Here is a 56,416-nt window from a genome sequence, read left to right as displayed (position 1 = left end):
GCGCGAAAGGGTTGGTGCGCCTTTATGCGCGCTCGTCCGACGGGCGGCTCACCGGCGCGGTCCTTCTGGCACCCGGCGCCGACCACATGGCCCATCTCATGGCGCTCGCCATCATGCGGGGCGAGACTGCTGCGAGCCTCCTCGACATGCCGTTTTACCACCCGACCCTTGAAGAGGGGCTCAAGCCGGCGCTGCGCGAGATCTGCCACGCCACGCCTGCTGTCCTCAAAAATGGCCGCGATCCCGACGACGCGCCCGGCGCCTGACGCCCGATCCCGAAACTCGAAAACCGGAAACGCTGATGATCAAGTTGCATTGCCTTGCCTATTCGCGCGCGCTTCGTGTGGTCTGGCTTCTGGAGGCGCTCGACGCTCCCTATGAGCTGGTGAAATATGACCGGACCTCGGAGTTTCAGGCGCCTGAAGCTCTGAAAGCCGTTCACCCGCTCGGCAAATCCCCCACCATTGAGGACGGCGATCTCATTCTGGCCGAATCGGCGACCATCTTGCGCTATGTGCAGGAAAAGCATGGCAAAGGCCGCTTCGTGCCAGCGCCCGGCACCACGGATCACTGGATCCACGAAAGCTGGCTCGACTACGTGGAAAGCTCACTTGCCATGCCGGTGATGGTGACGCTGTTTTCGCGCATGCAGGGCGACGGCGCGCCGGTAAATCCGCGCATCGAGCGTGCCCTTGAAACGCATCTTGGCCATGTGGAAGCCCGCGTGAAGGACCGTGCATTCCTCATGGGCGATGCGCTCACCCTGGCAGACATGCAGATGTCCTACATCATCGCCCTTGCCGAGTTTGGTGACATGCTCGGCAAGGCACCCCACATAAGAGCCTACTGGGAACGGCTTCAGGCCGACCCCGGTTTTGCGCGTGCCACCGGCATAGCCGGGCAGATGGCACCGCCGCGCCGCTGAGCCCATTTTTCAAGACCGGACATAGATCATGGCCAATCCGCAAATCCTGTTCGAACCGCTGTTGGTCGGAGACATCTCCTTGCCCAACCGCGTTCTGATGGCACCGCTGACACGAAACCGCGCCAACGGCGACGGCACGGTAAAGGAGATGCATCAGACCTACTATCGCCAGCGCGCCAGCGCCGGTCTGATCGTCTCCGAAGCGACGCAGATCTCAGAAATGGGCAAGGGTTATCTCGACACGCCCGGCATCCACACCGAGGCGCAGGCTGAGACGTGGCGCAAGGTGGTGGAGGCGGTCCACGCCGGCGGCGGGCGGATCTTCTGCCAGCTCTGGCATGTGGGGCGGATCAGTCATGTCTCGCTTCTGCCGGACGGGCGGGATCCGGTGTCGTCCAGCGCCATCCGCGCCAACACCCAGACCTTTACGGCCGACGGCTTTGAGAATTGTTCGCCCCCCGTTGCGCTGGACGACGAGGGCATCGCGCAGACCATTGCCGACTACACCAACGCTGCCAGAATGGCCGAACAGGCCGGGTTCGATGGGATCGAAGTGCACGCCGCCAACGGCTATCTGCTCGATCAGTTTCTGCAAGATGGCGTCAACACGCGCGAAGACGGCTATGGCGGCAGCATCGGCAACCGGATGCGCCTTCTGGAAGAAGTGCTTGGCGCCATTGCGGACTTTTACCCCACCGGGCGCACCGGGGTGCGCCTGTCCCCGCGCGGTCAGGCCAACGACATTGCCGACAGTGATCCCGAAACCTTGTTCGGCGCGGTCTATGAAATGCTGTCCGACAAGTCGCTGGCCTACCTGCATGTGGTGGAAGATTTCGGTTCTGACGGCGGCCGCAATCCCGGCGACATGATCGGCCGCCTTCGCCGCAAATATGATGGTGTCTACATCGCCAACGGCGCGTTCGATGCAAAATCCGCCGCGACAGCCATTGCCGATGGAAACGCCGACGCGGTGGCCTTTGGCCGCCCGTTCATCTCCAATCCTGACCTGCCGGAACGCTACCGCACGGGTGCACCGCTCAATCCGCAGGACAAGGACACGTTTTATGGCGGCGACGAGAAGGGATACACGGACTACCCGTTCCTCGATCGCTGATGCCCGCAGGACGGGCCGCAACCACCAGACCGCGCCGGCACCCCCGGCGCGTTTTTGTTTGGTGGCACCCGCGTCCGCCCCTCCTCAGCGCGCCGCGCCAGCCTCGGAAAAGCGGAGTGGCTTAAAACAGCCACTCTCAGATTTCTGGATGATGCTCGTATGCGCCTTGGAACACGGATCATGCTGGTGGCCGCTGCGCCGCTTCTTGGCCTCGCGGCCCTCGCCAGCAGCCTTCTCTACGAAGACATGAAAAGCGTCGCGCGGGCCGAACGCGCGGCTATCGCGATCCGTGACGCACCATTTTACTCAAACCTCGCACACCAGCTCCAGAAGGAACGGGGCATGTCGGCGGGCTTCGTCAGCTCGAAGGGGGACGCGACCTTCAACGCCGCGCTGACGAACCAGCGCACAGTCGCCGACGACGCAAGAAAACAGCTTGAACCGGTGGTGAAACGGGAGCTGGAGCTTGCCAAACCCGATTCGCCGTTTGCCGAGCACAATCTCAAACTGCTGGAACTTCTGGAGACCCTTCCGGAGGTTCGCGAGCAGGTCACCGCGCTGAACACCCCGGTCGCCACCGTCGTGGCCGACTATACCGAAATCGTGTCGATGCTTCTCGTGATTGCGTCGGATGCCGCAATTGAGGCGGACGACCACGCCACGCAGCGCGCCGCCGGCGTTTACGCAGCGATCCTGCAAGCCAAGGAAACTGCCGGTCTTGAGCGCGCTGTGGGGTCCGTCGGTTTCGCCCAGCACTCCTTTCCCCAGCCTCTCTACAAACGTTTCGCCGAACTTGGCGCCAGCCAGGCACTGCTTGTCGCGCTTGCACGCAAGTCCGCCACCGACGACCTGCGCGTCACCATCGACGAAACGCTGACTGGCCCGGCATTCGACCGCGTGCAGGAAATGCGCGAGGAAGTGCATGCGTGGGTCGAGGGCAACGACATTGCCCCCATCGCGGCCCCGGTCTGGTTTGACGCGGCGACCGAGCGGATCAGTGCCTTCAAGACGCTCGACAACATCATCGCCGACCGGACGCTCGAGCTTGCCGAGATCCATTTCGACGATGCGCGTGGCAAAGCCGTCATTCAGGGCAGCTTCGCTCTGGTGGTCATCATCGTGTGCATCGTGGTGACGTTCCTCACCGTGCGCAGCACGCAGCGGCCCATCAACGCGGTGCTGCCCAAGCTTCGGCGGATCGGCGAAGGTGACACTTCGGTCGTGGTCACGGAAGTGAACCGGCGCGATGAAATCGGCGACATCGGCCGCGCCCTCGAAGCCATGCGTCTGGCGCTGGTGGAGCGCGATGCGATGGTCGAGGCCGACGCCGCCCAGCAGGAAAGAGAACGCAAGAGGGCCGCGCGGATCGAAGCGTCCATCGCTGCGTTCCAGGAACAGGTGGAAGACTCGCTGAGCGATGTTGCCCGCATGACCGAAGCGCTCGGCGAAGTCTCCTGCGATCTGATGGAAAACGCAGACATGACATCGCGCGAATCGGTTGCTGCCCGCAGCTCCTCGACCGAAGCCAGCGAGGCGGTGCAGAGCATCGCCGCCGCCATTGAGGAGATGACCGCATCCATCGGCGAGATCAGCGGCCAGCTCGATGCGTCGCACCAGGCGACCGACGCAGCAGCCTCCGCCGCAGACCAGGCATCGAAAAGAGTGGCGAGCCTGTCAGAAGCGGCTCACTCCATCGGCAACATCAGCACCGTGATCGCCAAGATTGCCAAGCAGACCAACCTTCTCGCCCTCAATGCCACCATCGAAGCGCAGCGCGCGGGGCCTGCCGGGATCAGCTTTTCCGTAGTGGCGCACGAAGTGAAGGCGCTTGCCGACGAAACGGCCACCGCCACCGAGCAGATTGACGGACAGATCGAGCAGATGCGCAGCGGCACGGAAGCGGCCGTCAGCGGCATCGGTGATATCCTGAGCCGGTTCGAGGGGCTCCGCAGCGCAGCGGCCGGCCTTGCCTCGGCCATGAGCCAGCAGAGCGCGGCCACGCAGGAAATCGGCAGCGGCGTGGAAGTTGCCTCCCGCGGCGCACAGGACGCCACCAGCCGCGCGGCCCACGTGGTCACCTCGGTGGACCAGACGACCGACAACGCCAAGGAAGTTCAGGGCGCTGCCCAGCGGATCGAAAACGCCGCCACTGCCCTGCGCAACCTCATCTCCAGCTTCCTTGCGGACGTTCGCACCACCTGACCTCTCGCGCCGGCGGTACGCTGCCGGCTTCCTTGCGCCTCTTACAAGGGCCTCACAAGAAAACGCCCCGGTGCCAATGGCCCGGGGCGTCTTCATTCGAAACGTGGAGGGCCACCACCAGGCGGCCCGAGAGGGTCAGACCCGGCGTTCGACCATCAACGCCTTGATCTCGGCGATGGCCTTGGCGGGGTTGAGGCCCTTGGGGCAGGCGTTGGCGCAGTTCATGATCGTGTGGCACTTGTAGAGGCGGAACGGGTCCTCCAGCGCATCGAGCCGTTCGCCGGTGTGCTCGTCGCGGCTGTCGACGATCCAGCGGTGCGCCTGCAGCAACGCGGCGGGGCCGAGATAGCGGTCGCCATTCCACCAGTAGCTGGGGCAGCTGGTCGAGCAGCAGGCACACAGGATGCACTCGTAAAGGCCGTCCAGCTGCTCGCGGTCCTCGTGGCTCTGGCGCCACTCCTTCTGCGGTTGCGGCGTGTCCGTCTTCAGCCAGGGCTCGATCTCGCGCAGCTGGGCGTAGAAGTTCGACAGGTCCGGGATGAGGTCGCGCACCACCGGCAGGTGCGGCAACGGATAAAGCGTTACCGGACCGTCGACCTCGGCCATGCCCGATGTGCAGGCGAGCCCGTTGAGGCCGTTGATGTTCATGGAGCAGGAGCCGCAGATGCCCTCGCGGCAGGAGCGGCGGAACGCCAGCGTCGGGTCAATCTTGTTCTTGATGTAGAACAGACCGTCCAGGATCATCGGGCCGCAATCGTCAAGATCGACGAAATAGGTGTCGACCTGAGGGTTGCCCTGACCCTCTTCCTGCCACCGGTAGACACGGAACTCGCGCACATTGTCCGCCCCCTCGGGCTTGTCCCAGGTCTTGCCCTGGGTGATGCGCGAATTTTTCGGAAGCGTCAGCTGAGCCATGATGCCATCTTTTAGAGTACGAACCTGACGTCACGGCTTGAACAAAAGTCGGTTCTCCGCCGTGCGCCCCGCTTCGATATACCCTCTTTGGAATAAGTCTTGAAGACAGTCATCGCGCCACAATGCGCGATGAAGCGTCTCAAGCACGATTGCGCGGGGCCATTGGGCCTCTGGCGCAAGCTCGAAGTAAGGCAGAAGCGCCTGATCCTCGAATCCCTCGATGTCGATTTTCAGAACGGCGGGCTTCGCCTCGATCTCCGCCAGCATCTCCGTCAGCGGTCGCACTTCGACCAGATCGCCCGGTTTTGCCCCCTCGAACGGCACCAGAGACGAGCGCCCCGCATTGCGGCTTTCGTGCAAGGTGAGCTTGCCGGCGGGGCCCACCGCCTCGGGCCGGATCACCACGCGGTCGGCAAGGCCGTTGCGGTCCAGATTGGTTGCAAGCCGGGTGCGCAGGCGGGCCAGCGGTTCGAACGCAACGGCGCGGCTGCCGGGCGCTGCGGCCAGAACACCCACGGTATACAGGCCGATATTGGCGCCGATATCGACGAACCACTCGCCCTCTTTCAGGTGCGCGGCCAGAAAGGCGCGCTCCTCCGCCTCATCGAGGCGGGCCTTGTACCAGATGTCGAAATCGACCTTGTTGTCGGCAGGGTCAAGCGCCAGATCGAGACCGTTGAGCCTGACGTTCACGGGGCCGTTCGGGGCGATGCGCTTGTAAAAGCGGCGCATCGGCTCACGCACCAGCGGAAGACGGCGAAGCCACCGCGGCGGCGGTCTCATGCGGCAGCCCGCGGGTGGGCATCGCGGTAGGCGGCAAGGAGCCGGGTCTCATCGACAGCCGTATAAATTTCAGTTGTGGAAAGGCTCGCATGGCCGAGCAATTCCTGGATCTGCCGCAGATCGGCGCCCCGTGCCAGAAGGTGGGACGCGAAGGCGTGGCGCAGCGCATGGGGCGTTGCCCGCTCCGACAGCCCCAGCGCCCCGCGCCACACCGAAACGGCGCGCTGCACGATCCGGGGCGAAAGCCGCCCGCCCTTTTCGCCGCGGAAGAAGGGCCCGCTCTCCAGCGCAAAGGGTGCTGCGGCACGATACGCCTCGATGGCAGCGGCCACGGCAGGCAGCACCGGCACGAGCCGTTCCTTGTCTCCCTTGCCGCGCACCACAAGCTGCGTGATCGGCGAGCTCATCTGCTGCGCATCAAGCCCGGTCGCCTCGCTGATGCGAAGGCCCGCCCCGTAAAGGAGGCCGAGCACCGCGGCATCGCGTGCGCTGACCCAGTCGCTCCCCATGGCCATCATCTGCTGCGCGGACTCCACCGCAATGGGGCGCGGCAGCGGCCGGGGCTTTGACGGCGCTTCCACCGCGCGGGCCGCGGCGGCGTTGACGCCGTGCGCGCGCTCGAACGCGGTGAGCATGGCACGCACGCCGGCCAGAATGCGGGCCAGCGTCCGCGGCCCCGCCCCCTCCCGCTTGCGAGCTGCCAGAAACGCGCGAATGTCGGCCGGGCGCAGGGCGGAAAGGCCGTCAAAGTCCGGCGCACCGCCAAGGTGAACACAAAGGAAAGAGAGAAACTGGCGCGTGTCGCGCTCATAGGCTTCGGCGGTGTTGGCCGAACGGCCACGCTCGGCCGTCAGCGCGGCAAGCCATGCCGCCCGTGCCGCCGTCACGTTCTCATCCCAGCCGAATGCGCCCTCTTGTGCCATGTCATGCAATCTAGAGGCAAAACCTCCACGCACCGTTCTTAAAGTTGGCGCAATTGATGCCCCGCTGGTGTGGCGGCGCAAACCTTGTTGGCTCTCAGCGTGAAGGGAGCAGGCTTCATATCCCGTGCCTGTCGCGCAGTTCGCTTGCACCCTTATGCTATTGTCGCAAATATTGCGTTCAACTTCGGGTGTCAGCACGACGGCACACGGGGAGCCCGATACCGAACATCGTGACCAAGGGTCTGAGTGGCGGTCAGACGTTGCGCCTGACGCGACTTTCCTCTTCGAGCGAAATCCCACAGGAACGACGGACTCGTGATGAAAGATACAGGGCTGAAGCAGTTTGCCCGCGTCGGGATGTGGCCGGGCGGCGGTGAAGAAACCGTCTCCGGTGCCGGCTCCACGGTGAAGTACACAGACGCTCTCCGCCCCAAACTGGAAGCGATTGTCCGCGATCTTGGCGTGCGGCGTGTTCTTGACGCCCCTTGCGGAGACTTCAACTGGATGCGCCATGTGGACCTTGGCGGCGCCTCTTATGTAGGGCTCGATATTGTCGACGAGGTGATTGCCCGCAATATCGAGCGCCACGCAGCCCCCGGATGTTCCTTCGTCATTGCCGATGTGACGGTGGATCCGCTGCCGCCATCGGACCTGCTCGTCTGCCGCGATCTCCTGTTGCATCTGCCGTTCGAGAACATTCTCGATCTCTTCAAGAACGTTGCGGATGCGGAGCTGAAGTGGGTCCTGATCTCAAGCTACGTCAACCCTGCAAACCGGGATCTCGGCACGCCGGGTGAAGGGCGCCTCGTCAATCTGACTTTGCCGCCGTTCAACTTCCCGGCCCCGGACGAGGACCGCCGGATCGTCGACTGGGTGAAAGGCTATCCCGAGCGCTATCTCTACCTTTATGACCACGAAATCTTTCGCAGCCACGCGTACGCCGCCATCGAGAAGGCGGCGAACGCTTAGGACCCTCTTCCGAAGCCGGGCAGAGCCGGGCTGTCAGAGGATGGACTGGCCGGTCGTCTTCCAGTCCGCCAGGAAGGTCTCGAGGCCCTTGTTGGTGAGCGGGTGCTCGATCAGCTTCAGGAGGATGCCGGGCGGAATGGTTGCCACATCGGCGCCTGCAATGGCCGCCGCCTGCACGTGGTTCACCGTGCGGATGGACGCGGCGAGAATCTCGGTCTGGAGATCGTCGTCGTTGTCGTAGATGGCACGGATATCCTCAATCAGCTTCATGCCGTCGAGGCCCAAATCGTCCAACCGGCCGACGAACGGCGAGATGAAGGTCGCCCCCGCCTTTGCCGCCAGCAGCGCCTGCGCCGCCGAGAAGCAGAGCGTGACGTTGACCATGTGGCCGTCGCCGGTCAGCGCACGGCAGGCCTTCAGCCCGTCCCACGTCAGCGGCAGCTTCACCGCAATGTTGGGGGCGATGGCGGCCAGCTTGCGGCCTTCGGCAATCATCGCGTCCTTCTCGGTCGCGGTGACTTCCGCGCTCACCGGGCCGTCGACCAGCTTGGCAATCTCGGCGATCACCTCCAGCATCGGCCGGCCGGCCTTCATGATAAGCGAGGGGTTTGTGGTCACCCCGTCGAGCATCCCGGTGTCGGCGAGCGCTTCGATCTCCGAAACATCCGCTGTATCCACGAAAAATTGCATCTTGTTCCTCCCCGACGCCTTAGTGGGCGCCTACACCATTCCATAGCGCCGATAAACTCCCCTTCGCGGCCAAAGCGCGTTATCCGGGCACGATGCGAAGACACCGATGACCGAAAACCTCACTCTGTTGCCCCGCGTCTCGGTCCTGCTGCCGCACCGGCTCGGGCTTCTGACCTACGCTGCTGATGCGCCCATTGCGCCCGGAACGGTTGTGCTGGCGCCCCTTGGCGGCCGCCCGCTGGTGGGCGTGGTGTGGGACGACCCGCCGGACATGGCCATCGACGATGCGCGGCTGAAGCCCGTGAAGCCCATGAGCACGGCGGCGACCATCAGCGCGGACCTGCGCCAGTTCGCCGATTTCGTCGCCCGCTACACCATGACCCCGCGCGGCGCGATCCTGCGCATGATCCTGCGCAGCCCAGACGCGCTGGAGGCGGAAAAGCCGGTGAAGGCGCTGAAGCTGGGAGAGACCGCGCCCGAGCGGATGACCGAGCCGCGCCGCCGGGTGCTTGACGCGCTGGCCGCCGGCCCCGTGGGCCGCAAGGCGCTTTTGGCGCAAGCCGCCGCCACCCCCGCCGTCCTCGGCGCGATGGTGAAGGCCGGCAACCTCACCGAACTCAGCCTCCCCCCGCCGCTCCCGCCCCAGCCGGACGCTGACGCTGCCCCGCCGGACCTTTCCGAAGGCCAGGCCGAGGCTGCCGCCGCACTTGGCGCGGCCGTGACCGCACACGAGTTTGCGCCGATCCTCCTGGAAGGTGTGACCGGGTCCGGCAAGACGGAGGTCTATTTCGAGGCGGTGGCGGCGGCGCTGCGCGCCGGGCGGCAGGCGCTGATCCTGATGCCGGAGATTGCGCTGACGCCGATGGTGGTCGCCCGGCTGATCGAACGCTTCGGCGCAGAACCCGGCGAATGGCACTCCGGGCGCACCCCCGCGGCCCGCACGGCGCTGTGGCGCAACGTGGCATCCGGCAGCGCGAAAATTGTGGTCGGCGCACGCTCGGCGCTCTTCCTGCCATTTGCGGACCTTGGCGTCATCATTGTCGATGAGGAGCACGACCAGAGCTACAAGCAGGACGATGGCGTCACCTACAATGCGCGGGACATGGCGATCGTGCGCGCGCAGACCGCAGGCATTCCCACAATTCTCACCTCGGCCACGCCTTCGGTCGAGACCCGCATCAACGCCGAGAAGGGCAGATACCGGCGCCTGATCCTCCCGGCCCGGTTCGGCGGCGCGCCGATGCCGTCGATCCGCGCGGTGGACCTGACGCGGGACGCACCGGCGCGCGGCACATGGCTGGCGCCTTCTGTGCGCACGGAAATCGACGCGACGCTGAAGGCCGGCGAGCAGGTGCTCCTTTTCCTCAACCGGCGGGGCTATGCGCCGCTCACCGTGTGCCGGCGCTGCGGCCACCGCATCCACTGCCCCAATTGCAGCGCGGCGCTGGTGGAGCATCGCCTGCGCGGCCGCCTCATCTGCCACCATTGCGGCCACGACGAGCGGCGCCCCGACACCTGCCGCGCCTGCGGCGCCGAAGACACCCTCGCCGCCTGCGGTCCGGGGGTGGAACGGGTCGCGGAAGAAGCCGCCACCGTGTGGCCCGAGGCGCGAACGACCGTGATGTCGTCGGACCTTTCGGGCGGTCCCGGCGCGCTCACCGAGGCGCTCGATGCCATCAGCCGCGGCGATGTGGATATCATCGTCGGCACGCAGCTGGTGGCCAAGGGACACACCTTCCCCAAGCTCCAGCTGGTGGTTGTGGTGGATGCCGATCTGGGGCTCGAAAATGCGGACCCGCGCGCTGGCGAGCGCACCTTCCAGCTGCTGACGCAAGTCACCGGACGCGCCGGGCGCATCGCCCACGGCGGCCGCGCCCTCCTCCAGACCTACGCGCCCCGGCATCCTGTGATCGAAGCCATGGTCCGCGGTGACACCGAGGCGTTTTATGCCGAGGAGACACTCGTGCGGCGCGAAGGCGGCCTGCCGCCGTTCCAGCGGATGGCCGCCATCATCATTTCAGCCACCGACCGTGCGGAGGCCTACGCCCATGCCGCCGCACTGGCGCGAACGGCACCGCCGGGCGAGGTGGAAATTCTTGGCCCTGCGGAAGCGCCGCTTGCGATCCTGCGGGGGCGCTATCGTTTTCGCCTGCTGGCGCGGGCGCCGCGCAGCACACCGCTGCAGGACATACTCGGTGCGTGGCTTGAGGGCGTCCCGGTCGACGGCACGGTACGCCGCGCCGTCGACATCGACCCCCAGTCCTTTCTCTGACGGGCACCGGGTCCGGTCAGCCGGTCCCGATGCTTTGCCGCCGGACCGCTTAAAGCGTGTACTGCCAGTCGGAGCGGACGAAGGCGTAGCCGTCGCCGTCCTTGGCGACATGGCAGAAACCCGGGAACGGGAGGTGCATCCCGGCGACCAGCGTGCGGTCTTCGGCAACCTCTTCCAGAATGGCCTTGCGCGTTGCGACGGCCTGCTCGGGCTTCACGTCGAAGCCGATGAACTGATCGGGGTTTGCCATCTGAAGTGGCGCCACGTGGACGATATCGCCCCAGATCAGCAGGGAATCGGCGCCGGACGAGACGCGGTAGCCCGTGTGACCCGGCGTGTGGCCGGGCAGGAACACCGCCTCGATGCCGGGTGTCACCACAACATCACCATCGAACGGCGTGATGCGGCCATCATAGGCTGCCGCCATGTTGGCGACGGCGTCCACCATGCCGCGCTGGCCTTCGGGCAGCATCTCGCGGGTGGCAGGGTCGGTCCAGAAATTGAGTTCCTCGGCGCGCACCGCCATCTCGGCCTCCGGGAACACCGCGGCGCTACCCTCGGTGAGGCCGCCAATATGATCCGGATGCAGGTGCGTCATGAGGATGGTGTCGACGCTGGCCGGATCGATCCCGGCGGCGGCAAGGTTTGCGTCCAGCTTGCCGAGCGTCGGCGCCATTCCGGTCGAGCCGCCGGCGTCGATCAGGATCGTGCGGCCGCCGACCTGGACCACGTAGGCGTTGACCGGCGCGGTATAACCGCCGGCCGGCATGAATGCCGCTTCCATTGCAGCGTCGAAGGTGGCGTCGTCGGCATTGGGGAACGCACCGGCGCCGATGGTGAGGTTCCCGTCGGCAATGGCGGTGACGACGGTATCGCCGCCGAGCGTGATGCGCTGGTAGGCGGGCGCCTGGGCCATGCCGTTCGCCCCGTCCTGCGCGCGCGAGACGCGGACGGTGAGAGGCAGCGCGGCGGTTGCACCGGCAAATGCGGCGCCGGCCAGAAGGTGACGGCGGTTGATGGTCATGGGTTCGCTCCTTGCGTTCGTCTCGATCAACGCTGCGCCGCAGTTGGCACCGCGCGCGCGGTGATGTTGTACAAGGAGCTAAGGCAGGCCGGGCCGGACGCAATGCCGCAGTGGCTCACGCATTGGTGATGGCTGCGTTGAAGGCCGCCGGTTTTGCGTTAGATAGCCACGTATGAGCAATGAAAAAGACACCCACTCCACCGGCACCGAAGCAGACGGCGAGCATCAGGCATCCCGCGGCGCGGAAGCGGCAGAGCGCGCCCGCGCCGAAGCCGAGGCCCGCCGCGCCGCCAACGACGCGGAAAAGATCCACGGCAGCGATTTGCCGCCGGAGGAAGGCGGCCGAAAAGGCCCCGAACCCGTTCGCTACGGCGATTGGGAAAACAAGGGCATCGCCACCGACTTCTGACGGCCCCGCCCGGCATGACAACGAAAAACGCCACCGGCCCGAAAGCCGGTGGCGTTTTCATGTTTGCGAGGCGGGCTCGTTACCAGGAACCGGTATTTTCCATCGAAGCCCAGGGCTCGGCCGGATCCAGCGATTCGCCGCCCTGCAGAAGCTCGATGGAGATCCCGTCAGGTGATTTCACGAAGGCCATGTGGCCATCGCGCGGCGGGCGGTTGATCTCCACGCCGCCATCCATGAGGCGCTGGCAGGTGACGTAGATATCGTCGACGCGGAATGCGAGGTGGCCGAAATTGCGGCCGCCGGAATAGGATTCCGGATCCCAGTTGTAGGTCAGCTCGAGCATCGGGCTTTTCTCGTCGCTCTGCGCACGCGCCATGTCGTCCGGTGCAGCAAGGAAGATCAGCGTGTAGCGGCCCTTCTCGCTTTCGGTCCGGCGCACTTCGCGCATCCCGAGTTTGTTGCAGTAGAAGTCGAGCGACGCATCGACGTCCGTGATGCGGACCATCGTGTGAAGATAATGCATGGCGGGCTCCCTCAGCCGTTGGTGTCGTTGGGAGAACCTCTAGACCGTCTGGCGGCGAAAAGAAATTCGCCCCGCGCGCGCCGGTTTACCGGTCGCAGCCGCGCAGCAGGCAGTGCGCCGAGACGGCTGGCGCGGGGCGCACGCGAGGCAGCGGCCGGCGCGGCCGAACGGCACGCGGCGCGGGTGCCGTCACCACGCGCACCGTGGGGGCCGGCACCAGCACGGCCCGCGACCAATAGCGCTCCTTTGCCTTGCGTACGGTGCGGGTGGCAGCGCCGGTTCCGCAGGCGTGGCCACACCGTCCGCGGATGGCAGGCGGCGGGCTCAGAACCAGCGTTTCCTCGTAAACGTCCTGCCGCACGAACACGCGGGACGGCTGCGCCACCACGTGGGCCGACTGGCCCGCCACAAGGTCCGCCGCAGCCAGCGGCAGCGGGGCGAGAAACACCAGCGCCGCAAGAATCAGGCACCCTTTTACCCGGCGCGCCTTGAACAAAGGTCCAACCATCCCTCACTCCTGCCAACCATTTCAGCTGACAGTAGAGACAGACCTGATTCGTTCCGTTTGCAGATTTTCGTAAAATTGCACCGAATTACGAGACGAATCGGCAACGTGGCGCCGGTCAAGGCTCCAGTTCGGTGTCCCAGTACAAAAAGTCTAGCCAGCTTTCGTGAAGATAGTTCGGCGGGAACAGGCGGCCATTGTTGTGCAGGTCCTGCACCGTGGGCCGGAACGGGTTCTGGTGGGGAAACATCTCGGCGACGCGGCAGCTCTTGTTGCCCTTGCGCAGATTGCAGGGCGAACAGGCGGTGACAACATTCTCCCACGTCGTCAGCCCGCCCTTGGAGCGCGGGATGAGGTGATCGAACGTCAGATCGTCCGGCGAGGTGCAGTACTGGCACTCGAAACGGTCCCGCAAAAAGACGTTGAAGCGGGTGAAGGCGGGATAGCGCGCCGGGCGAATGTAAGTCTTGAGGCACACCACCGAAGGCAGCTGCATCCGGAAAGACGGGCTGCGCACTTCGTGAGCATATTCGGAGACGATGTTCACCCGGTCAAGGAAAACGGCCTTGATGGCGTCCTGCCATGACCAGAGCGAGAGAGGGTAATAGCTGAGCGGCCGGTAATCGGCATTCAGCACCAGTGTCGGATGGGCATCGGGATGGACCGCTATGGTCACTCGACCGTCTCCGTCTTGCGATGGAATCGCGCTCTACGCCACAGACTTATCGTGCGCCAACGTGACGGAGATGTGAAGCGCCACGTTGGATCCATATTGCTTGTTCGCTTTCCGTCAGCCCAGATTCTGGTGAAGATGGTTCACCGCCATGGTCAATCCGCTCTGGTCGATGCCGTGGCCGAGGCCCGGCACCATGTGGAAGGCCACCGGCACGTCGGCGGCCACCAGCGCCCTGGCGGCGATCTCCGTCATCGACGCCGGCAGCACCTCGTCCGCCGTGCCGTGCACGAGAAGCGTTGGTGCGGGCTTGAGCGCGTCGGGGTCCGTGTTGGCCAGCGCGCCCGAAAACCCCACCACGGCGGCAATTCTCTCGGCCCGCCGGTAGGCCACCTCAAGCGCCATCATGGTGCCCTGGCTGAAGCCGACCAGCGCGAGCCTGTCGTTGCCAAGGCCGTGGCGTTCCAGCTCTGCGTCCAGAAAGCGCTGCAGGATGGGGGCGGCCACGGCCACGCCGCGCCGGTATTCGGACGGATCGCGCATGGTAAGCGGAAACCACTCGCGGCCGCCCATGCCCATCTGGCCCGGTGCATCCGGCGCGACGAAGGCAGCCCCCGGCAGCGCGCGCGCAAAGAATTCGGACAGGCCGATCAGGTCCGACCCATCGGCACCATAGCCGTGCAGGAACACCACCAGCGCATCCGCCGGCCCGCCATTGGCGGGGGCAACGCGCGGTCCACTCAACTCGGTCACAAAGGCATTCCTTCCAGCGGTCTTTCAGGTGTCGCGGCACTGGCCACCTTCGGTGTCTTCCGCGCCGCGCTGCGGCAGTGCGCATAATAGGCCCAGAACAGGCGGGCGGCCGTGCTGCGATACGGCGCAAAGGCGCGGCCCATCGAAGCGCATTCGTCTGGCGGCGGTTCCGCCGGCAGCGCCAGCGCAGCCGTCATCCCGCGGCGGACGGCAAGGTCCCCCACGGGCAAAATGTCCGGATGGCCGGCGCAGAACATGAGGTAGAGGTCGGCCGTCCACGGGCCGATGCCCGATATTGCCTCAAGCGCGGCGCGGGCCTCCTCGGCATCGCACACCGCCAGGACTTCAAGGTCGAGACCGTCATCGAGCGCACCGGCGATGGCGCGGACGGTGCGCATCTTCTGGCGTGAAAGACCGGCGGCGCGCAGCGTGTCGTCGTCCGCGGCAAGGAGGGCGCCAGCCCCCGGCGACGGGAAGGCAGCCTGAAAGCGCGTCCAGAGCGCGGCGGCGGATGCTGTGGAAAGCTGCTGACCGGCGACAATGCGCAACAGCCCGGCAAGCCCGGCCGGGTGCAGCCGCAGCGGCAACCGGCCAACGGCTTCAGCCGCCGGCAAAAGCCGCGCGTCCTGTGCCAGCAGCGCGTCGAGGGCACGCGCCAGGTCCGCTTCAGTTCGGATCCGCTTAACCATCACGGGACAGCGTAGCCCGCCCTGCGCTGCCGTCAATGCGGCTTGCCGTGCGCTTGTCCAGTTGGTGCTAGAATGCGGTCATGCTGCGCTTTGCTCCCAGCCCCAACGGGCCCCTCCACCGCGGTCACGCGCTCAGCCTTCTGGCCAACGAGGCGATGGCGGATGTCCTAGGCCTCCCCCTCACAATACGGATGGAGGATATCGATCAAAGCCGCGCCCGCCCGGCCTTCGAACGCGCCATCCTCGCCGACATCGCCTGGCTTGGCGTGGCATGGACACCGCCCATGCGCCGCCAGAGCGAACATTTTGCCGACTACCGCGACGCGCTGACCCGGCTTTCGGCGCGCGGGCTCATCTACCCTTCGTTCGCCACCAGGCGCGAGATTGCGCAGGCCATGAGGCCCGGCGCCCCCCGCGACCCCGACGGCGCACCCCGTTTTATTGGCGATGACGCCATTCTCGGTGAGGCCGAGACAGCGCGCCGCCGTGCGGGGCAGACCCCCGCGGCATGGCGGCTCCACATGGCGCGGGCTGTCGATCTGGTGGGAACGCCAACCTTCCGCACCGTCACCGCAGACGGCACGCCTGACGGCGAAATGCCGGCCGACCCCCTCGCCTGGGGCGATGTGGTGCTTGCCCGCAAGGACACGCCGACGAGCTACCACCTGTCGGTTGTGGTGGACGATGCGCATCAGGGCATTTCGCACGTCGTGCGCGGTGCGGACCTTCTGGCGGCCACCGCCGTTCACCGCGTCCTGCAGACGCTCCTCGACCTTCCCGCCCCCGCCTACCGCCACCATCCGCTGATCCTGGGGCCGGACGGGCGCAAGCTCTCCAAGTCAGCGGGTGCGGAAAGCCTCGAGGCGCTGGCGGCAGACGGCCTGACACCCGGCGCGCTGCGCGCTACGCTGGAGCCAATTCTTCGGGAAGAGCCGGCGTAGCACCCAAAGACAGGACATGCGGATGATTGGCGAAGCCGGGCAGGCCTTTGCGGTGATTGCGGACATTCATGGCAATGCCGACGCGCTGCGCGCCGTGCTGTCCGACATCGACGCCCGCGCGATTGGTGAGCTCGTCAACCTCGGCGATCATTTCAGCGGTCCCCTTGCTGCCCGTGAAACCGCCGAGATCCTGATGGCGCGAGACATCATCACCATCCGCGGCAACCACGACCGATGGCTGGTGGAGATGGAGCCTGCCGCAATGGGCGCGTCCGACCGCGCCGCATTCGACGCGCTGGAACCGGCGCATCTCGCCTGGCTCTGCGCGCTTCCCGCAACCCTTCACGCAGCACCGGACATCCTCCTGTGCCACGGCACGCCGGACAGCGACACGACCTACTGGCTGGAACATCTGGGACCGGACGGCCTCCCCAACCGCAGGCCGCTAGGCGAAATCAGCGGCTATCTAGCGGATCCTTCGGCAGGTCTCATCCTTTGCGGGCACACCCACATTCCCCGCCGTGTGGACGTGCCGGGCGGGCCGGTGATCTTCAACCCCGGCAGCGTCGGCTGCCCGGGGTACGATGACGACACGCCGTTCTTTCATGTCATGGAAGCGGCCACGCCCGCGGCCGCCTACGGCATCGTCACCCGAACGCAGGCCGGATGGCGCACCGAGATCCACCACGTGCCCTACGACACGGCGCGCATGGCAGCGTTTGCCGAGGCGGCTGGCCGGGCGGAGTGGGCCAGAGCACTTCGCACCGGGTTCGTGACGGCCTGAACGCTCAGATCACGTGCAGGAAGTGGCTGAGCCAGAAGCCGATGGTGAGCACCGACAGCAACGTCGAAAGCGTGATGGTATTGGCCGAAATCGCCAGCCCCGTCTGGAAGCGGTTGGCGATCAGATAGGCGTTGGCTCCCGTCGGGCAGGCCGCGGAAATCACCGCCACCGCAACGCCAAGCTCGGACAGGCCGAACACATATTGCGCCAGAGCAAACACCACGATGGGCATCACCAGAAGCTTGACCGCACCAATGGCGACCGCCGGCAGGATGCTCCCGCGAATGCCATATTTGTGCAGGCTCATGCCCAGCGAAATCAGCGCCAGCGGGATTGCGGTGTCGGACACCCGGTCGATCACGATGCGCGGAATTCCCTCCAGCGGCAGGCCGGTGAAGCGGAACAGGACGCCCAGGATGATGGCGATGATGAAGGGGTTCATGAGCACCGTCTTCACCACCCGCACCAGCGCGCGCGGAATATCGGCCTTGTGGCCGTCCTTGATGTCGGTCAGCTCGATCATGATGGCCGACACCGTGGTCATCACCGGCAGGTGGACCGCAATCAGCAGGAATACCGTGACGAGGCCCGGATCGCCGAACGCCTGGGTGATGATCGGCATCCCCACCATCACGACGTTGGAGTAGGACGCGCTCATTCCCGCAATGACGCCGACCCGCGCATCGCGCTTGAACGCCCTACGCACGATCACATACCCGATCGCGATGTTGACGGCGATGCCGCCAAAATAGGCGCCCCAGAAGGGCCACGGGTTCACGTCCGGCATGGCAAGCGTGCCGAGCGCGCGAAACAGCAGCATCGGCACCGCAATGGTGAAGACGAAATCCGCCATCGCCTCTCCGGCGCGGTCGGTCAGAAGGCGCGAGGCGATGATCGCGTAGCCAAGCCCGATAAAGCAGAAGACGGGCAGGACGACGGTGACGAGGGCGCTGTTGGACAAGGAGCCGCTCTGGGAAAGGTCAGACGGTCAATGGCTTAGAGCCCTGCGGCGCAAAAGGAAACCTCCGCCGCAGCATGGATGGTGCCCGCCGGGCAGCTGGCCGGTCAGGCGGCGTGAACCGCCCGCTCTCCGCCGACGGCGTGCAGGGTGCGGCCATGGGTCTTCAGCCAGAGCCTCGCGCACTCATGGTTAGGGTCGAGTTTCTCGTTGAGCGCCCAGAAGTCGGCCGAGTGATTGAGCTCGATGAGGTGCGCCACCTCGTGCGCCGCCACGTAGCGCAGCACCGAAGGCGGCGCCAGCACAAGCCGCCACGAGAACGACAACACACCGGCGGGCGTGCACGAGCCCCATTGCGCACGCGTATCCTTGATGCGGATGGCGGTGGGGCGGCGGCCGACCATGGCGGCGAACTCGGCCACGGCCACTTCAAGGTCCGCACGGGCACTGCGGCGCATGAAGTCGCTCACCCGGCGCGTGATGTGGGCGGCGTCTCCGCTCACCAGCAGGACCGGCGCGCCATCCACCCGGCCTTCGCGCACCGTGCCGCGGGTGCCCGGCTGCCAGACGATGCGCACCAGTTCGCCGCGGAACGGAATTTCGGCGCCATCGGCAAACGGGGCGGCCGGGCAGCGCTCGGCAAGGCGCGCGGCCAGCCAGTTGCGCTGCTGGCGCACGAACGGCTCCACATTGCGCAGCGAGGCGCGGAAGGGGATCGTCACCACAGGGTTGGCATCGCCGGGCGGGATGCGCAGCGTCATCCGCTTGGCGCGGGTCACGCGCTTCACGTCGATCGTCACCGGCGCACCGGAAATTTCCGCAACCAAACGCTCTTTAATCATAGGACGACCGCGCCACACACCCGAATCACTCAGAGCCCCAAGCATTAGCCGCAGGTTGGTGAACGAACCGTCAGCATCCCCCCTGCCCCGTGTCTGTGGCGCCGGTCAGTCGGCGACAATCCCCTCCGGTGCAGCCACATGATAGAGCGCGGCGGCCATGAGGGCCTTGGTATATTCGGTTTCCGGCGCGTCGAATATTTTTTCCACCGGGCCTCGCTCCACCACCTTGCCCTGCCGCATGACAATCACCTCGTTGGCCAGCGCCCGCACCACCTGCAGGTCGTGGGAGATGAACAGGAAGGTCAGTTCGCGCCGGGCCTGAACATCGCGCAACAGGTCCACCACCTGCGCCTGAACCGAGCGGTCGAGCGCGCTTGTGGGTTCGTCCAGCATGATGAAGTCCGGTTCCAGCACCAGCGCGCGGGCAATGGCGATGCGCTGGCGCTGCCCGCCGGAAAATTCGTGCGGATAGCGGTAGCGGGTGGCGGGGTCCAGCCCAACCTCCTGCAGCGCCTGCACCACGCGCGTGTCCCTCGCGTTGGCCGAAAGATCGGTGTGGATCTTCAGCCCCTCGGCGATGATTTCGGCGATGGACATGCGCGGGGAGAGCGAGCCGAACGGGTCCTGAAACACGATCTGCATTTTCGAGCGCAGCGGGCGCATGGCCTTCCAGGACCGGTCGTCGATGCTGTCGCCCATGAAAACGATCCGGCCGGTAGACGAGATCATCCGCAAAATGGCGAACCCGAGCGTGGTCTTGCCGGAACCCGATTCGCCCACGACGCCGAGCGTCGCGCCCTTGCGCAGCGTCAGGTCGATCCCGTCCACGGCCTTGATGTGGCTGACCGTCCGCCGCATCAGCCCGCGCTTGACCGGGAACCAGACCTTGAGATCCTTGGTCTCGATCAAAATGGGCGCATTGGGGTTGGCCGGCTCGGCGCGGCCCTTCGGCTCGGCGGCCAGCAGATGGCGTGTGTAGGCGTGTTGCGGGCTGGTGAAGACGCTCTCCGTCTCGCCGGTTTCCACCACCTTGCCCTCGGTCATCACCGCAACCCGGTCCGCCACCTTTCGCACGATCCCAAGGTCATGGGTGATGAACAGCATCGCCATGCCGACGCGGGTCTGGATTTCCTTCAGAAGGTCGAGGATCTGCGCCTGTACGGTGACGTCGAGCGCGGTGGTCGGCTCGTCTGCGATCAACAGGTCGGGCTCGTTGGCGAGCGCCATGGCGATCATCACGCGCTGGCGCTGCCCGCCGGAAAGCTGGTGCGGGTAGCTGCCGAGCCGGGACTCCGCGTCGCGAATGCCGACCGCCTCCAGAAGCTCCAGCGTCCGCTCCCGTGCGGCCCGCTCCGACAGGCCGCGGTGCTTGCGCAGGATCTCGCCCACCTGCTTTTCCACCCGGTGCAGCGGATTGAGCGAGGTCATCGGCTCCTGAAAGATCATCGAGATGTCGTTGCCGCGCATCTTCTGGAGCGCGGACGCGTCGGCCTTCAGGAGGTCCTTGCCCTTGAACAGAACCTCGCCGTTGCCGGGGTGCGTTGCCGAGGGCAGAAGTCGCACCACCGAGAGCGCGGTAACGGATTTGCCCGACCCCGATTCGCCCACCACCGCCAGCGTCTCGCCGGGACGCACGACGAGCGAGACGTCATCCACCGCAAGGTTGGTGCGTCCCTCGTTGTGGAACGCGACGGAGAGATTCTTGATCTCGAGGAGCGGTGCGGTCATCGACCCGCCTCGTGCAGCGCTGCGGTCATCATGTCTTTCGCTTGAACGGGCATCACATCACCCGAAGGTCTTGCTGGGGTCGAAGGCATCGCGAACGGCCTCGCCGATGAAGATCAGCAGCGACAGCATCAGCGAGATGACCACGAAGCCGGAAATGCCGAGCCAGGGCGCCTGAATGTTGTTCTTGCCCTGCGCCAGAAGCTCGCCCAGCGACGGGGAGCCCGGCGGCAGCCCGAAGCCCAGGAAGTCCAGCGAGGTGAGCGTTGTGATGGAGCCGTTCATGATGAACGGCAGGAAGGTGAGCGTCGCCACCATCGCGTTGGGCAGAAGGTGCCGCCACATGATGGTGAGGTTGCCGACCCCCAGCGCCTTGGCCGCCGCCACATACTCGAAATTGCGGGCGCGCAGAAATTCGGCGCGAACGACACCCACCAGCGCCACCCAAGAGAAAAGAAGGAGAATGCCAAGCAACAGGAAGAAGTTGGGTGCGAACACCGAGGCCAGAATGAGGATGATGTAAAGCGACGGGATCGACGTCCAGATCTCGATGAAGCGCTGGAACAGTAGGTCCGTCCAGCCGCCGAAAAAGCCCTGCACGGCCCCTGCCCCGATGCCGATGACCGAGGACGCAACGGTCAGCACCAGCCCGAACAGAACCGAGATGCGGAAGCCGTAGATAACGCGGGCCAGAACGTCCCGCCCCTGATCGTCCGTCCCCAGCCAGTTCCAGTTCCAGATCGAGCATTTGGGGTCATCGATACCGCCGGGATACGGCGCGCACCGTTCCGCCTTGGAGAACAACCAGGACGGCGCGGCCGGCAGCGGCGTCGGCGGGGACGTGTTGACGGCGCGGTAGTCGTACCGGATCGGCGGCCAGACCATCCAGCCGTTGGCGTCGATCTCATCGCGGATGAAGGGGTCGCGATAGTCGGTGACGGCGAGGAAGCCGCCGAACTTTTCTTCCGGGTAGTCTACCAGCACGGGGACCAGAATTTCGCCCTTGTAGGAGACGATCAGCGGCTTGTCGTTAGCGATGAACTCGGCAAACAGGGTGAGAATGAACAGGAAGCCGAAAATCCACAGCGAAACATAGCCGCGCCGGTGCCGCTTGAAGAGGCGCCAGCGCCGCTGGTTCAGCGTCTGCGCCACGCCGAAGCCTGCGCCGGTGGGCACTGCGGTGGATTCCCGCTCTGCCGCCGTGGTGTGGAGCGGCGTGTCGGTTTTTTCGGGAGCTGGCGCGCGCTGGTCCATCAGTTCAGACCTCCCGGCTCTCGAAGTCGATCCGCGGATCGACGGCGGTGTAGGTGAGGTCGGAGATGAGGCTGACGAAGAGGCCCAGCAGCGAGAAGATGTAAAGGGTGCCAAACACGATCGGATAGTCCCGGTCGATCACGCTCTCGAAGCCCAGAAGGCCCAGCCCGTCGAGGTTGAAGATGGTCTCGATCAGGAGCGAGCCTGTGAAGAAGGCGCTGATGAAGGCGCCCGGAAAACCCGCGATGATGATCAGCATCGCATTGCGGAAGATATGCCCGTAAAGCACCTCACGCTCGGACAGGCCCTTCATCCGCGCCGTCATCACGTATTGCTTGCGGATTTCTTCCAGGAACGAGTTCTTGGTGAGGAGCGTGGTGGTGGCGAAGGCGGAGAGCGACAGCGCGATCAGCGGCAGCGTCAGGTGCCAGAAATAGTCGCCGATCTTCTGGTACCAGTTCAGCTGGTCGAAATTGTCCGACGTGAGGCCCGTCAGCGGGAAGATGTTCCAGAACGAGCCGCCGGCAAACAGCACCATCAGGAGGACCGCAAACAGGAAGCCCGGAATGGCGTAGGCAACGATGATGACCCCGCTCGTCCAGATATCGAAAGAGGAGCCGTCCTTCACCGCCTTGCGGATGCCGAGCGGAATCGAGATCGTGTAGGAAATCAGCGTCATCCACAGGCCGAGCGAGATGGAGACCGGCAGTTTGTCGGCAATCAGTTCCAGCACCCCGCGGTCGCGAAAATAGCTCTCGCCAAAGTCGAAGGTGAGGTAGTTGCCGAGCATCAGGCCAAAGCGTTCGATGGGGGGCTTGTCGAAGCCGAACTGCTTTTCGAGTTCGGCAATGAACTCCGGGTCCAGCCCCTGCGCGCCGCGGTAGGTGGAGCCCTCGCCGCCCTGCGCACTGCCGGCAAAATCTCCCGACGCGGTGCCGCCCGACACCCGCGCCGTGGCCGCGACATCAGTGCCGCGGATCTGCGCGACCACCTTGTCCACCGGGCCGCCGGGGGCAAACTGCACGATGGCGAACGAGATCAGCATGATCCCGAAGATGGTCGGGAACATCAGAAGGATGCGGCGAAAGATATAAGCGCCCATGGTTTTCAGGCGTCCTTTGCCCACCAGGTGGTTTCCACCGGCAGGTCATATTTTGGTTTCGTTTCAGGGATACCGAACTGGTCCCAGTAGGCAACCTTGTGCGTGCCACTGTACCACTGGGGCACCCAATAGTGACCCACACGCAGCACGCGGTCCAGCGCGCGGGCGGCCGTGACCATCTCGTCACGGGTCGGCGCGGTGATCATGGTCTGGACCAGCGCGTCGACCACCGGGTCGGAAATACCGGCAAGGTTGTACGAACCTTCCGTTTTCGCAGCCGCCGAAGTCCAGAACTCGCGGATGCTCTCGCCCGGCGTCGGCGCCAGCGACAGACGCTGGATCGCAAGGTCGAAGTCGAACGATTTGGTGCGCGACTGGTACTGCGCGGATTCCACCACGCGCAGCGTGACCTCCACCCCGAGAAGGCCAAGCCGCGTGGCGAAAGGTTGCAGGATCTTGTCCCAGTAGGGCTGGGCGTAGAGAAACTCGACGGTCAGCCGCTCGCCGTCGGCATTGACGAGACCGCTGCCATCGCGCTCCCAGCCGGCTTCCTTCAGGAGCCGCGCGCCTTCGCGCAAGGGGGCGCGGTCGCGGCCGGACCCATCGGTCTGCGGCGGCAGCCAGGCGGGGCCGAACGCTTCGGCCGGGATCTGGTCGCGGAAGGGCTCCAGCAGCGCCAGCTCCGCCGGGTCCGGGTCGCCGGTCGCCATCATGTCCGAATTCATGAAGAACGAGACCGTGCGGTCGTAGAGGCCGTAGAAGATGTTCTCGTTGGTCCACTCGAAGTCGAATGCGGTGCCGAGCGCCTGGCGGGTGCGCGGGTCCGCGAACTTCTTGCGCCGCGTGTTGATGAACATGCCCTGCGCGCCGGACGGGCGCTGGTCCGGGAATGTGCGCTTGAGGACGCGGCCGTCCTCGATGGCGGGAAAGTTGTATTCGGTTGCCCAGGTCTTTGAGGTGAACTCCTCGCGGAAGGTGATGTCACCCTTCTTGAACGCCTCGAACCCGGTGATCCGCTCGCGGAAGAAGTCCACGCGCACGCTGTCGAAATTGTTGTGGCCGACGCGCGAAGGCACGTTGGTGCTCCAGTCATCCGGCCGGCGGTCGAACACCACGTAGCGCCCTGCCCGGTAATCGCCGACCGTGTAGGCGCCAGAGGTCACGGGAACCGTGAGGGTGGCATCCTCGATGTCGTTGGCGGTGTAATAGGCCTTGGAGATGATCGGGATCTCCGCCGAAACCAGCGGCGGCAGGCGGTTGGAGGTCCCGTCCCTGAAGGTGATGCGCGCCGAAAGCGGGGTTTCGACATCGACCTTCTCCACGCCGCTCAGGAGCTGGCGCAGCAGCGGGTGGCCCTTTTTGCCAAGCGTCTCGTAGGTGAACGCCACGTCTTCGGCGGTGATGGTGCTGCCGTCGGAAAAGGTGGCATCCTCACGCAGCCGGAACGTGTAGGCCCGCCCGTCGACAACGACGCTTTCGGCAATCAGCGGATAGACCGCATCCGGCTCGTCAAGGTTGCGCGTCATCAAAGCCGCGTGGGTGAGTTCCATGAACGCCGGAGAATCGCCACGCAAGATCAGCATGTTGAAGGTGTTGAACGTGATCGGGTTCTGGTTGGTGGTCCAGCGCGACGGGGTGAGATTGATGCGGCCTTGCTTGGGCGCATCCGGGTTCACGTAGGAGAAGTGCTTGAAGTCGGCGCCATATTGCGGCGCTCCGAAAACGCTGAGTGCGTGGCGCGGGCCGGCCCCAGCCACCGTGGCCCCGGCTGCGCCCGCCTCCGAACTTGCCTGCGCAAGGACAAGGTCCGGATGGGCGGCGAGCGCCGCTGCACCGGACAGCACCAGCACGCGCCGGCGGGTGAGCCCCGTCATGACCGGTCCTGAACGCTGGCGGCCTTGGCTTCATCCCACCACCAGATCGTCGGGAAACCGACCGTGTAGGGCGGGATCGCATCGGGATGGCCGAACCGGTCCCAACGCGCCGTGCGGATCATGTGGCTGGCGAACTGCGGCACGATATAATCGTTGTGGAGGAGCACCCGGTCGAGCGCGCGCGTCGCGGCGACCAGCGTTGCCCGGTCCGGCGCTGTGATCAGGACGTCGATCAGCTTATCCACCGCCTCGTTCTTGATGCCGGCAAAGTTCTGCGACTGCGGACGATCGGCAGCCTCCGAGCCCCAGAAATCCAGCTGCTCGTTGCCCGGCGAAAGGGACTGGCCGTAGGGCAGCACCGTCATCTCGAAGTCGAAATTGCGCAGGCGGTTCAGATATTGCGAGGTGTCGACAATGCGCAGGCTGAGCGCCACGCCGATGCGCGCAAGGCTCTGCTGATAGGGCAGCACGACCCGTTCCATCGTCGGCGAATTCTCGATCAGCTCGATGGTGAATTGCTCGCCCGTTTCCGAGCTGACCATCTTGCCGCCATCGATTTCGTAACCGGCTTCCTTGAACAGGCGAACGGCCTCGCGCGCGTTGTTGCGCACGTTCTGCGGCGTGCCGTTGACCGGGTTTTCGTAGGGCTCGGTGAACACTTCGGGCGGCACCAAGTCGCGCACGCCTTCGAGAATCTCCAGCTCCTGGCCTTCCGGCAGGCCGGAGGCGGCAAGCTCCGTGCCGTGGAAGTAGGAGTTGATGCGCTCGTACTGGCCATAGAAGATCGTGTCGCGTTGCGCCTCGAAATCATAAAGGAGGTTGAGCGCGCGGCGCACCCGCTGGTCCTGGAATTTCGGCAGGCGCAGGTTCATCACGAAGCCCTGCATCACCCCGCGCGCCTCGTCCGGAAATTCTTCCAAAATGACGGCGCCGCGCTTGCGGGCCGGGAAATCGTAGCCGGTTGCCCAGTTCTTGGCGCTGTTTTCCATACGGAAATCGTACTGATCGCCCTTGAAGGCTTCCAGAAGGACGGTCTGATCGCGGTAGGTGTCGTAGCGGACGGTATCGAAATTGTTGGTGCCGATGTTCACCGGCAGGTCGGCGCCCCAATAGTCCGGCACGCGCTCATATTCGATGAAGCGGTTGGGTTCGAAGCGGGCAATCTTGTACGGGCCGGAGCCGAGCGGCGGCTCCAGCGTGCCGGACATGATGTCCCGCGGGCCACCGGGCCCCTCGCCCGTCCACCAGTGCTTGGGCAGGATCTGGAGCTGGCCGACAATGTGCGGCAGCTCCTTGTTGCCGGCCCGCGCAAACTCGAACCGGACGATGTTGTCTCCCATGTCGCGAACTTCGGCCACGTCCTTGTAATAGAAGGCGCGGGTGGGGTCGGCCTGCTTCGTGACGTCCATCGACCAGACGACATCCTCGGCAGTGATTGGTGTGCCGTCGTGCCACCGGGCTTCGGGACGGAGCCTGTATTCGACCCACGCATAATCGTCAGGGTAGCGGACCGCACCGGCCAGGAGGCCGTACATGCCGGAAATGTCCACCTCATCGAACGACGTGGTCATCAGCGTGTCGTAGGTGAGCGCGGCGCCGGGGGCCGGGTTGCCGCGCTGCAGGACGGGATTGAAGCTGTCGAACCCGGAGGGGTCGGCAAGCCGTACACGGCCACCCTTCGGCGCATCCGGGTTCACATAGTCGAAGTGAGCGAAATCTTCGGGGTAGCGCGGTTCTTCCGACAGGGACGACGCATGGTGCCAGACCGGCTCGCCAGCGCTCTGCGCAAGGGCGGCGCCGGGCATGGCCGTGGCAAGGGTTGCCAAAAGCGCGGCTGTGGCCGCCAGCATCGTGGCACGCATGTCACACCTCTCGTTAGATCCGCGGGACAGCTTATCGGCGCTTTGGTGCGGTGCAACCCGTGGATGGTGAGGCTAACCGAGATGTAATCGCCTGTCCCCGTTCCCGTGCGGCCCGCATGCGCGCTTTGGAGCTGCCGGCGGAATGGGAGACGTGCCCGCAATGCCGGGTTTGGCCGCCAGATTCTGTTGCGGCCTGCTCGGCATGAGCAACTGCGGATGTTGGGTTTCGGAATTCCTCCGCCGCGGGATCAAGGCCGATGCCGATTGCCGGCTCTGGCCGGCGGGCGGAAAGGTCGCAGACCGGGGCTGCGCGTTTGCCAGCGGGCGCGCGATGCGCCCGCCGGCAACACCAGCTCAGTTGGTGGTTGCGGTCGCGCTGGCAGGCCGGTTCGGGTTCACGATTTCGACCGTTGCCGAACGGCCCGGCTGGATCGTTACGCGGCTGTTGGCGGCCGGGGCCTCGGTTTCATCAGCGGTGCTGGCCTCGGTCGCTGCTGCCGGGGTTGCTGCCTCTTCGGCAGCCGGGACCGCAGCGTCGACTGTGGCCGGGGCCACTGCTGTGTCGACGGGTGCAACCTCTGTTGCCGGAGCGGCAGCTTCGTCTGCCGCGGCCGGCGCAGCGGCTTCGTCTGCCGCCGGCGTGACGGCAGCGCCAGCAGGTGCCGCTTCCTCTGCCGGGGCAGCGTCTTCGGTGGTGGCCGCTTCCGGCGTGGCGACTTCGGCCGGAGCGACAGGCGCCACTGTCGACGGCGCGGCCGTCAGCGTGGACGGCGCAGGCGCCACCTCGGCGCCAGCATCCGCCGGAGCACTCGCCTGCTCAGTCGGCTCCACGGTCTCGACCGCAGCGTCGGTCTCGGGTGCGGCTTCGGCCGGTGCAGCGGCTTCAGGCGCGGCGGGTGCCGCTTCTGCCGGTGCCGCTGCGGTCGGCGCTGCCGCATCGACTGCCGCCGGGACGATCGGCCCGGCTTCGGGCGAGATCGAGTGCAGCCACTTGATGATCGCGGCGCGTTGCGCCTCGTCCTTCACGCCGGCAAACGCCATCTTCGTGCCGGGCACCACTTCCATGGGGGCTTCAAGATAGGTGTTCAGCGCTTCGATGTCCCAGTGGCTGGCTTCCTCGGCGTGGGCGGTCATTGCGGGGGAATAGGGGAACCCTTCCGCCGATGCCACCGCGCGGCCGTAGACACCATGGATGTTGGGCCCGAGCTTGTGGGCCGCGCCGTCCTCCACCGAGTGGCAGGCAAGGCAGACCGCAGCGTTCGCAAGGCCATCCTCGGCGCTGGCGTCGAGCACCATCTGGGTGAACGGATCGTCGGACGTGACCGCCGCCGAATCGTCCATGGCGGGCTCAGCCGAAACCGCCTCTTCGGCGGCGGCAGGGTCGGCACCGACGGCGTCAGCCGGAATTTCCGGCTCGGCTGCGGGCGGCTCGGGGAGCGCAGGCGCGTTCGGCGAAATGCTCTTCAGATACGCGACAACGTCGGCGCGCTGCGCATCGTCCTTGATGCCGGCATAACCCATGGCGGTGCCGGGCACCCAAGCCTGCGGGTTCTCGAGGAAGCCATCCAGTTCCTCGTAGGTCCATGCGGGGGCTTCCTCGGCATGGGTCTTCATTGCGGCGGAATAGTTGAAGCCTTCAACGGACGCCATGTCACGACCGACGACGTCGTGAAGGTGCGGGCCGATGCCGTTGGCGCCACCATCCTCGAAATTGTGGCACGCCTGGCAGACGCGAACCGCGCTTTCGCCCTTGGCAGGGTCGGCGCTGGCAAGGAGGACGGCGAAGGGCGTCTCGGTCGCCTCCTCGTCCTGCATGGTCTCTTCCTGCTCGGCGATGGCGACCTCATAGGCCGGGTCATAAAGTGGCTCTTCATCGAAGATGATCTCCGACAGAACGCTGAGTCCCATCCCCAACACCAATGCGGCCAGCACGGCGCCGATGATCTTATTTAGCTCGAAGGCGTTCATTCCCGCTCAAATCCCTGCTTCGGGCAGGCGCCGGGCATCCGGGCGCCCCCCTCTTTCACCTAGCCGTGCTTCTACGCTATGTGCCGCAACGGCAGAACCCGGCAAGCTATAAAAGCCGAGACCCCCGCCAGCAAATGAGACACCAGCGCACACGAAGCGTTTCACATCCCGCTCGCGCGCACCTTGCGCAAGGTCAGGACGACAATTTTTGCCCTTCACTCCACGCCAACGTGGCCTTATCGCCACACTTCCCAGCACCACCCACGAGCGGACAGCACCATGAATACGAATGGACCGCTGACGGTCGCCTATCAAGGCGAACCCGGCGCCAACTCGCATATTGCGGTTAACGAGGTCTACCCCGAAGCGACCCCGGTGGCGATGCCGACGTTCGAGGACTGCTTTGCGGCAGTCGAGCATGGAACCGCCGACTTTGCGATGATTCCCATCGAAAATTCGGTCGCGGGCCGGGTGGCCGACATCCACACGCTGTTGCCCTCCTCTGCCGTTCACTTCATCGGCGAGCATTTCCTGCCCGTGCGCCATCAACTGCTGGGTCTTGCTGGCGCGGAGCTTGCTGACATCACCACCGTGCGAAGCCATGTGCAAGCACTCGGCCAGTGCCGCGCCCGGCTGCGCAGCATGGGTCTCACACCGCGCGTCGCTGCCGATACCGCAGGCTCGGCGCGGGAAATTGCCGAACTCGGCGACAAGAGCCAGGCCGCCATCGCCTCCCGCCTTGCCGCCGAAATCTACGGCCTCAAGGTGCTGCAGGGCGATATAGAGGATGAAGCGCACAACACCACACGGTTCGTCATTGTCGCCCGCGACGCCGTGACGCCGCCGAAGGACACCCCGTCGATGACGTCGGTGCTGTTCCGGGTGCGCAACGTACCGGCGGCGCTCTACAAGGCGATGGGCGGGTTTGCGACCAATGGCGTGAACATCGTGAAGCTGGAGAGCTACCAGCTGGGCGGAAAATTCTTCGCGACGCTGTTTTACGCCGACATCGAGGGACACCCCGAGGACCCCAACGTCGCCCTCGCGCTGGAAGAACTGCGCTTCTTCTCGGCCGAACTCCGCCTCCTCGGCACCTACCCGGCCGCCCCGTTCCGCGATACCATTCGCGAGCCCGCCGAAAACGCCGCCCTTCGCCCCTCCCCGCGCCTATAGCGGGCGCGGTGCTGCGGCCGCTGGCTGCGCCGCAGCACCAGCGAATCAGGCATTGTTCAGCCTTGTGCGTCGGCGCCGTCCAGCACCGGCGCGCCATGCTCGGCGTAGGCGCGCAAAAGGTGGTGCGCGATGGCAATGGCCGGCGGCGCGCCATACGTTGCGTGCGTGCGGTCCAGCATCGGGCCAATGTCGGCCCGGTCGAACCAGCGCACATCTTCCAGCTCCGGATCGCGCGGCTCGATTACCGTCGAGGTGGCCTGCGCGAAACAGCCGATCATGATCGAAGACGGAAACGGCCATGGCTGGCTGGCATGATAGACGACGCGGCTGGTCTTGATGCCGGCCTCCTCCCAGATTTCGCGGCGGACGGCAGCCTCGATGGTCTCGCCCGGCTCCATGAAGCCTGCAAGGGAGGAATACATGCCGGGCAGAAAGCGCGCCTGACGGCCCAGCAGGCACCGCTCGCCATCCACCGCCAGCATGATCACCACCGGATCGGTGCGCGGAAAATGGTGCGTGCCGCAGTTGCTGCAATCGCGCCGCATGCCCGCCTGACCGGCCGTCGTCGCGGCTCCGCAGCGGGCACAAAAGCCGTGAGTGGCGTGCCAGCCTAGAATGCTGCGCCCCTGCGCGGCTGCGCCCAGAAGCGGTGACGGCAACCGCCCGTCGACGGCCAGCGCCCGCAGATTGTGGGCGATGAAGCGGTTCTCGTCCGGCGCTGCCGGCAAGGGGGTCGCGAACAGCGGGCCGTCATCGCCGATGCCCAGAAACAGCGCGCTGTCCCAGTCGCCGCCAAGCGCGGCTGCTTCATCGCGGGTAAACAGGGCGCCATGGCCCTCCCCCTCCTGCGTGACGAGCTGATCGTCGTGAAACAGCATGGTCCGGCCGGCCGGATCGGCGCGGACGCTTTCGATGAACGGGGCATCGTCCCGGCGCTCGGACATCCGGTCGAGCCGGTTATCGCCGAAGCCGATGGCAGCGGAATGGTCACGGGGGGGATATGTCAGCATGGCGAAGCTCTTAGCGCGGCGCGCGGCGGTTGGCGAGATGGAACCCGATTAACGGCAAGATGCTGTCATCAAGGCAAACGGTCCTGTAAGCATTTGCGCTGGCGGTGTGCACGCGCAAAGCGGGCCGGGCGCGCGAACGGAAGAAAACACCATGGATGATCGGAAGACTCTGGTTCTCACCGGCGCGAGCCGCGGCATCGGCCATGCATCGGTGAAACGGTTTTCCACAGCCGGATGGAGAATAATTACCTGCTCGCGCCAGCCTTTCGCGGGCGACAAATGTCCCTGGCCCGCCGGCGAGGAAGACCACATCCAGGTGGACCTGTCGGACCCCGAAAATCTCGGCAGCGCCATTGCCGAGATCCGCGACCGGCTGGAGGCCAACGGCGGGCGGCTCGATGCGCTGGTCAACAATGCCGGCATCAGCCCCAAGGGCGACGGCGGCGCACGGCTCAATTCCATCGACACGCCGATGCACCTCTGGCGCACGGTGTTTCAGGTGAATTTCTTCGCGCCGATCATGCTGGCGCGCGGCTTGCGGCGCGAACTGCAATATGCCGGCGGTTCGGTGGTCAACGTGTCGTCCATTGCCGGCACCCGCGTCCACCCGTTCGCCGGCACCGCGTATGCCACGTCCAAGGCCGCGCTCGCCTCGCTGACGCGCGAGATGGCCGCCGACTTCGGCCCCCTTGGCGTCCGCGTGAACGCCATTGCGCCCGGCGAGATCGATACCGCAATCCTGTCGCCCGGCACCGAGGACATGGTGGTGGACATTCCGCTGCGCCGGCTCGGGTCCCCGGCGGAGGTGGCCGAGCTGATCTTCTTCCTCTGCACCGCCCCCTCCAGCTACATTTCGGGCGCGGAAATTCACGTCAACGGCGGCCAGCACGTCTGACGGCCAAGGCTCTTGCCGGGGCATCGAGCTTGCCTCGCCGCACGCCTCCAGCCCTGCGGCCTAGCCCTTGGCACCCCGTTTGCCGGCGCCCAGCAGCACGGCAGCCTCGCCATCCAGCGGCCAGCGCGAGCGCACCCGTGCGGTCGGCGCCAGTGCAGTGCCGGCCGCCTCGGTCTCGATGGCGGCGTAGGCGATCATCGCGCCATTGTCGGTGCACAGTGCCAGCGGCGGGGCGATGAATGGCGCGCCGGCGCGCGTCGCAACCCGCTCCAGCGCCGCCCGGATCACCCCGTTGGCCGCAACGCCGCCCACCGTCACCAGCGCGGACGGTGCCGCCTCCACCACCTCGGCAAACGCATCCATGGCCCGCCGCGCTTTTTTCTCCAGAAGCCTCGCGACAGTGAACTGGAAGCCGGCGCAGATATCGGCGACATCCTGATCGGTGAGCGGGGCTGTCTTCTGTGCCGCAAGGCGCACGGCGGTCTTGAGGCCCGAAAAAGAAAGATCGCACCCGGCACGTTTTTGCAGCGGGACCGGAAAATCGAAACGATGGGGGTCGCCGGATCGCGCAGCTTCTTCCACCGCCGGACCGCCGGGATAGCCAAGGCCGAGGAGCTTGGCCGTCTTGTCGAACGCCTCGCCCGCCGCATCGTCGATGGTGCCGCCGAGCCGGTGATACTGACCCGGCCCCGCCACTGCGACAAATTGAGCATGCCCGCCGGAGAGGAGCGCCACGCAGTACGGAAAGGCGATGCCGTGCGTCAGCCGCGGCGTCAGCACATGGCCTTCGAGGTGGTTGACGGGCACGAACGGCACCCCCGCACCAAACGCCGCCGCCTTGCCGAACGTCGCCCCCACCAGCAACCCGCCCAGGAGGCCCGGGCCGATTGTGGCCGCCACCGCGGTGATATCGGACAGAACAACCCCGGCTTCGGCCAGGGCCGCGGCGGCAACGGCCTCGATGGTGTCGGCGTGGGCGCGCGCGGCAATTTCGGGCACCACGCCGCCGAAATGGGCGTGAAGGTCCACCTGGCTCCGGATCACATCGGACCGGATTGCCGCCTGGCCGGGCGTGCCTGAAACCACAGCCACGGCGCATTCGTCACAACTCGTCTCGATCCCGAGCACCAAGGCTTCCGCCGCGGCGGGGCGTTTACTATGCTCCAAAGCCTCACTCACCCTTTCTCCGGACGTTTCGTGACCAAAATTCGCATCGGCACCCGCGGCAGCCCCCTTGCCCTCGCCCAGGCCAACATGGTCGCGGCGGCGCTTCACAGCCAGGCAGGGGTCGACCCCGATGACACGGAAATCGTGATCATCAAGGTCATCGGCGATCAGATCCTCGACCGCTCCCTTGCCGAAGTCGGCGGTAAAGGGCTGTTCGTCAAGGAAATCCAGACCGCGCTGATCGAGAACCGGATCGATTGCGCCGTCCACAGCGCCAAGGATCTGGAAACGATCCTGCCCGCCCCGCTCACCCTCGGCGCATTCCTGCCGCGCGAGGATGTGCGGGACGCCTTCATCGGCCGCGGCGGCGTGATGTTCAAGGACCTGCCGCAGGGCGCTGTGGTCGGCACCGCCTCGCTGCGCCGGCAGGCGCTGGTGAAACGCGCGCGGCCGGACCTGCGCTGCGAGGTTCTCAGGGGCAATGTGCAGACCCGCCTTGCCAAGCTTGAGGCCGGCGATTGCGACGCGACGCTTCTGGCGCTGGCGGGCCTCAAGCGGCTCGGCAACGAGGCCGTCGCCACCGAGATCATGGGCATTGACATTTTTCCGCCCGCGCTGGCGCAAGGGGCGATCGCCATCGAGATGCGCCGCGACGATGACCGGATGATCGAGGCGCTGGACAAGCTCAACCACCCGGACACCGAGGTTGCGGTGTCCGCCGAGCGCGGCTTTCTGGCAGCGCTCGACGGCTCGTGCCGCACGCCGATTGCGGGTCTTGGCACAGTCGACGGTGACCGGATTGCGCTGAGCGCCATGGTGGCGCTGCCGGACGGATCGCGCGTGGAATCGATCGAGGGCGCGGCCAGCCGGGCCGACGCCGCCGAAATGGGGTTCGAGACCGGCAAGATGCTGCGCGAGCGCATCGGAGAATTCTTCTTCGACGGCTGGTTGTGATTTTCACCGTCGCCGTCACCCGCCCCGAACCCCAGGCGTCGGAAACGGCGCAGCGGCTCCGGGCACGCGGCGACACCGTGGTGAAGGCACCGTTGATGGAGGCCGTTGCGCATGACGGGTTCGGCACGGCAGACGGGATCGGCACGCTGGCGCTCACGAGCCGCACCGCCGCGCGGCTTCTCGCCGGCGCCCCATCGTTCCATCACCTCCCCGTCTTGTGCGTGGGCGATGCCACCCGGCGCGAGGCGCTGGCCGCCGGGGCCACCCGCGTCACCAGCGTCGACGGCGATGTGGACGACCTTCTCGGCGCCCTCCTTGGCGGCACCGCAGAGCCCATCGTCCACCTCTCCGGCGCCGACCAGCGCGGCGACCTGACCGGGAAGCTGACCGCAGCGGGCCTTCGTGCCGAACGGCGCGTGATCTACGCTATGCGGCCCGTGTCCGCGCTGCCGGCCTGCAACGAGCCGCTCGATGCGGTGCTGCTCTATTCGCCCCGCACGGCTGCCATCTATGCCCGCCTTGCGACACTGCCGCCTTGGCGGAGCGCACCGTGCGTTGCCCTGTCGGCGGCGGTGTCGGACGCGCTGCCGGAGCCGGGTGCTGCCGCCATTGCCAAAGCGCCCACCGAAGCTGCGCTGCTGGAGGCACTCGACCGTCTGCGTGCGGGCGCACGCGCCTGATGGTGCGGCTTCTCATCCTCCTTGCGGTGCTGTTCGGCGCTGCCACCGTTGCCGCCTTTCTGGCCGACAACCCCGGCACCATCACCTATCGCTGGGGGGAGACCGCCGGCACCTTGTCCACCACCGAGGCCGCTGCGCTGGCGCTTGGCGCGGCCGTCGCGCTCCTCCTCATGGCTGAAGTCGCCAAGGCGATGTGGCGGCTGCCGCGCACCATCCGGCGCCGCCGGGACAATGCACGGGCGGCGCGCACAGCGCGGGCGCTCTCCGCCGGCGTTCTGGCGATCGGCACCGGGCATGCGCGCGCTGCAAGCCGTGCCGCGGCGGATGCGCTGGCCGCTGCCCCGGCCGAGCCGCTGGCGCACTTCGTTGCCGCACAGGCAGCGCAGCTTTCCGGCGACAGCGCCGCCGCACGGCAGCATTTTCTGGCGCTGGCCGAGGTGCCGGAGACGCGCGCCCTCGGGCTGCGCGGCCTCACCGTCGAGGCCGAGCGCGCTGGCGACCTTGCGGCCATGCGCACCCTTGCGGCCGATGCGCTGGCCCACGACCCGGCCCTGCACTGGGCCGCCGAAACCAGTTTCACCGCCGCAGCCGCCGCGGGCGATTTTCCCGCAGCGCTGGCGCAGCTGGAAACCAACCACCGCAACAAGCTGGTGGATCGCGCCGCCCACAGGCGCCTGCGCGCCGTTCTTCTCACTGCCGAAGCGATGACCCTCCCCCGCGCGGAAGCTGCCCGTTCGCTGGCGCTGGAAGCCCACAACCTCGCCAAGGACTTCGTGCCTGCCGCGCTGATTGCGGCCAGCGCCGTCGCCACGAAGAACCGGCGCCAAGCCGCTTCGATCCTGATCGAGACCTACCGCCTCTCGCCCCATCCGGACGTGTTTCGCGCAGCGCTCGATCTGGAAGCCGGTCCCGCGGGCGAACGGCTGAAGCGCGCGCGCACCTTCGCGGGCGCGCGGCCCGAGCATATCGAAAGCGCGCTCGGCCTTGCCCGCGCCGCGCTTTCGGCCCGCGAGCCGGAACTGGCACGCGAAACCATCGCCCCGCACCTTGCCGGGGCGACCCAGCGCGTGTGCATCCTGATGGCCGAGCTGGAGGCGCTGGCGCCCGGCGACGAGGGCCGCGTGCGCGACTGGCTCGCCCGTGCCGTGCGCGCCCCCAAGGACCCCGTATGGTTTGCCGACGGGGTGACCGCGAAAGCATGGGCGCCGGTCTCGCCCGTTACAGGCCGGCTGGATGCGTTTGTCTGGCGCGTGCCGCCCACCCTTGGCGAACCGCCGGTCCCGGCCGTGGATTTCCCCGCGCCACTGGCACAGCCGCCCGCGCAGCCTTCGCTGGACGACCAGAACGCTGACGATACGCAGCGGATGATACCCGGCCCCTCCGTTCCGCTCACCTGAGGGCCGGTCAGTCCTCCATCAGCCACCGCCGGCCGGCAGAGCGGGTTGCCACCTCGGCCGCGAAGGGGTCTTCGCCATGAACGCGCCACGCAATGCGCTCCTCGCTCAGAGTCAGCATGGCGTAGGCCCCTGAGCCGACCGGATGCGTCGCCGCCGAATCGGTGGCTGATTGCAATGTGATGTGCGGCTGGCCCGACACCAGCGACAGCGAATTCCAGTGGACGTGGCCGGCAATCGCCACCAGGGGCACGGTTGCGCCCAGAAGCACCTGCCGCAAGGCCCCCGCCTCCTGATAGGCCGAGCGCTCCGGCTTCTTCGAGAAATACGGATTCTCGGCGACGTTCTGGCCCGAAAGCGGGATGTGGCTGGCCACCACCAGCGGCCGGTCGGCGCGCCGGATCGTGTCGGCCAGAAAATCGAGGTCGCCCTCCTTCAGATGAAACAGGCCCTTCCGGCGACGGGCTCGTGCGCGAAACAGGACGAGCCGCCACCCGCCATAATCGGCGCAGGCGTGGCCGAGCGTCTGGCCGAGAATTTCGGCATTATCCGCCACGGACAGGTTCTTCACGTCGTGGTTGCCGCAGATATGGTGGACGGGGCGATCGAACCGCCGGAAGATGGCAGCGACCTCGGCGGCTCTTGCGGCATCGTCCGCCCCTTCGCCTGTAATGCGATCACCAAGGTCGACCGCCGCATCCGGCATCTCGTACGCCACGAACGCCTTGAACTGCGCAAGCCGGTCCAGCGCCTCGGCGCCGCGGCGGGTGGGTCCGTCCGAGCCGTGGTGAAGATCCGAAACGAAGGCGATCCTTGTCGTCATTGCCGCTCCTGCCCGCCTGTACCTCTGGGTCTTCTGGCTGCGCGAATGGCGGGCTCATTGTCAAACGCTGGTGCCCATCACATCTGCCAGACGGTCGACAGGGCCGCCGATACGGCGCTATCGAAGTGGCCAAAGGGAGAGAATGCATGGACCACACCGACCTTTACATTGACGGCGCTTTCCGCCCGGCTTCCGACGGCGGCCGCTTCGACGTTCTCAACCCCGCCGACGAGACCGTGCTTGCCTCCGTCGCATCCGCCACCACGGCCGACGCGGACGCGGCGCTGGACGCCGCCGGCGCCGCCTTCGCGGAGTGGGCCGGACGCACCCCGCGTGCCCGCAGCCAGATCCTGCGCCGTGCATTCGAGCTGATGACGGAACGGATCGACGAGTTCGCCCGCCTCATCACGCTCGAAAACGGCAAAGCGCTCTCCGACGCAAAGGGCGAAGCGGCCTACGCTGCCGAATTCTTCCGCTGGTACGCCGAGGAGGCCGTGCGCGCCGAGGGCCACCTTGGCCACGCCCCGGCGTCCGGCGCCCGCATTCTCGTCCACCAGAAGCCTGCCGGCATTGCCGTTCTCGTCACCCCGTGGAATTTTCCCGCCGCGATGGGCACGCGGAAGATTGCGCCGGCGCTGGCGGCGGGCTGCCCCGTCATCATCAAGCCGGCCTCCGAAACGCCCCTCACCATGCTGGCGCTGATGCCGCTTCTTGAAGAGGCCGGCGTGCCGAAGGGCATCGTCAACGTGCTTCCCAGCCGCTCGTCGGGCACCATTGTCGCCCGGATGATGGGCGACCCGCGTGTGCGCGTGATTTCGTTCACCGGCTCCACCGAGGTGGGCCGCAAACTCCTTCACACCGCAGCCGACACCATCCTCAAGCCGGCCATGGAGCTGGGCGGCAACGCGCCGTTCATCGTGTTCGAGGATGCCGACCTTGAAGCGGCGGCCGACGGGCTGATGGTCGCCAAGATGCGCAATGGCGGCGAGGCCTGCACCGCAGCCAACCGCATCTATGTGCACAAGGCGGTGGAAGAGCGCTTCACCGAGATCTTCACCGCCAAGATGGCCGCATTGAAGATGGGCAACGGGCTCGATGACGGCGTTGGCCTTGGCCCCCTCGTCAACGCCGACACGCGCGACAAGGTGGCGGGCTTTGTGGACGATGCCGTTGCCAAGGGCGCAACGGTCCGCCTCGGCGGCGAGCGCCCCGGCGGAACGGGGTTCTACTATCCGGCAACCGTGCTGACCGGCATCACCCCGAACGCGCTTCTGGTGGATGACGAAATCTTCGGTCCGGTGGCCGCCATCCAGACCTTCGACGACGAGGCGGACGTGATCGCCCGCGCCAACGACACCGAATATGGTCTGGTCGCCTACCTCTATACCGGCGATTTCAAGCGCGGGCTGAAAGTTTCCGAAACGCTGGACTACGGCATGATCGGCCTCAATCGCGGGCTGGTTTCGGACCCGGCGGCACCGTTCGGCGGCACCAAGCAATCCGGCCTCGGGCGCGAAGGCGGCAAGGAAGGCATGGCCGAGTTCATGGAAACCCAGTATATCTCGGCCGCCTGGTAGGGTGCCGGTTGACGCAGGCGCTGAGCCGGTTAACGGTTCGGCGCCGGGTCGACGCGCACCGCGCGCGCTTCCGCACCGCCCCATTCCCCCGCGCCGGACTGACTGAAACTGCGATGGATCTTGCCTCCGCCACGATTGCCGTCATCGGCCTCGGCTATGTCGGTCTGCCGGTTGCGGCAGCCTTCGGCCAGCACCGCACCACAATCGGCTTCGACCACAACAAGGCCCGCATCGACGCGCTGAACGGCGGCCACGACGCCACCGGCGAGGTGAGCGCCGACGAACTCGGCGCGGCGACCCACCTCACCTTGACGGCCGACGCGGCCGACCTTGCCGCCGCCTCGGTCTTCATCATTGCGGTGCCGACACCGGTGGACGGCGCCAAGCGGCCGGACCTCGGGGCACTCAAGGCAGCGTCCCGCGCCGTGGGCGCCGCCATGCGCGAAGGGGCCGTGGTCATCTACGAATCGACGGTGTTTCCGGGCTGTACGCGCGATGTGTGTGCACCGATCCTCGCCGCCGCATCCGGCCTGACGCTGGATGAGACGTTCTTTCTCGGCTACAGCCCCGAGCGCGCCAACCCCGGCGACCGGACACACCGCCTCTCCACCATCACCAAGGTGACCGCCGGATCGACACCCGAGGCGGCTGAGGCGATCGACGCGCTCTACCGCGAGATCGTGCCGGCCGGCACCCATCTTGCGCCGTCGCTCGAGGTGGCGGAGGCGGCCAAGGTGATCGAGAATACCCAGCGTGACGTCAACATCGCGCTGATGAACGAGCTTGCCATCGTCTTCCACAAGCTGGGGCTCGACACGGGCGAGGTTCTGGCGGCAGCCGGCACCAAGTGGAATTTCCTGCCATTTCGCCCTGGTCTCGTCGGGGGCCACTGTATCGGCGTCGATCCCTATTATCTCACCCACCGCGCGCAGGAGGTGGGCCACCACCCCGAGGTGATCCTCGCCGGCCGCCGCATCAACGACGGCATGGGCGCCCACATCGTCGACCGCGTGGCGCGACTGATGATGCGCAAGCGGCTGCCCGTGGTCGGCTCTAAAATTCTGGTGATGGGCCTCGCCTTCAAGGAAAACTGCCCCGACATCCGCAACAGCCGCGTGACCGACATTGTGGCCGAGCTGACCGCGCTCCACGCCGACGTCGACGTGTGGGACCCGTGGGTCGATCCGGCGGAAGCCGAGCGCGAATATGGCCTCACCGTCCGGCAGGATGCCCCGCCGCCGGGCTACGATGCGATGATCCTCGCGGTCGCGCACACCGCGTTCAGCGAAATCGGCGCTTCCGGCATTCGTGCGCTCGGCGCGCCGGGCGCGGTGTTCTTCGACGTGAAATCCCTGTTTGAAAAGGGTCAGTCCGATGGCCGACTCTGAAATGCCGCAGACCGTTCTGGTCACGGGGGTCGCCGGCTTCATCGGCTTCCATGTGGCGCGAACGCTGTTGTCCCGCGGCGTTCGGGTGATCGGCGCCGATATCGTCAACGCCTACTATGACGTGTCGTTGAAAGAGGCGCGGCTCGACGAGCTTGAGAAGACCGCGGCCAGCACGGACGGCTCGTTCGACTTCCACCGGATCGACCTTGCCGAGATCGACGCCGTGGCGCGGCTCTTTTCGGACAATGCGTTCGACCGGGTGATCCATCTGGCTGCGCAGGCCGGGGTGCGGCATTCGCTGGAACATCCTCACGCGTATGTGCAGTCGAACCTCATCGCGTTCACCAACATCCTCGAAGGGTGCCGGCACACGGGGGTGAAGCACCTCACCTACGCGTCCACCTCCTCGGTCTATGGCGCCAACACCAGCCTGCCCTTCCGCGAAGGTGACAGCGCCAGCCACCCCCTCCAGTTTTACGCCGCCACCAAGCGCGCCAACGAGCTGATGGCGCACAGCTACAGCCACCTCTTCCGGTTGCCGACCACGGGTCTGCGCTTCTTCACCGTCTACGGGCCCTGGGGCCGGCCGGACATGGCGCTGTTCAAGTTCACCAAGGCCATTCTGGCGGGCGAACCCATCGAAGTGTTCAACCACGGCAACCACACGCGTGACTTCACGTATGTGGACGATATCGTCGCCGGGATCCTGGCCGCCAGCGACAAGCCGGCCACCCCGGACCCCGAGTGGCAGTCGGACGATCCGGACCCTGCCACGTCCAACGCGCCGTTCCGCATCTACAACATCGGCAACAACGCGCCGGCCAAGCTGTCTGCCTATATTGCCGCCATCGAGGAAACGCTGGGGCAAGCTGCGCAGCAGACACTGTTGCCGCTCCAGCCGGGAGATGCACCCGACACTTACGCCGATACCACCCGGCTGGAAGCCGCGACCGGCATCCGCCCCAGCACGACCATCGACACCGGCGTGCGCCGCTTTGTGGACTGGTACCGCGCCTATTACGGAGTGTGATCGCGTATTGGCGCCGGGATTGTTGACGAATGTCACAATTGCCGGCCTGTGAGCGTCAAACGTTGACTCGACCGCACGTCGCCGGTTGCCGGTTCTTGTGATTGGATATAAATTTACCACGTATAAGGTACTGGTCGCTTAGGTTCGAGCAGGCGTAACCCCGCCAGCCACCACGGCCCCAGCCCTCACGAACGGGATCACCATGCTCCACCGTCAGCGGCTCGACGATGTCGTCGACCGCTTCAACATCATCGAACAACGCATGGCGTCCGGTCCGGCGCCGGACGAATTCGTCGCGCTTTCGCGCGAGTACGCCGAGCTTGAACCGTTGGTGGCGATGGTCAACGCACTGCGCAACGCCGAAACGGAGCTGAAGGGCGTCAACGAGATGCTGGCGACCGGCGGCGAGCTTGCGGAGCTTGCGCAGGAGGAAAAGCCCACCCTGGTCGAGAAGGTGGAGGCGTTGACCGACGAGATCCGCCTCTCGCTCCTGCCCAAGGACGAGGCTGACGGCAAATCGGCAATTTTGGAAGTGCGCGCCGGCACCGGCGGCGACGAAGCGGCTCTCTTCGCCGGAGACCTTTTTCGCATGTACGAAAAACTTGCCGCCGAGCACCGCTGGAAGGTGGAAGTGATGAGCCTGTCGGAGGGCGAATCGGGCGGCTTCAAGGAAGTGATTGCGGCCGTGCGCGGCGACGGCGTGTTCGCGCGGCTGAAATATGAGTCCGGCGTCCACCGGGTCCAGCGCGTGCCGAGCACCGAAAGCCAGGGCCGCATCCACACCTCCGCCGCGACGGTTGCGGTTCTGCCCGAGGCCGAGGACGTCGACATCGACATTCCCGCCGGTGACATCCGCATCGACACCATGCGCGCCTCGGGTGCCGGCGGACAGCACGTCAACACCACCGATTCGGCGGTTCGCATCACTCACCTGCCCACCGGGATCGTGGTCACGTCGTCGGAAAAATCGCAGCATCAGAACCGCGCTCGCGCCATGGAAGTGCTGCGGGCACGGCTTTACGACCTCCACCGGCAGACCGCCGATGACGCCCGTGCGGCCGACCGCAAGACCCAGGTCGGCTCCGGGGACAGGTCCGAGCGAATTCGAACGTATAATTTCCCTCAGGGTCGGGTCTCCGACCACCGCATCAACCTGACGCTCTACAAGCTCGATGAGATCCTTTCCGGTCCCGGTCTAGATGAAGTAATCGATGCCCTTGCCACAGATCACCAGACCCGCCTCCTCGCAGACGCCGATGCTTGAGCACGGCGGGCACGAGATCGAACTGCAGACGCTCTATACGAGCGTCAAGAACGCCTTTCGCGAGGCGGGACTGCCGACGCCCGACCTTGATGCCCGCCTGCTCGTCACCGAAACGCTGGGCGTGTCCACCGCACAGCTGATCGCCAACCCCCGCCGCAAGATCGCCCCCGATCTTGCCCGCGAACTCCACGAGAAGGCGAAGGCGCGTCTTGCCGGCCAGTCCATCGGCCGCATCCTTGGCCGGCGCGCATTCTGGTCGCTGGACCTTCGGGTCAGCCCGCACACGCTGGAACCCCGGCCCGAAACTGAAACCGTGGTGGAGCTTGCGCTTGCGGCTCTGACCGAGATTGCCCCGCCCGTCCTCGTCGCGGATCTTGGCGTTGGCACCGGGGCGATCCTCCTGTCGATCCTGTCGGAACGGCTTGATGCGCGCGGCGTCGGCGTGGATGTATCGGAGCTTGCGCTGCGCCAGGCCGCGCGCAACGCCGAGCGGCACAATCTGGCCGACCGCACGCTGTTCGTTCAGAGCGATTTCGGCGCAGCGCTGGCGCCGGTGTTCGACCTTGTGGTGTCGAACCCGCCCTACATCGCCACGGCAGACATCGAACAGCTCGATGCAACCGTGCGTGACTACGATCCTCGCCTGGCGCTTGATGGCGGCATCGACGGGCTGGATTGCTATCGCACAGTCTTCCGTCAGGCCGGGTCCATGTTGAGAAAAAATGGTCGCTTGATCGTCGAGATCGATCCGCGCGCGCACGACATTGTTGTCGATGAAGCAGCGCGGCATGGTCTGATCCACCTGGCAAGCGCGGACGACTTGTCCGGCCGTCCGCGGGCCGTGTCGCTCGGTGCGCCACGGTCATGATTGCCTTCAAGCATGAAAAGTTGCGGAATAATGCGCAATTAAGTCTTGGAAAGGAATCGAGGAACCGCTAACGTATCTGCGTTGGCCGAGGGTCGCGCCACTGCAGCCAGACCCCTCGCGTGCCAGTCCTCCGGTAGGGCGAACGAAATTTAGTCCCTTCGCGGGACAACGTAATCTTAGACGCCTGCAGGCGAACAACGGTCCAAAAGGGCCGAGCCGTGATTCGTTTGCGCGGCATTCCCTGCGGGAATCTTGGATCGGTGCGCTGCTGCAGCGGTGCCCGGGACTGTGCGGTCCTCTTCAGTCTGACCGCCCGCCCGGCACAACTGTGTCACCGCGCCGGGTAATGGACCGCCTGCACGGCGTTTACCGGGTTCCGGTACAATGCCACGGCACGGGCCGAGTTTTCGGAGAATTGCATTGCGATGCTCCGCCACACCGGTTGGGAAATCTGGCAAAACGCAATCGCGCAGCGTCAGAAGCATCCGGTTTTAAGGAAACGGTTAAGACGTCCGCCCTCAAGACATGTTCCGGTCGCCGTATCGTGTGTCCCGGACGAGAGAGCCAATGAGACCCAACAGTTCAAACAAGCGTCCGCGTGGCCGCAATCGGAGCAAGAACAGCAACCCGCTGTCGCGCTCCTATGAATCCAACGGGCCTGATGTAAAAATCCGGGGCAGCGCGTTGCAGGTGGCGGATAAATACGCCCAGCTCGCCCGCGATTCGCAGTCGTCCGGCGACCGTGTTCAAGCCGAAAACTACCTTCAGCACGCCGAGCATTATTACCGGATCGTCGCGTCGGCTTACGAGCAGAGCAACCAGCAGGCCCCGCGCGAACAGCAGCGCGAACCCGGCGAACGCAACCGATTCGACGACCGTCAGCCCTACCGCACCAACGAACAGCCGAACATCAACGGCTTCGACGGTGTCGAGGAAGACGACGAAGGCGTGCGCAGCGCGCTGCGGTTCAACGGAAATGGCAACGGCAATGGCAACAACGCCAGCCATGACGATGATGACGGCGACGACGAGCAGAACGCAGCACCGCAGCAGGAGCCCGCGCCCAAACCCAGCACGAGCCGCCGCCGCCCGGCCAAGACCGCCCGTCCTGTCGAAGACAGTGCCGACACCAGCGACGAACAACCCATCGTCGAACCGGTGATTGACGCTGCAGCAGGCACCGAGGCCAGCGAAGAGACCGAAGCGCCGAAGCCCAAGCGCCGCGCCCGCTCGACGACACGGCGTCCCCGCGCCCCGCGCCGTACCGACGACGCCGAGTCCGCAGACGCCACCGCCGAACAGCAGCCGAGCTGAGGCAACGAAGCCCGCGCAGGACCGAGCCGCACCCGCCAATATGGCCGGTGCGGCTTTTTTGTGCGCGCCCCGGCAAGCCGCCCCGCCAACAATGGCTGCCACCGCACACTGCGCGTGCACCTGCGGCATAGATTTAAGACTTGCTCGAAAATTGGGCGTGTAGATACTGGTCAGGCCGGTAAAGCCAGTTGACCGCACCGGCGCCAACATCGAGCGCCCGAATGATGACAGAATCGACCGCGTTGCCGTCTGAACCAGCTCCGCGCGAGCCGGTGTTGCTGAAGGCTGCGCGAATTGGACTGACCGTGTTGCGCCGGCTGATCGACGTTATCGCCATCGTCTTGTTTTCGTACATGACAGTTGCCATCGCCGCTCAGATCGCCGGCCGCTACGTTTTCAACTTCTCCATCGCGTGGACCGAAGAAACCGCCACGTTTGCGCAGATCTGGCTCGTTCTTCTGGGCGCCGGCATTGCCATGCGAAACCGCCAGCACGTCGGGATCGACATTCTGGTTTCCCGCTGCCCGCCCATGGTGCAGCGCCTGGCACAGGGCACCGCCTTTCTCCTCGGCACGTGGCTCCTCCTCGTCATCATCGTCAGCAGCTTCGGCATGCTGTCCATCGGGATGATCGTGAAGTCGCCCGCGCTGCGGCTGCCGCTTGCAATTCCCTATGCCGCACTTCCCGTAGGCGTGAGCTACTTCCTGCTCGAATTCGCGATTGCGACCCTGCCGACGCTGATTGACCCTTCCAAGCGCCTGTCCACCGTGGAGGTCGGCGAATGAGTCTCGCGTTCGGGGGCTTCCTCCTCCTCATCTTCTCCGGCCTCCCCATCGTCTTCGCGCTCGGCGTCGCGGCCCTCCTCACCATCGTGATGATGACTGACACGCCGCTCGTCATTGTCGCCCAGCGCCTTTATGGCGGCATCAACTCCTTCCCGCTGATGGCGATCCCGTTCTTCGTCGCGGCCGGCGTCATCATGGCAGCGGGCGGCATTGCGCGGCGCTTCGTGGACCTTTCCGCGGCGCTGGTGGGGTGGATCACCGGCAGCCTCTTTCTGGTTGCCATCGTCACCGGCACCGGCCTTGCCGCCATATCCGGCTCCGGCTCCGCCGACACCGCCGCCGTCGGCTCCATCCTGTCGCCGGAAATGAAGAAGCGCGGCTACGACATCGACATGGCCGCCTCCATCATCGCGGCCTCCGGCGCGCTCGCGCCCATCATTCCGCCGTCGATCATCATGGTGGTGGTGGCGATCACCTCCAACCTTTCCATCGGCGCCATGTTCCTCGGCGGCATCGTGCCCGGCCTTCTCATTGCGCTGGCGCTCGGCATCACCGCCTATGTGTTCGCCCGGCGCGGCGGCGATGCGTACCGCGATTCGGAGCCCTTCTCGCGCGCTCGGCTCGGCCGCGCCTTCGTCGATGCGCTGCCCGCGCTCACTCTGCCCTTCATTATTGTCGGCGGCATTGTCGGCGGCATTTTCACCGCAACGGAAGCGGCCTGCGTGGCGGTGATCGTGACGCTGATCGTCTCGCTGTTCGTCTACCGCGAGATCGGGTTGAGGGACATTCCGCCGCTGATCCTCAAGTCGGTATCCATCTCCGCGGCAGTGCTGATGATTGTCGCCACCGCCAGCATCTTCTCCTGGATCATCGCCAGCCTTGGCGCCACGCAGATGCTGGACAGCTGGCTCCGCTCCCTGACCAGCGATCCGGTGATCTTCCTCCTCATCGTCAACCTGCTTTTGCTGATCGTCGGCATGTTCATGGAGAGCATCTCGGCGATCCTGATCATCCTGCCGGTGCTGATGCCGATTGCGGTGAGCTACGGGATCGACCCCGTGCAGTTCGGCGTGATGGCAACGCTCAACCTGTCCATCGGCGTCATCACACCGCCCTACGGCATCTGCCTCTACGTGGCCGCGATGGTTTCCGGCCGGACCGTGGAGCAGGTCTCCGGTCGGATCTGGATCCTCTTGATCCCGATGATCGCGGTGCTGGCGCTGGTCTCCTACGTGCCGGCCATCGTGCTTGCGCTGCCCCGCGTGTTCTTCCCGTGACGCGCCGCCGAAACACCCAACATCTCCCAACAACCAGCGAGCCATTCATGAAACACATCGCGTTCTCCACCCTCGTCGCGACGGGGCTTGCCCTCGGCGCAACCGGGGCCTTTGCCCAGGACATCGTCATCAAGGCCGGGCACACCAACGTCGCCGGCAGCATTCAGGACATGGGCCTGCAGAAGCTGCGCGACCTTCTGGAAGAAAAGACCGACGGCAAGGCCACCATCGAGATCTTCCCCAACGGTCAGATCGGCGACGAAGCACAGCTGGTCGAAGGCGTGCTCCTCGGCACCGTCGAGATGGCGATGACCTCCAACTCGGTCCTCTCCAACTACGTCAGCGATCTGCGCGTCCTCGACATGCCGTTCATGTTCGAGAACATCATGGCGATGAGCGATGCGGTCGAGCAGCCCGCCGCCAAGGAAGCCATGCAGGCTGCCTCTGAAAGCGCCGGCTTCGAGCTGATCGGCACCTACTCCTCCGGCATCCGCCACATGATGACGAAGAAGCCCATCGAGAGCTTTGCCGACGTGGAGGGCCTGAAGCTGCGCACCATGCAGGTGCCGATGCACGTCTCCACCTGGCGCGCGTTCGGGGCCAACCCCACCCCGCTCGCCTACGCCGAGCTTTATGGCGCGCTGCAGTCGGGCGTGGTCGACGGCGCCGAGGGTGCAACGTCGGATTACAACGCACAGAAATTCTACGAGGTCGCGAGCGACTTTGCGCTGGTCGGCTGGCTGAACCTGACGGCGCAGATCGTCATGAACGAGGCCAAGTTCAACGAACTGCCGGAAGACGTGAGGGCCGCCCTTATGGAAGCTGGCGAAGAGTCGGCCCTCTGGCAGCGCAAGTACGTCGTCGAGCAGGAAGAGCCGCTGCTGGCCGAGCTTGAAGGCAAGGGCGTGACCATCACCAAGCCCGCGCTCGCCGACTTCCGCGAGAAGGCCAAGCCGCTTTACGAAGAGTTCCTGGAGACCGACAGCCAGAAGACGCTGTTCGAGACCCTCAGCCAATAATCGAACAGGAGGGGTCATGACTTCCGAACCCGTCGACGGCCCCTCATTTGCAACGCTCCCCATCCCCGGTCCGCCGGGGATGGAACTTGTCGCAGGCTCCGTGGACAGCCATGTTCACGCCTGCCCGCACATCAATCAGCGCACCCTCACCGTGTTCGATGCGGTGCGCGCGGCCGCTGCCGCCGGCCAGCGCGGCATCGGGTTGATGGACGTGTTTGCCAACACCTCCGGCCTTGCGGCACTTGCCCGGCGCGAACTTGCGCACCTCGGTGTCGATGTGTTCGGCGGCATCATTCTGGAGCCTTACGCCGGCGGCCTGTCGCCCCGCGCCGTCACCACGGCGCTCGGCATGGGGTATGGCGATGGCGGCGCGCGCTTCGTCTCGCTCCCCTGCCATCATACCGCCTTCGTGGCGCGGTCCGAGAACCGCAGCCCGGCCTATATCGAGAGCTGCCTGTCGGTGCCGACCACCGGCCCGCTGCCCGACCCCCTGCCCGAGATCATCGACCTCTGCACCGGGGCCGACGTCGTCTTCAACCTTGGCCACCTGTCCGGTCCTGAGGCCGTCGCGGTGGCCGAAGCGGCCGCCGCGCGCGGCTGCACGCGGATGCTGTGCCCCGCCGCCTACCTCACCCGAGAGGAGGCACTGGCGGTGTCCGCCACCGGCTGCACGCTGGAATATTCCTTCTTCGTCCTCAGCCACGCGACCGATGTTCCGCAAACCATGATCGACGCCGAGCCGCACCAGTTCGCGAGAGCCGACGTGCGCCGCGTCGTCGATGTCCTGAAGACCGTCCCGCCCGAAAAGATCGTGCTGTCGAGCGATTCTGGTTCGGTCACGCTCGCCCCGCCCGTCGAGGCGCTGCGCGAACTCCTGATGCTCCTCATCGGCTGCGGCGCACCGCGCGACGCGGTACGCGTTATGGTGAGCGACACGCCGGCGCGCCTCTTCAAGGTGCCTTCGTGACGCTGCGCATCGGCCTTGCCGCCTCGGTGATGCGCACGGTGGAAATCGTCGCGATCGCCAGAGGCGCAGGGTTCGACCTCTTGCTGGCCGACACCGAACACACCTCAATCGGCGTTGGCGACGTGGCACAGATGTGCATTGCCGGCGGGCTTGCGGGCTTTCCCGTGTGGGTGCGCGCCGGCGGCAACGGCCCGGACGGTCTGGCGCGGCTGGTGGACTGCGGCGCGGCCGGTATCGTCGTGCCCCATGTCGATACTGCCGCGCAGGCCAGCGCCATTGCGGCGGCTGTGCGCTTTGCGCCGGTCGGCCGCCGCTCGATCCCCAGTCCCCTCGCGCTCCACCAGTTCCGCCCGACCCCGCCGCGCACGCTGGTGGCCAACGCCGAACCGGCCCTCACCGTGGTGGCGATGATCGAGAGCGCGGAAGGCGTGGCCGCGGCGGACGCCATCGCCGCCGTGCCGGGCATCGACATGCTGATGGTCGGCGCAAACGATCTTGCCGATTCGCTCGGCCATCTCGGCAACCTCGACCACCCCGAGGTGGCGGCTGCCTTCGCCGCCATCGCCAGCGCAACGGCCCGTGCCGGCAAGGCCTACGGGGTGATCGGCCTGCCGCCGGCGCTGGTCGGCCCCTATGGCACGGCGCATGGCGCGTCGGTGGTGATTGCCACCAACGACGTGAACCTGTTGTTCGACGGCGCCGAGCGGGCGCTGGCCACCGTGCGGGACGCCGCGGCTTGAAGCGATCAGACCGAAAGCCCAGCCCGTGCCGCGGCGTTGCGGATGTGACTTTCCATCGCCGCCCTCGCCCCGTCCATGTCGCGGGCACGAAAAGCATCAAGCACAGCCCGGTGCTCGGCGGCGGTTTCGGCGAGGCGCGCGCGTTCCACCATCGGCACGCGCTGGCTCTCCACAAACACGTCGCGGGTGTCGCGGTAGATCTTCTGGAACAGGGCGTTGCCGCACAGCGACAATGTGAGGTCGTGGAAGCGGGCGTCAGCGCCGGCCAGCGCGACAGGGTCGCGGCTTGCCGCGGCATCGTCCATCGCGTCGCAGATGGCGGTGAACTCGGCAATCACCTCGCCATGGACAGCCAGCGCCGTCAGGCCCGCCGCCATGCCCTCGATCACCACGCGGGTCTGGTACACGTCGCGCAGGCTGTAGAATGCCCCGTAGCGCCAGGGGCTTTCCGAACCGCCGCCGCCGCTGCCGTCCGCCACAAAGGCCGCACGTCCCGCCTCAACGCGGATGATTCCCAGCGTTTCGAGGATCGACAATGCCTCGCGCAGCGATGGACGCGAGACGCCCAGCGTCGCGGCCAGCTGGCGCTGGCCGGGCAGCGCGTCGCCAACGCCAAGTCCGCTCTCGCCGATCAGCGCCTGTATGCGCTCGGCGGTGCGGATCGGCACCGGTTGCTGCATCCGCTTAAGCACAATACTTCTCCCCGCACGATCTTGTTCGCGCCACCCATCTGACACGGCACTGGCCAGACCGGCTAGTCCGTTCGTGCACCACGCCATTTTCATCCCGATTTCCTTACGGACCGCCATGCCTTCAACAACTGAAAACCTCGATCAGATCACCTCCCCCCGGACCCTTCGCACAGCCCCTTTGTCGGCGGGCAGCTTTGCCCCCTTCGGCCGTGTGATGCCGCTCGATGCGCCGGCCCGCGTCAATGAAGGCCGCGCCACGCGGCACGACATTGCGACCGCTCTTGCGCGGACGGAGGACGATGCGGTGATGGTGTTGTCGTGGTTCGATCTTGCGGCCACGCACGGCGCGCTGTCCATCACCAAGCTGGAGCAGCACCCCCACTCCGAGCAGGCGTTCCTGCCGGTGGCGGGCGCAACGGCGCTGGTGCTGGTGGCCCGCGCGGGCGCGGACGGCAAGCCGGACGAGACGACGCTCACCGCGTTCGCCTCAACGCCCGGCCAGGCGGTGATCTACCGCCCCGGCGTCTGGCATGCCGGCCTCACCGCATTAAGCGAGGGCGGCAAGTTTCTGATGGCGATGTGGCGCGGCGCTGCCCCGGACACCGAGCTCATTGCGCTCGACACCCCCGTCGCTGTGACGGTGAGCTGACGGACCGTCGCAGCCTCAGATGTCCAGCGCCTCGGCGGAGGCAAATTCCGCGTTCTCCTGAATGAAGGCGAACCGGGCTTCGGGCTTGTTGCCCATCAGCCTGTCGATGGAGCTGGCGGTGGCATCCACTTCCGACCGGATCGCGACGCGCAGGAGGGTGCGCGATTTGGGATCCATGGTCGTCTCTTTCAGCTGCGCCGGCATCATCTCGCCAAGGCCCTTGAAGCGGCCGATTTCCATCTTCCGCTCTGCGTTGAACTCGGTCTTCATCAGCTCTTCGCGGTGACGGTCGTCGCGGGCGTACAGCGTCTTGGCGCCCTGGGTCAGCTTGTAGAGCGGCGGGACGGCGAGGAAGAGGTGCCCGTCGTCGATCAGCGCCGGCATCTCGCGGTAGAAGAAGGTGATGAGCAGCGAGGCGATGTGCGCGCCGTCCACGTCCGCGTCGGTCATGATGATGACGCGCTCATAGCGCAGCTTGGCAAGGTCGAAATCCTTGCGGGAGCTGCAGCCGAGCGCCAGCGTCAGATCCGCAAGCTGCTGGTTGGACGAGACCTTGTCGCGCCCCGCATTGGCCACGTTGAGGATCTTGCCCCGCAGCGGCAGCACGGCCTGGGTGGCACGGGCCCGCGCCTGCTTGGCCGATCCGCCAGCCGAATCGCCCTCGACAATGAAGATCTCCGTGCCCGACGCCTGCGACTGCGTGCAGTCCGACAATTTGCCCGGCAGGCGCGTGCGGCGGGTGGCCGACCGGCGGGCGACGTCCTTTTCGGCGCGGCGACGGAGCCGTTCGTCGGACTTGTCGACGACGGCATCCATGACGGTGGCAGCGCGGGCGGCATCGGCAGCGAGCCATTCCTCGAACGCCTCGCGCACCGCCGTCTCAACCTGGCGGGTGGCCGACGTGGTGGAGAGCTTGTCCTTGGTCTGGCCAACGAATTCCGGCTCACGCACGAACACCGACAGGACGGAGGCAGCGCAGGCCATCACGTCGTCGCCTGTCACCTGCGTGACCTTCTTGGCGTTGACCCGCTCGCCGTGGCTCTTGAAACCCTTCAGCAATGCCGAGCGGAGGCCGGCCTCGTGGGTGCCGCCCTCCGGCGTGGGGATCGTGTTGCAGTAGGAGCGCGAGAACTCGTCCACCGGCACGAAGCCGACAGCCCACTCCACCGAGCCCTTGCGGCCCGGCTCGCCCGAGCGGCCGGCGAAGATCGCGTCGTGGATCTTCGGCCCGCTGGCAAGTTCGCCTTCCAGATAGTCGGCAAGGCCGCCGGGAAAGCGGAACGTGGCTTCGGCGGGGGGCGCGTTGTCTCCCGTCAGCATCGACGGGTCGGCCCGCCAGCGCAGCTCGACGTTGGCGAACAGGTACGCCTTGGCGCGGGTCTGCGCGAACAGGCGCTTGGGGTCGAACTTGAGGCCCTTGAAGATCTCCGGGTCGGGCCGGAACATCACCTTGGTGCCGCGGCGGTTGGGGGCAGCCCCCACCTCCTCCAGCTTCCCCTGCGCGAGGCCGCGCGAAAAGCTCTGCCGGTAGAGCGTGCGGTTGCGCACCACCTCGACGATGAGATCTTCGGACAGGGCGTTGACCACCGAGATGCCCACGCCGTGGAGACCACCCGACGCCTCGTAGGCCTTCGAGTCGAATTTTCCGCCCGCGTGGAGCGTGGTCATGATGACTTCGAGGGCGGACTTGTCCGGAAAACGGGGGTGCGGTTCCACGGGGATGCCGCGGCCATTGTCGGTGACGCAGAGGTGGTCGGGCGTGAGACGCACCTCAATCCAGCTGGCGTGGCCGGCGACGGCCTCGTCCATGCAGTTGTCGAGAACTTCGGCAAAGAGGTGGTGGAGCGCGCGGCTGTCCGTCCCGCCGATGTACATGCCGGGGCGGCGGCGGACAGGCTCAAGTCCCTCCAGCACCTCGATATCGGCAGCGGTGTAGCCCGCCTCCCCGGCATCGCGCGCGGCAGCCGCCTTCTTCGCCGCGGCCGGCGAGAGGTCTTTTTCCGCCTCGGGACTGGTCCCGCCCGGCTTCGGCTCGGTTGCAGGAGCGCTGGCCTCTGCGGGCTTGGTTTTTTTGGGGGTTGCGGGCCGGCTGTCGGGCGCGCCGGATTCGAAGAGGTCTTTGCTGGCCATCATTTTGTCCGGTGATACGCATCCATGTAGCGCGCTCCGGCCCGGTGCAACAGGTGCCCGCTGTGAATCAGCGCACCGTTTTCCTCAAAAATCGGCGGACGCTGCGGCCAATCAGCTTTTTCCCGCCAGTTTGCGCTCGACATGTGTGCCGAGCCAGACGTCCCAGACCGACCACAGGATCCCGAAGTTCGCGGTATCGTCACGGTAGTGGTGCAGCATGTGGTGCCGCTTCATCGCAGACGCGAAACGGCCGCGCATGGGAAGCTGGTGGCAGCCGAAGTGAACCAGCTCCTGCGCCATGTAGGACAGCGTGCCGGACGCGAGCGCAAACAGCGTCGCCGCCAGAGGTAGCGGCGCGACCAGCGCCAATAACGCCAGCACGGTCGCAAAACCCACCACCGGAAGCTGGTTGCCGTTGATCGCCCCGCCATATTTCGCCGGCTCTTCGTGGTGGCGCAGGTGCGCGCGCGCCACATCTGCGGTGAGGAGCCGCAGGATCCGGCTCTTCGGCACGTCGTGGTAGAGGAACCGGTGCGAAAGATATTCGACGACGCTGTAGATGATCATGCCGCAGACGATGCCGACCAGCGGCAGGACGATCCCCTCCGCTGCACGCACGGCCAGCGTGATGATTACGGCGTTGAAGCTGAGCCAGATCAGAACCAGCTTTCGGGTCTTCGGATAAATGATGATGTCGCGGATCGTGTGTGTCCGAGAGGCTTCGGCCCGTGCCATAGCCTGAGCCCGCGACGACGACTTCTGAGACATTTCAATCCGTTTCACAGGCATCCCCGCAGTTTCACCGAATGAACACTGCGGGTCGTCCAAAACTGTTCAGGTTCAGCTCGCCCAGCAAAGGACGTGCCAGCCGTTTGCGCACGCTATTATGCCGACCAGTGGCTCACCACTGACCGGCGACGCATGGTTCTGTCAAGTATGAGGCTGCGGCATGGTCCGGCATCGCGCGGTCCGGTCGGTCAGGCGCGCTTTTTATGCCCTGGGCGCCGGTCAGGACGGGGTGCCGTGCCTTTGCTGCCGAACCTGCGTCAATCCGCGTGTATCCTGTGCTTGCAGGGTGGGCACCCCGACCGTAACCTCAAATGGCAAGACGAAGGAGATATACGATGGTCCGTCACGTTGCTCTCGCCGCCGCCGTTGCACTGTTTGCCGCACCCGCTTTCGCCCAATCGGCGGAAAAGCCGGTGGCAAGCGCCGTCACCGCACCCGCCCAGTCCACAACCGTGGCAACCACGCCGCAACCTGCCAGCACGCCCGCCGGAACCAGTGTGCGTCAGGTCGGCGCCGGCAAGTCCGGCTGCAGCTGGAGCAGCGCCAAGGCCTACCCCACAAGCTAGGCGCCGCTTGCCTCCACCCGCCTCACGCCTGAAGATGGCACAGACCGGCCCGGATTGAACGGGCCGGCCCTGCAGGACGCAACCCCGCGCCCAGCCGTTGAGCGCGCGTGTGCGCCGTGGATCTTGCCGTGATGATCAAGGCGCTGTTGTTCGATGTGTTCGGCACCCTGGTGGACTGGCGCACGTCCGTTGCTGACCAGATGGCGCCGTTCACCGACCAGGGCGCGGCATTTGCCGATGCTTGGCGCGGGCGCTACCAGCCCTCCATGGAAGCCGTGCGCAGCGGGGCACGGGCGTTCGTCCCGCTCGACACCCTCCACCGGGAAAGCCTGGACGCCACGCTCGACGATTTCGGCATCAGCGCTTCCGACGACGAGCGGCGTGGGATGACGCTGTTCTGGCACAGGCTCAGCCCCTGGGCCGATGTGACCGAGGGGCTGGCGATGCTGGGCGAGCGCTTTGTCCTTGCGCCCCATTCCAACGGCAATGTGCGGCTGATGGTTGACCTTGCGCGCCACAATGGCTGGCGCTGGGACGCCATCATGGGCGCCGAAACCACCGGCCACTACAAGCCCCAGCCGGAGAGTTACCTGCGCGCCGCCGCGCTTTTGATGCTGCAGCCCGAAGAATGCGCGATGGTTGCCGCGCACAACAGCGACCTTGCCGCCGCCCGCGCCTGCGGCTTCAGGACCATGTTCATCCCTCGCCCCCTCGAGCACGGCCCCGGCCAGACCACGGACCTTGCCCCCGGCGACGGCTGCGACCATTTCGCCGAAACCCTGCCAGACCTTGCCCGCGCGCTGCGCCAGGCGCGTTGATCAAAGCGAGGGGTCCGCGGCCTCCCGCGCATCGCGCCGGCGGTAAAGTGCGGCGTAGGCGGCAACGCCCCAGCGGCCGAACCCGTGAAACTTGAAGCGTTCCGGCCGCGTCACCGGCATGCCGGGCGTTTCCCCGCGCACCGCCTGCGCAAGGCAGCGGCCCATCATCGTTCCCATCGCAACGCCGCGCCCGTTGAAACCGAGCCCCGCCCACAGCCCCCTCGAAAGCTGATGGAGATGGGGAAAATGGTCCCGCGTCATCGCAACGCGCCCTGCCCAGCTGAACGACGGCTCCAGCGGTCCGGCCTCCGGAAACAGCGTCTCCAGGTTTTTCAGCGCCATCCGGGCGGCGTCCTCGCCGGGGGTCTCGCGGTAGGGTCCGCGTCCGCCCATCACCAGCCGGCCCTCCCGGCTCAGCCGGAAATACCACAGGAGCCGTCGCGTGTCGGAGGCGACATGGTCGTTCGGAAAGATCGCCGCCCGCGCGTTGTGAGACAGAGGCTGCGAAGCGGTCTGGAAGCTGTACACCGGCACCACGGTCTGCCTGAGGCCGGGCCAGAGACCATCGGTGTAGCCATTGGTGGCAAGAACGATCTGGTCGGCCCGCACGGTCACGCCATTTTCAAGGTCGAGGCGCCAGCGTTCCCCCTCCCGGGTCAGCGCCGTGGCGCGCGAGCGGCCGTGAACCGCGGCTCCGCAGGCGGCAGCGGCCCGCGCAAGGCCGCGCGCATAGGCCAGCGGCTGCACTGCACCGCCGCGCTCGTCCAGCCAGCCGCCGCGGTAGGCATCGGCGCGACTGCCCAGCAGCGTTGCGACCTCGCCGGCGTCCAGCATCCGCGCGGGCGCGCCCCTTGCCGCCCACTCGCCGCAGCGGCGGCGGACGGTTGCCAGCGCACTGTCGCAATGGGCCGGCTGGATCCAGCCCGCCTTCTGGACGTCACAGTCGATCCCGAATTCCTCGATCAGGCTGAACACCAAGGCAGGGGCGCTGCCGGCCGTCTCTGCCATCAACCCGCCATCGGCCGCGCCGAACCTTGCGTCCAGCGCATCCGGATCATCCTTGAGCCCCGCAATCACCTGACCGCCATTGCGGCCGGAGGCGCCCCAGCCGGGCTCGCCGGCGTCCAGCGCCACCACCCGCGCCCCGCCGCGCGCCAGATGCAGCGCAGTGCTGAGGCCCGTGAACCCGGCGCCGACAATGGCCACGTCCACGTCCGCGTCGCCCGTCAGCGGTGGCGCATCGAATGTTTCGCGCACGGTCTCGGCCCACAGCGAGGGCGGCATCGCCGGGCGCATCATCTCAGCAATCATCAGCGGCTCTCATGCTTTAGTAAAATGGCGGGGTGCAGACCCACAGCACCTTGCAAGGGGTGTCGCCGGCATTTTCGAAGCGGTGCGGGCGGTGGCTGTCAAAGCGGAAGCTGTCCCCCTCTTCCAGCGTGAAGGTATCGTCCTCGACCACAAGGCGCATGCGTCCCGAAAGGATGAGACCGGTCTCTTCCCCCTCGTGAAAATATTTCTCGGGCCCGCTGGAGCCGCCGGGCTGCATCTCGATCCACAGAAACTGCAGCTTGCCGTCGAGATCCGGCGTGAGCAGCTCCTTGTGCATCTTCTTCTTGGACAGATCGAACCGCTTGCGACGGTGGCGGCGCACGACAATGCCCTGCTCGGGCGCTTCGTCCGCATCCTCCTCCTCGAACAGCCATGCGACCGAGATGTCGAGCGTCCGGCAGATCTCGCGCAGGCCCTTCACCGAGGGCGAGGCGAG

At 66.2% G+C, this 56,416-nt stretch carries 54 protein-coding genes (2 of these 54 running past the window's edge); 28 read left to right on the top strand and 26 right to left on the bottom strand.

Annotated elements, in window-relative coordinates; genetic code table 11:
* From RDV64_RS16025 to RDV64_RS16010, 4 genes are all read left to right on the top strand, one after another.
* Window positions 1–266: the final stretch of a dihydrolipoyl dehydrogenase gene (locus RDV64_RS16025; RefSeq protein ID WP_309195929.1), read on the top strand. 1,144 nt of this gene lie to the left of the window's left edge; only the last 266 of its 1,410 coding nucleotides appear in the window; its start codon lies off the left edge, out of view; the stop codon is at window positions 264–266.
* A 35-nt stretch (window positions 267–301) separates the two neighbouring features.
* Window positions 302–925 (top strand): glutathione S-transferase family protein, encoded by a 624-nt coding sequence (locus RDV64_RS16020; protein ID WP_309195928.1) that lies wholly within the window; start codon window positions 302–304, stop codon window positions 923–925.
* A gap of 28 nt (window positions 926–953) precedes the next feature.
* On the top strand, window positions 954–2,039 hold the full coding sequence (locus tag RDV64_RS16015) for an alkene reductase (protein ID WP_309195927.1): 1,086 nt from the start codon (window positions 954–956) through the stop codon (window positions 2,037–2,039).
* 159 nt (window positions 2,040–2,198) lie between these two features.
* A complete protein-coding gene (locus RDV64_RS16010) occupies window positions 2,199–4,241 on the top strand; it encodes a methyl-accepting chemotaxis protein (protein WP_309195926.1) in 2,043 nt (680 codons plus the stop codon).
* A 135-nt stretch (window positions 4,242–4,376) separates the two neighbouring features.
* Here the strand turns inward: RDV64_RS16010 and RDV64_RS16005 are convergent, their stop codons facing one another.
* The 3 genes from RDV64_RS16005 to RDV64_RS15995 are packed head-to-tail and all read right to left on the bottom strand — an operon-like array spanning window position 4,377 to window position 6,862.
* The gene (locus RDV64_RS16005; protein WP_309195925.1) at window positions 4,377–5,156 is read right to left on the bottom strand and encodes a succinate dehydrogenase iron-sulfur subunit; all 780 of its coding nucleotides are present in this window, start codon (window positions 5,154–5,156) and stop codon (window positions 4,377–4,379) included.
* Window positions 5,157–5,186: 30 nt separating this feature from the next.
* Window positions 5,187–5,939 (bottom strand): FkbM family methyltransferase, encoded by a 753-nt coding sequence (locus RDV64_RS16000; RefSeq protein WP_309195924.1) that lies wholly within the window; start codon window positions 5,937–5,939, stop codon window positions 5,187–5,189.
* Window positions 5,936–6,862 carry a tyrosine recombinase XerC gene (locus RDV64_RS15995; RefSeq protein ID WP_309195923.1) on the bottom strand — a complete coding sequence of 309 codons (927 nt, stop codon included), beginning with the start codon at window positions 6,860–6,862 and terminating at the stop codon, window positions 5,936–5,938. Before RDV64_RS15995 ends, RDV64_RS16000 begins: the two co-directional genes overlap by 4 nt.
* Window positions 6,863–7,177: 315 nt before the next feature.
* On the opposite strand from RDV64_RS15995, the gene RDV64_RS15990 reads away from it, so the two are divergent.
* Window positions 7,178–7,831 carry a class I SAM-dependent methyltransferase gene (locus RDV64_RS15990; RefSeq protein WP_309195922.1) on the top strand — a complete coding sequence of 218 codons (654 nt, stop codon included), beginning with the start codon at window positions 7,178–7,180 and terminating at the stop codon, window positions 7,829–7,831.
* Window positions 7,832–7,864: 33 nt separating this feature from the next.
* Here RDV64_RS15990 and fsa read toward each other — a convergent pair whose 3' ends face one another.
* Window positions 7,865–8,521 (bottom strand): fructose-6-phosphate aldolase, encoded by a 657-nt coding sequence (fsa, locus tag RDV64_RS15985; RefSeq protein ID WP_309195921.1) that lies wholly within the window; start codon window positions 8,519–8,521, stop codon window positions 7,865–7,867.
* Between the two features lie 106 nt (window positions 8,522–8,627).
* On the opposite strand from fsa, the gene RDV64_RS15980 reads away from it, so the two are divergent.
* Complete coding sequence (locus tag RDV64_RS15980) at window positions 8,628–10,793, top strand: primosomal protein N' (protein ID WP_309195920.1); 2,166 nt, start codon at window positions 8,628–8,630, stop codon at window positions 10,791–10,793.
* Window positions 10,794–10,842: 49 nt separating this feature from the next.
* On the opposite strand, the gene RDV64_RS15975 is transcribed toward RDV64_RS15980, so the two are convergent.
* Entirely contained in the window at window positions 10,843–11,817 is a 975-nt protein-coding gene (locus tag RDV64_RS15975) for an MBL fold metallo-hydrolase (protein ID WP_309195918.1), read from the bottom strand.
* 172 nt (window positions 11,818–11,989) lie between these two features.
* Here RDV64_RS15975 and RDV64_RS15970 point away from each other — a divergent pair, with 172 nt between their 5' ends.
* The gene (locus tag RDV64_RS15970) at window positions 11,990–12,226 is read left to right on the top strand and encodes a DUF1674 domain-containing protein (protein ID WP_309195915.1); all 237 of its coding nucleotides are present in this window, start codon (window positions 11,990–11,992) and stop codon (window positions 12,224–12,226) included.
* 79 nt (window positions 12,227–12,305) lie between these two features.
* Here RDV64_RS15970 and gloA read toward each other — a convergent pair whose 3' ends face one another.
* The 5 genes from gloA to RDV64_RS15945 form a co-directional block, all read right to left on the bottom strand.
* Entirely contained in the window at window positions 12,306–12,749 is a 444-nt protein-coding gene (gloA, locus tag RDV64_RS15965; RefSeq protein ID WP_309195912.1) for a lactoylglutathione lyase, read from the bottom strand.
* A gap of 85 nt (window positions 12,750–12,834) precedes the next feature.
* Complete coding sequence (locus tag RDV64_RS15960; protein ID WP_309195910.1) at window positions 12,835–13,257, bottom strand: hypothetical protein; 423 nt, start codon at window positions 13,255–13,257, stop codon at window positions 12,835–12,837.
* A 115-nt stretch (window positions 13,258–13,372) separates the two neighbouring features.
* Window positions 13,373–13,930 carry an HNH endonuclease gene (locus tag RDV64_RS15955; protein ID WP_309195909.1) on the bottom strand — a complete coding sequence of 186 codons (558 nt, stop codon included), beginning with the start codon at window positions 13,928–13,930 and terminating at the stop codon, window positions 13,373–13,375.
* A gap of 114 nt (window positions 13,931–14,044) precedes the next feature.
* A complete protein-coding gene (locus RDV64_RS15950; protein WP_309195908.1) occupies window positions 14,045–14,680 on the bottom strand; it encodes an alpha/beta fold hydrolase in 636 nt (211 codons plus the stop codon).
* Window positions 14,677–15,369, bottom strand: coding sequence for a DNA-3-methyladenine glycosylase 2 family protein (locus RDV64_RS15945; RefSeq protein WP_309195907.1), 693 nt, complete (start codon window positions 15,367–15,369; stop codon window positions 14,677–14,679). Before RDV64_RS15945 ends, RDV64_RS15950 begins: the two co-directional genes overlap by 4 nt.
* Before the next feature lie 80 nt (window positions 15,370–15,449).
* Here RDV64_RS15945 and gluQRS point away from each other — a divergent pair, with 80 nt between their 5' ends.
* Complete coding sequence (gene gluQRS, locus RDV64_RS15940) at window positions 15,450–16,310, top strand: tRNA glutamyl-Q(34) synthetase GluQRS (RefSeq protein WP_309195906.1); 861 nt, start codon at window positions 15,450–15,452, stop codon at window positions 16,308–16,310.
* A 22-nt stretch (window positions 16,311–16,332) separates the two neighbouring features.
* A complete protein-coding gene (locus RDV64_RS15935; protein WP_309195905.1) occupies window positions 16,333–17,094 on the top strand; it encodes a metallophosphoesterase family protein in 762 nt (253 codons plus the stop codon).
* Between the two features lie 4 nt (window positions 17,095–17,098).
* Here the strand turns inward: RDV64_RS15935 and RDV64_RS15930 are convergent, their stop codons facing one another.
* From RDV64_RS15930 to RDV64_RS15895, 8 genes are all read right to left on the bottom strand, one after another.
* On the bottom strand, window positions 17,099–18,055 hold the full coding sequence (locus tag RDV64_RS15930) for an AEC family transporter (protein ID WP_309195904.1): 957 nt from the start codon (window positions 18,053–18,055) through the stop codon (window positions 17,099–17,101).
* 104 nt (window positions 18,056–18,159) lie between these two features.
* On the bottom strand, window positions 18,160–18,894 hold the full coding sequence (locus tag RDV64_RS15925; RefSeq protein WP_309195903.1) for a SprT family zinc-dependent metalloprotease: 735 nt from the start codon (window positions 18,892–18,894) through the stop codon (window positions 18,160–18,162).
* Window positions 18,895–18,999: 105 nt separating this feature from the next.
* Window positions 19,000–20,622 (bottom strand): ABC transporter ATP-binding protein, encoded by a 1,623-nt coding sequence (locus RDV64_RS15920; RefSeq protein ID WP_309195902.1) that lies wholly within the window; start codon window positions 20,620–20,622, stop codon window positions 19,000–19,002.
* Between the two features lie 57 nt (window positions 20,623–20,679).
* The gene (locus RDV64_RS15915; protein WP_309195901.1) at window positions 20,680–21,873 is read right to left on the bottom strand and encodes an ABC transporter permease; all 1,194 of its coding nucleotides are present in this window, start codon (window positions 21,871–21,873) and stop codon (window positions 20,680–20,682) included.
* A 4-nt stretch (window positions 21,874–21,877) separates the two neighbouring features.
* Window positions 21,878–22,975, bottom strand: coding sequence for a microcin C ABC transporter permease YejB (locus RDV64_RS15910; RefSeq protein ID WP_309199523.1), 1,098 nt, complete (start codon window positions 22,973–22,975; stop codon window positions 21,878–21,880).
* 5 nt (window positions 22,976–22,980) lie between these two features.
* Window positions 22,981–24,849: an extracellular solute-binding protein gene (locus tag RDV64_RS15905; RefSeq protein WP_309195900.1), complete on the bottom strand. Its 1,869-nt coding sequence runs from the start codon at window positions 24,847–24,849 to the stop codon at window positions 22,981–22,983.
* Window positions 24,846–26,711 carry an extracellular solute-binding protein gene (locus RDV64_RS15900; protein WP_309195899.1) on the bottom strand — a complete coding sequence of 622 codons (1,866 nt, stop codon included), beginning with the start codon at window positions 26,709–26,711 and terminating at the stop codon, window positions 24,846–24,848. Before RDV64_RS15900 ends, RDV64_RS15905 begins: the two co-directional genes overlap by 4 nt.
* 354 nt (window positions 26,712–27,065) lie before the next feature.
* Window positions 27,066–28,679, bottom strand: coding sequence for a c-type cytochrome (locus tag RDV64_RS15895; RefSeq protein WP_309195898.1), 1,614 nt, complete (start codon window positions 28,677–28,679; stop codon window positions 27,066–27,068).
* A 279-nt stretch (window positions 28,680–28,958) separates the two neighbouring features.
* Here RDV64_RS15895 and RDV64_RS15890 point away from each other — a divergent pair, with 279 nt between their 5' ends.
* Window positions 28,959–29,852: a prephenate dehydratase gene (locus RDV64_RS15890; protein WP_309195897.1), complete on the top strand. Its 894-nt coding sequence runs from the start codon at window positions 28,959–28,961 to the stop codon at window positions 29,850–29,852.
* Window positions 29,853–29,908: 56 nt separating this feature from the next.
* Here the strand turns inward: RDV64_RS15890 and nudC are convergent, their stop codons facing one another.
* Entirely contained in the window at window positions 29,909–30,862 is a 954-nt protein-coding gene (gene nudC / locus RDV64_RS15885; RefSeq protein ID WP_309195896.1) for an NAD(+) diphosphatase, read from the bottom strand.
* 151 nt (window positions 30,863–31,013) lie between these two features.
* Here nudC and RDV64_RS15880 point away from each other — a divergent pair, with 151 nt between their 5' ends.
* Window positions 31,014–31,757 (top strand): SDR family oxidoreductase, encoded by a 744-nt coding sequence (locus RDV64_RS15880; RefSeq protein WP_309195895.1) that lies wholly within the window; start codon window positions 31,014–31,016, stop codon window positions 31,755–31,757.
* A 60-nt stretch (window positions 31,758–31,817) separates the two neighbouring features.
* On the opposite strand, the gene tsaD is transcribed toward RDV64_RS15880, so the two are convergent.
* On the bottom strand, window positions 31,818–32,936 hold the full coding sequence (gene tsaD / locus RDV64_RS15875; RefSeq protein WP_309195894.1) for a tRNA (adenosine(37)-N6)-threonylcarbamoyltransferase complex transferase subunit TsaD: 1,119 nt from the start codon (window positions 32,934–32,936) through the stop codon (window positions 31,818–31,820).
* Window positions 32,937–33,011: 75 nt separating this feature from the next.
* On the opposite strand from tsaD, the gene hemC reads away from it, so the two are divergent.
* From hemC to RDV64_RS15860, 3 genes are read left to right on the top strand one after another with little or no spacing between them, the layout of a single operon-like run.
* The gene (gene hemC, locus RDV64_RS15870; RefSeq protein ID WP_375143835.1) at window positions 33,012–33,878 is read left to right on the top strand and encodes a hydroxymethylbilane synthase; all 867 of its coding nucleotides are present in this window, start codon (window positions 33,012–33,014) and stop codon (window positions 33,876–33,878) included.
* Window positions 33,875–34,558, top strand: a complete 684-nt coding sequence (locus RDV64_RS15865; RefSeq protein ID WP_309195892.1) for a uroporphyrinogen-III synthase — start codon at window positions 33,875–33,877, stop codon at window positions 34,556–34,558. Before hemC ends, RDV64_RS15865 begins: the two co-directional genes overlap by 4 nt.
* Entirely contained in the window at window positions 34,558–35,955 is a 1,398-nt protein-coding gene (locus tag RDV64_RS15860) for a heme biosynthesis HemY N-terminal domain-containing protein (RefSeq protein ID WP_309195891.1), read from the top strand. Before RDV64_RS15865 ends, RDV64_RS15860 begins: the two co-directional genes overlap by 1 nt.
* Before the next feature lie 7 nt (window positions 35,956–35,962).
* On the opposite strand, the gene RDV64_RS15855 is transcribed toward RDV64_RS15860, so the two are convergent.
* Window positions 35,963–36,775, bottom strand: a complete 813-nt coding sequence (locus tag RDV64_RS15855) for a metallophosphoesterase (protein ID WP_309195890.1) — start codon at window positions 36,773–36,775, stop codon at window positions 35,963–35,965.
* A 146-nt stretch (window positions 36,776–36,921) separates the two neighbouring features.
* Between RDV64_RS15855 and RDV64_RS15850 the strand changes: the two genes are divergently transcribed.
* From RDV64_RS15850 to RDV64_RS15800, 11 genes are all read left to right on the top strand, one after another.
* Window positions 36,922–38,352 carry an NAD-dependent succinate-semialdehyde dehydrogenase gene (locus tag RDV64_RS15850; protein WP_309195889.1) on the top strand — a complete coding sequence of 477 codons (1,431 nt, stop codon included), beginning with the start codon at window positions 36,922–36,924 and terminating at the stop codon, window positions 38,350–38,352.
* Between the two features lie 113 nt (window positions 38,353–38,465).
* The gene (locus tag RDV64_RS15845; RefSeq protein WP_309195888.1) at window positions 38,466–39,740 is read left to right on the top strand and encodes a nucleotide sugar dehydrogenase; all 1,275 of its coding nucleotides are present in this window, start codon (window positions 38,466–38,468) and stop codon (window positions 39,738–39,740) included.
* Window positions 39,727–40,770, top strand: a complete 1,044-nt coding sequence (locus tag RDV64_RS15840) for an NAD-dependent epimerase (RefSeq protein WP_309195887.1) — start codon at window positions 39,727–39,729, stop codon at window positions 40,768–40,770. Before RDV64_RS15845 ends, RDV64_RS15840 begins: the two co-directional genes overlap by 14 nt.
* A 196-nt stretch (window positions 40,771–40,966) precedes the next feature.
* Window positions 40,967–42,034: a peptide chain release factor 1 gene (prfA, locus tag RDV64_RS15835; RefSeq protein WP_309199522.1), complete on the top strand. Its 1,068-nt coding sequence runs from the start codon at window positions 40,967–40,969 to the stop codon at window positions 42,032–42,034.
* Complete coding sequence (gene prmC, locus RDV64_RS15830) at window positions 42,027–42,902, top strand: peptide chain release factor N(5)-glutamine methyltransferase (RefSeq protein WP_309195886.1); 876 nt, start codon at window positions 42,027–42,029, stop codon at window positions 42,900–42,902. The genes prfA and prmC overlap by 8 nt, the downstream gene beginning before the upstream one ends.
* 567 nt (window positions 42,903–43,469) lie before the next feature.
* The gene (locus RDV64_RS15825; RefSeq protein ID WP_309195885.1) at window positions 43,470–44,216 is read left to right on the top strand and encodes a DUF4167 domain-containing protein; all 747 of its coding nucleotides are present in this window, start codon (window positions 43,470–43,472) and stop codon (window positions 44,214–44,216) included.
* 221 nt (window positions 44,217–44,437) lie between these two features.
* Window positions 44,438–45,001, top strand: a complete 564-nt coding sequence (locus RDV64_RS15820; RefSeq protein ID WP_309195884.1) for a TRAP transporter small permease — start codon at window positions 44,438–44,440, stop codon at window positions 44,999–45,001.
* Window positions 44,998–46,278 carry a TRAP transporter large permease gene (locus RDV64_RS15815; RefSeq protein ID WP_309195883.1) on the top strand — a complete coding sequence of 427 codons (1,281 nt, stop codon included), beginning with the start codon at window positions 44,998–45,000 and terminating at the stop codon, window positions 46,276–46,278. Before RDV64_RS15820 ends, RDV64_RS15815 begins: the two co-directional genes overlap by 4 nt.
* Before the next feature lie 47 nt (window positions 46,279–46,325).
* Window positions 46,326–47,297: a TRAP transporter substrate-binding protein gene (locus RDV64_RS15810; RefSeq protein ID WP_309195882.1), complete on the top strand. Its 972-nt coding sequence runs from the start codon at window positions 46,326–46,328 to the stop codon at window positions 47,295–47,297.
* 16 nt (window positions 47,298–47,313) lie between these two features.
* A complete protein-coding gene (locus RDV64_RS15805) occupies window positions 47,314–48,264 on the top strand; it encodes a DUF6282 family protein (protein WP_309195881.1) in 951 nt (316 codons plus the stop codon).
* Window positions 48,261–49,004, top strand: a complete 744-nt coding sequence (locus RDV64_RS15800) for an aldolase/citrate lyase family protein (RefSeq protein WP_309195880.1) — start codon at window positions 48,261–48,263, stop codon at window positions 49,002–49,004. Before RDV64_RS15805 ends, RDV64_RS15800 begins: the two co-directional genes overlap by 4 nt.
* Before the next feature lie 5 nt (window positions 49,005–49,009).
* Here the strand turns inward: RDV64_RS15800 and RDV64_RS15795 are convergent, their stop codons facing one another.
* Window positions 49,010–49,696 (bottom strand): FCD domain-containing protein, encoded by a 687-nt coding sequence (locus RDV64_RS15795; protein ID WP_309195879.1) that lies wholly within the window; start codon window positions 49,694–49,696, stop codon window positions 49,010–49,012.
* A gap of 115 nt (window positions 49,697–49,811) precedes the next feature.
* On the opposite strand from RDV64_RS15795, the gene RDV64_RS15790 reads away from it, so the two are divergent.
* Window positions 49,812–50,345: an ureidoglycolate lyase gene (locus RDV64_RS15790; RefSeq protein ID WP_309195878.1), complete on the top strand. Its 534-nt coding sequence runs from the start codon at window positions 49,812–49,814 to the stop codon at window positions 50,343–50,345.
* A 15-nt stretch (window positions 50,346–50,360) separates the two neighbouring features.
* On the opposite strand, the gene parE is transcribed toward RDV64_RS15790, so the two are convergent.
* Both parE and RDV64_RS15780 read right to left on the bottom strand, forming a co-directional pair.
* Window positions 50,361–52,478, bottom strand: a complete 2,118-nt coding sequence (gene parE / locus RDV64_RS15785) for a DNA topoisomerase IV subunit B (protein WP_309195877.1) — start codon at window positions 52,476–52,478, stop codon at window positions 50,361–50,363.
* A gap of 108 nt (window positions 52,479–52,586) precedes the next feature.
* Window positions 52,587–53,210, bottom strand: coding sequence for a sterol desaturase family protein (locus RDV64_RS15780; RefSeq protein WP_309195876.1), 624 nt, complete (start codon window positions 53,208–53,210; stop codon window positions 52,587–52,589).
* 389 nt (window positions 53,211–53,599) lie between these two features.
* Between RDV64_RS15780 and RDV64_RS15775 the strand changes: the two genes are divergently transcribed.
* Window positions 53,600–53,830 carry a hypothetical protein gene (locus RDV64_RS15775; protein ID WP_309195875.1) on the top strand — a complete coding sequence of 77 codons (231 nt, stop codon included), beginning with the start codon at window positions 53,600–53,602 and terminating at the stop codon, window positions 53,828–53,830.
* A 107-nt stretch (window positions 53,831–53,937) separates the two neighbouring features.
* On the top strand, window positions 53,938–54,648 hold the full coding sequence (locus RDV64_RS15770) for a haloacid dehalogenase type II (RefSeq protein WP_309195874.1): 711 nt from the start codon (window positions 53,938–53,940) through the stop codon (window positions 54,646–54,648).
* On the opposite strand, the gene RDV64_RS15765 is transcribed toward RDV64_RS15770, so the two are convergent.
* Together RDV64_RS15765 and RDV64_RS15760 are read right to left on the bottom strand one after the other, a co-directional pair.
* Complete coding sequence (locus RDV64_RS15765) at window positions 54,649–55,959, bottom strand: FAD-binding oxidoreductase (protein WP_309195873.1); 1,311 nt, start codon at window positions 55,957–55,959, stop codon at window positions 54,649–54,651. It lies immediately after the preceding gene.
* Window positions 55,960–55,975: 16 nt separating this feature from the next.
* A protein-coding gene (locus tag RDV64_RS15760; protein ID WP_309195872.1) for an XRE family transcriptional regulator crosses the window boundary here: on the bottom strand, window positions 55,976–56,416 show its 3' portion. The gene runs 156 nt beyond the window's last position; 441 of the gene's 597 nt are visible here — the last part of the coding sequence; the start codon falls outside the window, past its right edge; it ends in the stop codon at window positions 55,976–55,978.

It is taken from the genome of Acuticoccus sp. MNP-M23, from assembly GCF_031195445.1.
GTDB lineage: Bacteria > Pseudomonadota > Alphaproteobacteria > Rhizobiales > Amorphaceae > Acuticoccus.
This window is presented reverse-complemented; position numbering and strand designations above follow the sequence as displayed.

Coding starts and splice junctions, on each gene's coding strand:
- RDV64_RS16020 (WP_309195928.1), top strand. CDS start 302: ATGATCAAGTTGCATTGCCTTGCCTATTCGCGCGCGCTTCGTGTGGTC.
- RDV64_RS16015 (WP_309195927.1), top strand. CDS start 954: ATGGCCAATCCGCAAATCCTGTTCGAACCGCTGTTGGTCGGAGACATC.
- RDV64_RS16010 (WP_309195926.1), top strand. CDS start 2,199: ATGCGCCTTGGAACACGGATCATGCTGGTGGCCGCTGCGCCGCTTCTT.
- RDV64_RS16005 (WP_309195925.1), bottom strand. CDS start 5,156: ATGGCTCAGCTGACGCTTCCGAAAAATTCGCGCATCACCCAGGGCAAG.
- RDV64_RS16000 (WP_309195924.1), bottom strand. CDS start 5,939: ATGAGACCGCCGCCGCGGTGGCTTCGCCGTCTTCCGCTGGTGCGTGAG.
- RDV64_RS15995 (WP_309195923.1), bottom strand. CDS start 6,862: ATGGCACAAGAGGGCGCATTCGGCTGGGATGAGAACGTGACGGCGGCA.
- fsa (WP_309195921.1), bottom strand. CDS start 8,521: ATGCAATTTTTCGTGGATACAGCGGATGTTTCGGAGATCGAAGCGCTC.
- RDV64_RS15980 (WP_309195920.1), top strand. CDS start 8,628: ATGACCGAAAACCTCACTCTGTTGCCCCGCGTCTCGGTCCTGCTGCCG.
- RDV64_RS15975 (WP_309195918.1), bottom strand. CDS start 11,817: ATGACCATCAACCGCCGTCACCTTCTGGCCGGCGCCGCATTTGCCGGT.
- RDV64_RS15970 (WP_309195915.1), top strand. CDS start 11,990: ATGAGCAATGAAAAAGACACCCACTCCACCGGCACCGAAGCAGACGGC.
- gloA (WP_309195912.1), bottom strand. CDS start 12,749: ATGCATTATCTTCACACGATGGTCCGCATCACGGACGTCGATGCGTCG.
- RDV64_RS15960 (WP_309195910.1), bottom strand. CDS start 13,257: ATGGTTGGACCTTTGTTCAAGGCGCGCCGGGTAAAAGGGTGCCTGATT.
- RDV64_RS15945 (WP_309195907.1), bottom strand. CDS start 15,369: ATGGTTAAGCGGATCCGAACTGAAGCGGACCTGGCGCGTGCCCTCGAC.
- gluQRS (WP_309195906.1), top strand. CDS start 15,450: ATGCTGCGCTTTGCTCCCAGCCCCAACGGGCCCCTCCACCGCGGTCAC.
- RDV64_RS15935 (WP_309195905.1), top strand. CDS start 16,333: ATGATTGGCGAAGCCGGGCAGGCCTTTGCGGTGATTGCGGACATTCAT.
- RDV64_RS15925 (WP_309195903.1), bottom strand. CDS start 18,894: ATGATTAAAGAGCGTTTGGTTGCGGAAATTTCCGGTGCGCCGGTGACG.
- RDV64_RS15920 (WP_309195902.1), bottom strand. CDS start 20,622: ATGACCGCACCGCTCCTCGAGATCAAGAATCTCTCCGTCGCGTTCCAC.
- RDV64_RS15915 (WP_309195901.1), bottom strand. CDS start 21,873: ATGGACCAGCGCGCGCCAGCTCCCGAAAAAACCGACACGCCGCTCCAC.
- RDV64_RS15910 (WP_309199523.1), bottom strand. CDS start 22,975: ATGGGCGCTTATATCTTTCGCCGCATCCTTCTGATGTTCCCGACCATC.
- RDV64_RS15905 (WP_309195900.1), bottom strand. CDS start 24,849: ATGACGGGGCTCACCCGCCGGCGCGTGCTGGTGCTGTCCGGTGCAGCG.
- RDV64_RS15900 (WP_309195899.1), bottom strand. CDS start 26,711: ATGCGTGCCACGATGCTGGCGGCCACAGCCGCGCTTTTGGCAACCCTT.
- RDV64_RS15895 (WP_309195898.1), bottom strand. CDS start 28,679: ATGAACGCCTTCGAGCTAAATAAGATCATCGGCGCCGTGCTGGCCGCA.
- RDV64_RS15890 (WP_309195897.1), top strand. CDS start 28,959: ATGAATACGAATGGACCGCTGACGGTCGCCTATCAAGGCGAACCCGGC.
- nudC (WP_309195896.1), bottom strand. CDS start 30,862: ATGCTGACATATCCCCCCCGTGACCATTCCGCTGCCATCGGCTTCGGC.
- RDV64_RS15880 (WP_309195895.1), top strand. CDS start 31,014: ATGGATGATCGGAAGACTCTGGTTCTCACCGGCGCGAGCCGCGGCATC.
- hemC (WP_375143835.1), top strand. CDS start 33,012: ATGGTCGCGGCGGCGCTTCACAGCCAGGCAGGGGTCGACCCCGATGAC.
- RDV64_RS15860 (WP_309195891.1), top strand. CDS start 34,558: ATGGTGCGGCTTCTCATCCTCCTTGCGGTGCTGTTCGGCGCTGCCACC.
- RDV64_RS15855 (WP_309195890.1), bottom strand. CDS start 36,775: ATGACGACAAGGATCGCCTTCGTTTCGGATCTTCACCACGGCTCGGAC.
- RDV64_RS15850 (WP_309195889.1), top strand. CDS start 36,922: ATGGACCACACCGACCTTTACATTGACGGCGCTTTCCGCCCGGCTTCC.
- RDV64_RS15845 (WP_309195888.1), top strand. CDS start 38,466: ATGGATCTTGCCTCCGCCACGATTGCCGTCATCGGCCTCGGCTATGTC.
- RDV64_RS15840 (WP_309195887.1), top strand. CDS start 39,727: ATGGCCGACTCTGAAATGCCGCAGACCGTTCTGGTCACGGGGGTCGCC.
- prmC (WP_309195886.1), top strand. CDS start 42,027: ATGCTTGAGCACGGCGGGCACGAGATCGAACTGCAGACGCTCTATACG.
- RDV64_RS15825 (WP_309195885.1), top strand. CDS start 43,470: ATGAGACCCAACAGTTCAAACAAGCGTCCGCGTGGCCGCAATCGGAGC.
- RDV64_RS15820 (WP_309195884.1), top strand. CDS start 44,438: ATGATGACAGAATCGACCGCGTTGCCGTCTGAACCAGCTCCGCGCGAG.
- RDV64_RS15815 (WP_309195883.1), top strand. CDS start 44,998: ATGAGTCTCGCGTTCGGGGGCTTCCTCCTCCTCATCTTCTCCGGCCTC.
- RDV64_RS15810 (WP_309195882.1), top strand. CDS start 46,326: ATGAAACACATCGCGTTCTCCACCCTCGTCGCGACGGGGCTTGCCCTC.
- RDV64_RS15805 (WP_309195881.1), top strand. CDS start 47,314: ATGACTTCCGAACCCGTCGACGGCCCCTCATTTGCAACGCTCCCCATC.
- RDV64_RS15790 (WP_309195878.1), top strand. CDS start 49,812: ATGCCTTCAACAACTGAAAACCTCGATCAGATCACCTCCCCCCGGACC.
- parE (WP_309195877.1), bottom strand. CDS start 52,478: ATGATGGCCAGCAAAGACCTCTTCGAATCCGGCGCGCCCGACAGCCGG.
- RDV64_RS15780 (WP_309195876.1), bottom strand. CDS start 53,210: ATGGCACGGGCCGAAGCCTCTCGGACACACACGATCCGCGACATCATC.
- RDV64_RS15775 (WP_309195875.1), top strand. CDS start 53,600: ATGGTCCGTCACGTTGCTCTCGCCGCCGCCGTTGCACTGTTTGCCGCA.
- RDV64_RS15765 (WP_309195873.1), bottom strand. CDS start 55,959: ATGATTGCTGAGATGATGCGCCCGGCGATGCCGCCCTCGCTGTGGGCC.